Origin of the sequence: Massilia mucilaginosa (assembly GCF_011682145.1) — a bacterium.
GTDB lineage: Bacteria > Pseudomonadota > Gammaproteobacteria > Burkholderiales > Burkholderiaceae_D > Telluria_A > Telluria_A mucilaginosa.
Window position 1 is genome coordinate 1 of the sequence record NZ_WHJH01000050.1, and the last position, 52,391, is coordinate 52,391.

Annotated in this window: 51 protein-coding genes; 23 read left to right on the forward strand and 28 right to left on the reverse strand. The window is 65.2% G+C overall.

The genetic code is table 11. The features are described 5' to 3' along the window. Positions 1-470: transposase (locus tag F2P45_RS27065; RefSeq protein WP_187367235.1), on the forward strand; the 470-nt coding region annotated here is incomplete at its 5' end. A gap of 271 nt (positions 471-741) precedes the next feature. On the opposite strand, the gene F2P45_RS27070 is transcribed toward F2P45_RS27065, so the two are convergent. From F2P45_RS27070 to F2P45_RS27085, 4 genes are read right to left on the reverse strand one after another with little or no spacing between them, the layout of a single operon-like run. After that, positions 742-1,434 (reverse strand): TorF family putative porin, encoded by a 693-nt coding sequence (locus F2P45_RS27070; RefSeq protein ID WP_166881323.1) that lies wholly within the window; start codon positions 1,432-1,434, stop codon positions 742-744. A gap of 24 nt (positions 1,435-1,458) precedes the next feature. Then, positions 1,459-2,679 (reverse strand): S8 family peptidase, encoded by a 1,221-nt coding sequence (locus F2P45_RS27075; protein ID WP_166881367.1) that lies wholly within the window; start codon positions 2,677-2,679, stop codon positions 1,459-1,461. Continuing rightward, positions 2,679-3,317 carry a zf-HC2 domain-containing protein gene (locus F2P45_RS27080; RefSeq protein WP_166881324.1) on the reverse strand — a complete coding sequence of 213 codons (639 nt, stop codon included), beginning with the start codon at positions 3,315-3,317 and terminating at the stop codon, positions 2,679-2,681. The genes F2P45_RS27075 and F2P45_RS27080 overlap by 1 nt, the downstream gene beginning before the upstream one ends. After that, positions 3,314-3,841, reverse strand: coding sequence for an RNA polymerase sigma factor (locus F2P45_RS27085; RefSeq protein WP_229505326.1), 528 nt, complete (start codon positions 3,839-3,841; stop codon positions 3,314-3,316). Before F2P45_RS27085 ends, F2P45_RS27080 begins: the two co-directional genes overlap by 4 nt. Positions 3,842-4,138: 297 nt before the next feature. Here F2P45_RS27085 and mrtJ point away from each other — a divergent pair, with 297 nt between their 5' ends. From mrtJ to dsbD, 7 genes are read left to right on the forward strand one after another with little or no spacing between them, the layout of a single operon-like run. Next, positions 4,139-4,480: a JDVT-CTERM system glutamic-type intramembrane protease MrtJ gene (gene mrtJ, locus F2P45_RS27090; RefSeq protein WP_229505327.1), complete on the forward strand. Its 342-nt coding sequence runs from the start codon at positions 4,139-4,141 to the stop codon at positions 4,478-4,480. 31 nt (positions 4,481-4,511) lie between these two features. Further along, positions 4,512-6,641: a choice-of-anchor D domain-containing protein gene (locus tag F2P45_RS27095; RefSeq protein ID WP_229505328.1), complete on the forward strand. Its 2,130-nt coding sequence runs from the start codon at positions 4,512-4,514 to the stop codon at positions 6,639-6,641. A gap of 23 nt (positions 6,642-6,664) precedes the next feature. Continuing rightward, positions 6,665-7,174, forward strand: a complete 510-nt coding sequence (locus F2P45_RS27100; RefSeq protein ID WP_166881327.1) for a TlpA family protein disulfide reductase — start codon at positions 6,665-6,667, stop codon at positions 7,172-7,174. Positions 7,175-7,176: 2 nt separating this feature from the next. Next, entirely contained in the window at positions 7,177-7,410 is a 234-nt protein-coding gene (locus tag F2P45_RS27105) for a DUF4266 domain-containing protein (protein ID WP_308613800.1), read from the forward strand. A 17-nt stretch (positions 7,411-7,427) separates the two neighbouring features. Next, complete coding sequence (locus F2P45_RS27110; protein ID WP_166881329.1) at positions 7,428-8,573, forward strand: DUF3570 domain-containing protein; 1,146 nt, start codon at positions 7,428-7,430, stop codon at positions 8,571-8,573. Beyond that, a complete protein-coding gene (locus tag F2P45_RS27115; RefSeq protein WP_166881330.1) occupies positions 8,573-9,475 on the forward strand; it encodes an FAD:protein FMN transferase in 903 nt (300 codons plus the stop codon). Before F2P45_RS27110 ends, F2P45_RS27115 begins: the two co-directional genes overlap by 1 nt. Before the next feature lie 36 nt (positions 9,476-9,511). Next, positions 9,512-11,356: a protein-disulfide reductase DsbD gene (gene dsbD / locus F2P45_RS27120; RefSeq protein WP_166881331.1), complete on the forward strand. Its 1,845-nt coding sequence runs from the start codon at positions 9,512-9,514 to the stop codon at positions 11,354-11,356. A gap of 94 nt (positions 11,357-11,450) precedes the next feature. On the opposite strand, the gene F2P45_RS27125 is transcribed toward dsbD, so the two are convergent. Both F2P45_RS27125 and F2P45_RS27130 read right to left on the reverse strand, forming a co-directional pair. After that, positions 11,451-13,367, reverse strand: coding sequence for an outer membrane protein assembly factor BamB family protein (locus F2P45_RS27125; RefSeq protein WP_166881332.1), 1,917 nt, complete (start codon positions 13,365-13,367; stop codon positions 11,451-11,453). Between the two features lie 197 nt (positions 13,368-13,564). After that, positions 13,565-15,109, reverse strand: coding sequence for a phospholipase D family protein (locus F2P45_RS27130; protein ID WP_166881333.1), 1,545 nt, complete (start codon positions 15,107-15,109; stop codon positions 13,565-13,567). Positions 15,110-15,206: 97 nt separating this feature from the next. Between F2P45_RS27130 and F2P45_RS27135 the strand changes: the two genes are divergently transcribed. Then, positions 15,207-16,019: a TlpA disulfide reductase family protein gene (locus F2P45_RS27135; protein WP_166881334.1), complete on the forward strand. Its 813-nt coding sequence runs from the start codon at positions 15,207-15,209 to the stop codon at positions 16,017-16,019. A gap of 9 nt (positions 16,020-16,028) precedes the next feature. Here F2P45_RS27135 and F2P45_RS27140 read toward each other — a convergent pair whose 3' ends face one another. Both F2P45_RS27140 and F2P45_RS27145 read right to left on the reverse strand, forming a co-directional pair. Further along, the gene (locus tag F2P45_RS27140) at positions 16,029-16,655 is read right to left on the reverse strand and encodes a GGDEF domain-containing protein (protein WP_166881335.1); all 627 of its coding nucleotides are present in this window, start codon (positions 16,653-16,655) and stop codon (positions 16,029-16,031) included. Positions 16,656-16,736: 81 nt separating this feature from the next. Continuing rightward, positions 16,737-18,395, reverse strand: a complete 1,659-nt coding sequence (locus F2P45_RS27145) for a sensor domain-containing diguanylate cyclase (RefSeq protein WP_166881336.1) — start codon at positions 18,393-18,395, stop codon at positions 16,737-16,739. A 315-nt stretch (positions 18,396-18,710) separates the two neighbouring features. Here F2P45_RS27145 and F2P45_RS27150 point away from each other — a divergent pair, with 315 nt between their 5' ends. Continuing rightward, complete coding sequence (locus F2P45_RS27150; protein ID WP_166881337.1) at positions 18,711-19,118, forward strand: response regulator; 408 nt, start codon at positions 18,711-18,713, stop codon at positions 19,116-19,118. A 237-nt stretch (positions 19,119-19,355) separates the two neighbouring features. Continuing rightward, positions 19,356-22,574, forward strand: a complete 3,219-nt coding sequence (locus F2P45_RS27155; protein ID WP_166881338.1) for a hybrid sensor histidine kinase/response regulator — start codon at positions 19,356-19,358, stop codon at positions 22,572-22,574. A gap of 4 nt (positions 22,575-22,578) precedes the next feature. Here the strand turns inward: F2P45_RS27155 and F2P45_RS27160 are convergent, their stop codons facing one another. The 3 genes from F2P45_RS27160 to F2P45_RS27170 all read right to left on the reverse strand — a co-directional run bounded on the left by F2P45_RS27160 (position 22,579) and on the right by F2P45_RS27170 (position 24,137). Next, the gene (locus F2P45_RS27160) at positions 22,579-22,830 is read right to left on the reverse strand and encodes a DUF2164 domain-containing protein (protein ID WP_166881339.1); all 252 of its coding nucleotides are present in this window, start codon (positions 22,828-22,830) and stop codon (positions 22,579-22,581) included. A 43-nt stretch (positions 22,831-22,873) separates the two neighbouring features. Further along, a complete protein-coding gene (locus F2P45_RS27165) occupies positions 22,874-23,443 on the reverse strand; it encodes a 2OG-Fe(II) oxygenase (protein WP_166881340.1) in 570 nt (189 codons plus the stop codon). Between the two features lie 283 nt (positions 23,444-23,726). Then, positions 23,727-24,137: a DUF6331 family protein gene (locus tag F2P45_RS27170; protein ID WP_166881341.1), complete on the reverse strand. Its 411-nt coding sequence runs from the start codon at positions 24,135-24,137 to the stop codon at positions 23,727-23,729. 116 nt (positions 24,138-24,253) lie between these two features. Here F2P45_RS27170 and F2P45_RS27175 point away from each other — a divergent pair, with 116 nt between their 5' ends. Further along, positions 24,254-24,865: a c-type cytochrome gene (locus F2P45_RS27175; RefSeq protein ID WP_166881342.1), complete on the forward strand. Its 612-nt coding sequence runs from the start codon at positions 24,254-24,256 to the stop codon at positions 24,863-24,865. 18 nt (positions 24,866-24,883) lie between these two features. Here the strand turns inward: F2P45_RS27175 and F2P45_RS27180 are convergent, their stop codons facing one another. Then, positions 24,884-25,432, reverse strand: a complete 549-nt coding sequence (locus F2P45_RS27180) for a two-component regulator propeller domain-containing protein (protein WP_166881343.1) — start codon at positions 25,430-25,432, stop codon at positions 24,884-24,886. A gap of 147 nt (positions 25,433-25,579) precedes the next feature. On the opposite strand from F2P45_RS27180, the gene F2P45_RS27185 reads away from it, so the two are divergent. From F2P45_RS27185 to F2P45_RS27195, 3 genes are all read left to right on the forward strand, one after another. Beyond that, positions 25,580-26,215 carry a response regulator gene (locus tag F2P45_RS27185; protein ID WP_166881344.1) on the forward strand — a complete coding sequence of 212 codons (636 nt, stop codon included), beginning with the start codon at positions 25,580-25,582 and terminating at the stop codon, positions 26,213-26,215. A gap of 29 nt (positions 26,216-26,244) precedes the next feature. Then, complete coding sequence (locus F2P45_RS27190) at positions 26,245-26,661, forward strand: hypothetical protein (RefSeq protein ID WP_166881345.1); 417 nt, start codon at positions 26,245-26,247, stop codon at positions 26,659-26,661. Between the two features lie 118 nt (positions 26,662-26,779). Next, positions 26,780-27,214 carry a GNAT family N-acetyltransferase gene (locus tag F2P45_RS27195; protein WP_166881346.1) on the forward strand — a complete coding sequence of 145 codons (435 nt, stop codon included), beginning with the start codon at positions 26,780-26,782 and terminating at the stop codon, positions 27,212-27,214. A gap of 29 nt (positions 27,215-27,243) precedes the next feature. Here the strand turns inward: F2P45_RS27195 and F2P45_RS27200 are convergent, their stop codons facing one another. The 13 genes from F2P45_RS27200 to F2P45_RS27260 all read right to left on the reverse strand — a co-directional run bounded on the left by F2P45_RS27200 (position 27,244) and on the right by F2P45_RS27260 (position 39,078). Next, positions 27,244-28,836, reverse strand: a complete 1,593-nt coding sequence (locus F2P45_RS27200) for a methyl-accepting chemotaxis protein (RefSeq protein ID WP_166881347.1) — start codon at positions 28,834-28,836, stop codon at positions 27,244-27,246. Between the two features lie 217 nt (positions 28,837-29,053). Next, the gene (locus F2P45_RS27205; protein WP_166881348.1) at positions 29,054-29,482 is read right to left on the reverse strand and encodes a DsrE family protein; all 429 of its coding nucleotides are present in this window, start codon (positions 29,480-29,482) and stop codon (positions 29,054-29,056) included. Positions 29,483-29,502: 20 nt separating this feature from the next. After that, positions 29,503-30,498 (reverse strand): MBL fold metallo-hydrolase, encoded by a 996-nt coding sequence (locus F2P45_RS27210; protein ID WP_166881349.1) that lies wholly within the window; start codon positions 30,496-30,498, stop codon positions 29,503-29,505. A 22-nt stretch (positions 30,499-30,520) separates the two neighbouring features. Then, positions 30,521-31,045, reverse strand: a complete 525-nt coding sequence (locus tag F2P45_RS27215; RefSeq protein WP_166881350.1) for a thioredoxin fold domain-containing protein — start codon at positions 31,043-31,045, stop codon at positions 30,521-30,523. Continuing rightward, positions 31,042-32,754 (reverse strand): thiosulfohydrolase SoxB, encoded by a 1,713-nt coding sequence (gene soxB, locus F2P45_RS27220; protein ID WP_166881369.1) that lies wholly within the window; start codon positions 32,752-32,754, stop codon positions 31,042-31,044. The genes F2P45_RS27215 and soxB overlap by 4 nt, the downstream gene beginning before the upstream one ends. Positions 32,755-32,773: 19 nt before the next feature. Beyond that, entirely contained in the window at positions 32,774-33,397 is a 624-nt protein-coding gene (soxX, locus tag F2P45_RS27225; protein ID WP_166881351.1) for a sulfur oxidation c-type cytochrome SoxX, read from the reverse strand. A gap of 10 nt (positions 33,398-33,407) precedes the next feature. Beyond that, positions 33,408-34,214, reverse strand: coding sequence for a sulfur oxidation c-type cytochrome SoxA (gene soxA / locus F2P45_RS27230; RefSeq protein ID WP_166881352.1), 807 nt, complete (start codon positions 34,212-34,214; stop codon positions 33,408-33,410). 31 nt (positions 34,215-34,245) lie between these two features. After that, positions 34,246-34,557, reverse strand: coding sequence for a thiosulfate oxidation carrier complex protein SoxZ (gene soxZ / locus F2P45_RS27235; RefSeq protein ID WP_166881353.1), 312 nt, complete (start codon positions 34,555-34,557; stop codon positions 34,246-34,248). 42 nt (positions 34,558-34,599) lie between these two features. Continuing rightward, on the reverse strand, positions 34,600-35,061 hold the full coding sequence (gene soxY, locus F2P45_RS27240; protein ID WP_166881354.1) for a thiosulfate oxidation carrier protein SoxY: 462 nt from the start codon (positions 35,059-35,061) through the stop codon (positions 34,600-34,602). A gap of 99 nt (positions 35,062-35,160) precedes the next feature. Next, positions 35,161-36,222 carry a c-type cytochrome gene (locus F2P45_RS27245; protein WP_166881355.1) on the reverse strand — a complete coding sequence of 354 codons (1,062 nt, stop codon included), beginning with the start codon at positions 36,220-36,222 and terminating at the stop codon, positions 35,161-35,163. After that, positions 36,206-37,558 (reverse strand): sulfite dehydrogenase, encoded by a 1,353-nt coding sequence (gene soxC, locus F2P45_RS27250; protein WP_166881356.1) that lies wholly within the window; start codon positions 37,556-37,558, stop codon positions 36,206-36,208. Before soxC ends, F2P45_RS27245 begins: the two co-directional genes overlap by 17 nt. A gap of 131 nt (positions 37,559-37,689) precedes the next feature. Then, the gene (locus tag F2P45_RS27255) at positions 37,690-38,058 is read right to left on the reverse strand and encodes an ArsR/SmtB family transcription factor (protein WP_229505329.1); all 369 of its coding nucleotides are present in this window, start codon (positions 38,056-38,058) and stop codon (positions 37,690-37,692) included. Positions 38,059-38,196: 138 nt separating this feature from the next. Beyond that, entirely contained in the window at positions 38,197-39,078 is an 882-nt protein-coding gene (locus tag F2P45_RS27260; protein WP_166881357.1) for a LysR family transcriptional regulator, read from the reverse strand. Between the two features lie 129 nt (positions 39,079-39,207). On the opposite strand from F2P45_RS27260, the gene F2P45_RS27265 reads away from it, so the two are divergent. Beyond that, the gene (locus F2P45_RS27265) at positions 39,208-39,408 is read left to right on the forward strand and encodes a hypothetical protein (RefSeq protein ID WP_166881358.1); all 201 of its coding nucleotides are present in this window, start codon (positions 39,208-39,210) and stop codon (positions 39,406-39,408) included. Positions 39,409-39,436: 28 nt separating this feature from the next. Here F2P45_RS27265 and F2P45_RS27270 read toward each other — a convergent pair whose 3' ends face one another. Further along, positions 39,437-40,015 carry a DUF302 domain-containing protein gene (locus F2P45_RS27270; RefSeq protein WP_187367236.1) on the reverse strand — a complete coding sequence of 193 codons (579 nt, stop codon included), beginning with the start codon at positions 40,013-40,015 and terminating at the stop codon, positions 39,437-39,439. Positions 40,016-40,054: 39 nt separating this feature from the next. Next, the gene (locus tag F2P45_RS27275; RefSeq protein ID WP_166881359.1) at positions 40,055-40,720 is read right to left on the reverse strand and encodes an SEN1982 family lipoprotein; all 666 of its coding nucleotides are present in this window, start codon (positions 40,718-40,720) and stop codon (positions 40,055-40,057) included. A gap of 187 nt (positions 40,721-40,907) precedes the next feature. Between F2P45_RS27275 and F2P45_RS27280 the strand changes: the two genes are divergently transcribed. The 7 genes from F2P45_RS27280 to F2P45_RS36455 all read left to right on the forward strand — a co-directional run bounded on the left by F2P45_RS27280 (position 40,908) and on the right by F2P45_RS36455 (position 50,858). Next, positions 40,908-43,259 (forward strand): DNA polymerase II, encoded by a 2,352-nt coding sequence (locus F2P45_RS27280; RefSeq protein WP_166881360.1) that lies wholly within the window; start codon positions 40,908-40,910, stop codon positions 43,257-43,259. Between the two features lie 107 nt (positions 43,260-43,366). Then, positions 43,367-45,469, forward strand: coding sequence for a TonB-dependent receptor (locus tag F2P45_RS27285; RefSeq protein ID WP_166881361.1), 2,103 nt, complete (start codon positions 43,367-43,369; stop codon positions 45,467-45,469). 169 nt (positions 45,470-45,638) lie between these two features. Further along, positions 45,639-45,926 carry a hypothetical protein gene (locus tag F2P45_RS27290; RefSeq protein ID WP_166881362.1) on the forward strand — a complete coding sequence of 96 codons (288 nt, stop codon included), beginning with the start codon at positions 45,639-45,641 and terminating at the stop codon, positions 45,924-45,926. 58 nt (positions 45,927-45,984) lie between these two features. Beyond that, a complete protein-coding gene (locus F2P45_RS27295) occupies positions 45,985-46,440 on the forward strand; it encodes a hypothetical protein (RefSeq protein WP_166881363.1) in 456 nt (151 codons plus the stop codon). Between the two features lie 181 nt (positions 46,441-46,621). After that, positions 46,622-47,722: an HAF repeat-containing protein gene (locus F2P45_RS27300; RefSeq protein ID WP_166881364.1), complete on the forward strand. Its 1,101-nt coding sequence runs from the start codon at positions 46,622-46,624 to the stop codon at positions 47,720-47,722. 91 nt (positions 47,723-47,813) lie between these two features. Beyond that, a complete protein-coding gene (locus F2P45_RS27305) occupies positions 47,814-48,968 on the forward strand; it encodes a branched-chain amino acid ABC transporter substrate-binding protein (RefSeq protein WP_166881365.1) in 1,155 nt (384 codons plus the stop codon). A gap of 300 nt (positions 48,969-49,268) precedes the next feature. After that, the gene (locus tag F2P45_RS36455; RefSeq protein ID WP_229505330.1) at positions 49,269-50,858 is read left to right on the forward strand and encodes a chitinase; all 1,590 of its coding nucleotides are present in this window, start codon (positions 49,269-49,271) and stop codon (positions 50,856-50,858) included. 43 nt (positions 50,859-50,901) lie between these two features. Here F2P45_RS36455 and F2P45_RS27325 read toward each other — a convergent pair whose 3' ends face one another. Further along, the gene (locus tag F2P45_RS27325) at positions 50,902-51,990 is read right to left on the reverse strand and encodes an energy transducer TonB (RefSeq protein ID WP_166881366.1); all 1,089 of its coding nucleotides are present in this window, start codon (positions 51,988-51,990) and stop codon (positions 50,902-50,904) included. Positions 51,991-52,391 lie beyond the last annotated feature (401 nt).

Consider the following 52,391-nt stretch of genomic DNA (forward strand, 5'->3'; position numbering starts at 1 on the left):
GGCCGAAGGCCTGGCGCGTGCTTCTCAAGGCCGAGGTCATGGCGCTTGGCGAGAACACGCGCTTCATCGTCACCTCGCTGCCAGGACTCGATGCCGGCATGTTGTACGAGGATATTTATTGCGCGCGCGGTCAAGCCGAAAATTACATCAAGCATCTCAAGGATGACCTCGCCGCCGACCGTACTTCCTGCACCAGCTTTCTCGCCAATTGCATGCGCTTGTTGCTGCACGCGGCGGCCTACATCCTGCATCAGCAACTGCGTACCGAAGGGCTGCGCCATACCGCGCTGTCGCAGGCGCAGCCATCAACGGTCATTTCCAAACTGTTCAAAATCGCCGTGCAGGTCAGGCAGTACAAGAACAAGATTGTCCTTCACCTTCCGAGCGCCTGTCCGGCCAAACATCTGCTCCAGACCTTGACCGAACGACTGTACCTGTCGACACCGGCCAGGTCCCTCAACTCGTCCTGAGTAAGCCACGTCCGGTCTGCCGAGAACTGACCACCAACCCGCCAACCTTCAACCGCATACTGCTCCATTCGATGTCCCGTTCAATCGGGTAGGGGGGCTATTGCCCGCGACATCGTGATCGTCACTGAGGAGCTCATGTATCGCCGAACCGGCACTGCGGTGGCAGTTTATGAAACATTCAGGCTAGATAGCTGCGCTGCTTCTCTTAAGGATCAGTTCGTGTCCGAATGTCAGACCTGACACCGGACGTGACACCGGACGAAGGGGTGGATCAGAACGAGCGGCCGACGGTGAGCACCAGCCCATTGCGCGAGCCGATACTGCCGCTCGACCGGGCGTAGGCGCCCCGCTCCGCTTGCAGCGCGTCCCACGCGGCTTGCATTTTCCACGCCTCGATGCTCACGCTGATGCCGATCCGTCCGTCCACCCGCGCGCCGGAGGTGTAGCGCGGCACCTTTGATACCGGGCGCAGGTAGCCGACCCGCGCGAACAATCCCACATCGTCGGTGAGCGCCACGCCGCCATTGAGTTCCCCGTACACCGTGCGCATGCTGGTGCCCAAGTAGGCCGGCGAGTACGATAACCTGCCACTGAGCCGGTCGCCGCCCAGCCCCGCATACACTTCGCGGTAGTTGAGGGCCGACATGGTCGAAAAGGTGTGATTCGATGCCCCGACTTCCCACGACGGCCCCGATGTCATGCGGCGCGCGTAGCCGGCGTAGCCGATCGCGTACACGCCGCGCGGCGTACCGCTCATCTTGAGCAGCGATGCGAAGGCGCCCGCGTAAAAGCCGCTGCGGGTGTCGAACGAGAGGTTGAACTGGGCCACCGGGTCGCCCTTGCTGTAGCCGATGCCGCGATAGTAATAGTCGGAGACGAGCGACACGCTGCCGCTGGCCTGGGCGCAGGCGTTGCCGCCGGCAAGGCAGGATGCCAGTGCGAGCGCACGCCGCCATCTACGCAAGGGCTGCTCCGCGCGCGGCGGCGTTCAGGGCTGGCGGACGATCTTGGGCGGCGTGACCTCGACGCAGACGCATGTACATTTTCCTGTGAGGCGGGTGACGGTGGCGCAAAGGTTGATGCCGCCCGGCTGCAGTACGATGCTCGATCGGACCTGCGGCAAGGTGAGCCCGGGTCGCAGCTCGCTCAGCACGGCCATCATGCCAGAGATATGCGCCGCTGAATAGGACGACCCCGAAACCATGCCCCAGCGCGCCCCCGGCGCGGCGGTCGGAATGTCGCGCCCGGGCGCCATCAGCACCTGTGCGCTCAACTGCCGGCTGCTGTCGGCAGCGACCGCGAACACGCCCGGATGCGAGGCCGGAAAGCCGCCGTCGGCGCTGGCCGCGTCGACCGCGCCCACCACCCGCACGCCGCGCGCGCAGGCGACGTCGATCAGTTCGCGCAGCAGCCGGTCGGCCGGCCCCGACAGACTCAGATTGATCACCTGCGCCCCGTGCATCAGCGCGAAATTGATCGCCTTGGCCAGGGTGAAGCTGTTGCAGCGGGTGGCGCCGCCGGCCACTTGCCAGCATGCGCGCAGCGCCATCAGGCGCGCGTCCGGCGCCACGCCTTCGATGCCCACGCCATTGCCGGCCAGCGCCGCGATCACCGCGGCCACGCCGGTGCCGTGGGTTTCGGCGGCGTATTGCTGTCCATCGACAAAATTCTCCTGGAAGGCGACCTGCCCGGCCAGGTCGGGATGGTCGGTTTCGATGCCGCTGTCGATCACCGCCACCAGCACCTTGCGCCCGGTGGCGGCCTTGCGTACTTCGCCCAGCTGCCACTGGAGGGCGGCCGGCTGCACCGGGTACAGCGGGTCGCTGGCCTGGGCCGAGAAGGTGTTGATCGATTGCGCCCAGTCGACCCGCGCGTCGCGCGAGAGCGCTTCGACGATCTTGCCCGGCTCGGCGCCGGCCGGTGCGGCCATGCGGTAGCAGTCGACGTTCAGGGCCGGCATGGGCCAGCCTTCGAGGATGGTCAGGCCGTGCTCGCGCGCCAGCGCTTCGGCGATGCGGCGCCGCGCCAGGCGTCCGGCGTCGTCGCGGTAGTTGGCGCCGTAGGCGGCGTCGGGCCGGAAGTGCGGCGCCGGCAAATGCAGCATGACCAGGATCTGGCGCACCTCGGCCTGGACCTGCACTGGCGCCGCTTCCTGGGCGCGGCCGCTCAGCGCCGTCAGGAGCAGCAGCGCCGACAGCAGAAGGCGCATCACGGCGCGCTCCGCGGCCCGAGCGCTTCGGCCAGCTGCACGTCGGCGTCGGCGCGCAGCACGGCGAGCGCGCTGGACTGGCCGCCCGGCGGCGCGCTGAGGACAAAGGCGCCGGTGACGGTCGGCCCGTCGACCACGCGCGCGCCGCTGGCCTGCAAAAGGCGCTGCACCTCGCGCAGGCTGGCGTCGGGCTGGAAGACGACGACGATGGTGCCGGCCGGCGCCGGGGCGGCGTTACTCAGTGCCTGGTAGGCCTCGCCCTTGCCCACCGGCGCGATCATCTGGATCACCAGCACGGTGATCAGGGCGCACTGCCCCGCCATCGCCCACGGCATCCAGCCGCCGCCGAACCAGGCGCGCATGCCGGACGCCTTGACGGGCGCCGCGCTGTGTTGGGGGCCGAGGCGTGGCATCAGGCGCGCCAGTGCGCGCTCCGGATCGAGTCCGGATGGTTCGGCCGGCGCCGCGGCCTGCAACTGGCGCTGCCAGGCGACTGCGCCGGCGCATTGCGCGCAGTGCCGCAGGTGCGCGCGCACCTCGGCCGCCTCGCTCTCGTCCAGGGTGCCGTTGGCGAACCACGGCAGCAAATCGCGCATCGACTGGTGCGACGCGCTGGTTGGTTCTTGGTTCAGGTTCATGACAATTCTTCCTGATGTGCGGACAGCAGCACCCTGAGGCGCTGCCGCGCGTGAAACATCCGCGTTTTTACGGTATTGACCGGGCATCCCATCGTCTCGGCGATTTCCTGGTAGCCCATGTCGTGGTAATAGGTCAGCGTGACGACCACCCGCTGTTCGAGCGAGAGCGCCTTGAGCGCTTCGCCCACGCCCTGCTCCAACTGCTGCTGCCCGATGGCGTACTCCGGTTCCTGGCGCGCGTCGCCCGCTTCCAGCTCAAAATTCGATTCCACCGGCTCGTCGCGCATGTTGACCGCCTTCAGTCCCTGGCGGTAGGCGATGGCGAAGATCCAGGTCGACACCTTGCAGGTGTGGTCGAACGTGTGCGCCTTCTGCCACACCACCAGCATGGTGTCGTTCACGACTTCTTCGATCAGGGCGCCGTCGCGCACTATCCGGTCCAGAAAGCGCGCCAGCCGTCCGAAGTAGATCCGGTACAGCGCCTGGAAGGCGTTCCGGTCCCCGCCCGCGATCAGGGCAATCAACTCCGTCTCGCTCGACCCGGACGGTCCGGCTGGCGCCCTCCCGAAACGCGCTCTCCATTGTTTCAGCATGCTTCGATGTTCTCCACGATGTTTTCTACTTCTGCGGTGAATACTTGCCCGCAGCGAAAAGGTTCATGCTGCCGAGAAAAATATATCGCTCAAATCCAGCCCCCCTGATTCTACACGTGGCAATTTTTACAAAAAATTTGCAAAAGCATTGAACCTTTTATACCCGGGCCCGTATTGACCGTTCAATAAGACCGAACAATGCATCGTTACCACCGAAGGATCAGTATTTTGTTTGCCCTGTGCGGCCCATCACTTCTCGATCACTCGGCGGCCGGCCTGTTTCGCCTGTTGTTGCTCGCGCCGTTGCTGGAAGAACTGATTGTGCGCGCCGGCCTGCAGGAGTGGCTGATGCGCAAGGGCAGCCCTGCGGCACTGGTGCTGGGCGTGCCGGCACTGGCCTTCAGCCTGCTGCACGTGATGTCGGGTGGGCAAGCCATGGCGGCGGTGTTGTTGCCGGGACTGGCATTCGGACTGATTTACCGCCGCTGGCGCGACTGGCGGCTGTGCGCACTGGTCCACGCGCTGTGTAACGGTGTCGCACTGAGTTTTTGCAGTTTCAGCATTCATTAGATAACAAACAGAAACAACAACAGGAGTAGCAATGACGGGATTTCGACTGAATCAATCCGGCCTGCGGCATCACATGCGCGGCGCCGGCCTGTGCGCGCTGCTGGCCATTAGCCAGGCCCACGCGGCCGATGCGCTGCACGGCAAGACGCTGTACCTGAACGGCCCGGCCGGCGGCGGCACCGCCTGCGCGCGCTGCCATACCGCGTCGCCGACCGCCAACGTCAGCAAAATCCTGAGCGCGGCCGATAATCCGGCCGCCATCAGCGCTGCGATTGCGGCCAACAAGGGCGGCATGGGCAATATCTACGCCGGTAAATTGTCAGATGTCGATCTGGCCGACCTTGCAGCCTTCATCGGCAACCCGGGCGTGAGCGCGGCGCCGGCGGCCAGCCTCAATCCCTCCAGCCTTGCCTTCAGCGGCACGGTGCTCGGGCAGGCCAGCACCGCCCTTGCCGCCACCCTGGCCAACACCGGCTCGGGCGCGCTCAATATCGATACCATCGGCCTGACCGGGGCCGCAGCGGCCGATTTCAGCATCGCCGGCGGCACCTGTGCGCCCGGCGGCGCGGTGGCGGCGGGCGCCAACTGCACGGTGCTGGTCAGCTTCAAGCCGAGCGTCGCCGGCGCGCGCAGCGCCAGCCTGGCCGTGGCCCACAACGGCACCGGCGGCAGCAGCAGCGTGGCCCTGAGCGGCACCGGCAGCGCGGCGCCCCAGGCCACCATTGGCGTATCGGCCACCAGCATCAACTTCGGCGCGCTGGCCACCAATGCGCCATCGGCCCCGCAAAGCATCACGCTCAATAACAGCGGCCAGACCGCCCTGACCTTCAGCAGCATCACGCTGGCGGGAACCAGCGGCGCCATCTTCACGCTCGGCGGCGACTGCGCGGTGAGCAAACCGCTGGCCGGCGGCGCCAGCTGCGCGCTGACGGTGGCGGCGCAGCCCACCGCCAGCGGCGCCTTTACCGGCAATCTGACGGTGGCCTCGAATGCCGCCAACGGCAACGTCACCATCGGCCTGGCCGGCAGCGGCGCCAGCGCGGCGGCGGCGGCCAGCGCCACGCCGAACGTGCTGGCCTTCGGCAGCCAGACCATCGGCGGCGCCGCCGCCACCCAGAACGTCACGCTCACCAATTCCGGCAACGTGGCGCTGACCTTCTCGTCGATCGCCGTCAATGGCGCGGGCGGATTCAGCGTGGCGCCGGGCAGTCACTGCGGCGCGCCGCTGGCGCCGGGCGCCGCCTGCAGCGTGCCGGTACTGTTCGCCCCGTCGGCCAACGGTGCGTTTGCGGGCACGCTGGTGGCCACCTTCAACGGCGGCGCCGTGCAGGTTCCCGTCAGCGGCGCCGGTACCACGGCCGCTGTCGCCACGCCAAGCTTGTCGGACACCGGTCCCATTGGTTTCGGCGAAATCCAGGTCGGTAAAAGCGCAACGCCGCACACGACGGTGCTGCGCAATCCCGGTACAGCGGCACTGACCATCGCCACCCTGGTGATCGACGGCGCCAACGGCGGCGACTTTGTCCTCGGCGGCACCTGCGCGCTCAACGGCACGGTCAGTCCGGCAGGCAGCTGCACCATCGAAACCACCTTCAAACCGGGCGCACCGGGTGCGCGCGCCGCCTCCCTGCTGCTGGCGACCAACGGCGGCACGCAATTCTCGCTGCCGTTGAGCGGCACCGGCACCGCCATCGCGGCGCCACCTGCCCTCACGCTCACGCCGCAGTCGTTCGACTTTGGCGCCAGCGCGGCGTCCAAGCGTTTCACGCTGACCAATGCGGGCACCGCCGCCATCAAGCTGTCGGCGGCGACCTTCAGCGGACCATTCGCGCGCGTGAATGACGCCAGCGGCTGCGCGGCCTTGCCGTTTGCGCTGCAACCGGGCGCCTCGTGCGACCTGGTGGTCGGCTACACCCCGGCCGCTTCGGGCGCCAGCAGCGGCAGCGTGGTGCTGCAGGCCGACGGCGGCGCCAGCTGGACCATCGCACTGGCCGGCCAGGCCGCAGCGGTCCCGGCCAACGCCAACCCGGCGCCGGCGCAGAACCAGGGCGGCGGAGGCTGTTCCTCGGTACGCGATGGCAGCGATCCGATGCTGGCCCTGCTGGCACTGATGGCGGCGGCCGTCCTCTTCTGGCGCCGCCGCAATCCGGCGCAGTCATGATCAACCTACTTTACGGAACCGGCATGAACAACTTCAAACGCAACACACGCGCACTCGCCGCGTCCCTTCTCCTGGCGCTGCTGGCGGCGCCGGCAAGCGCGCTGGAAGCGGGCAAGCCCGCTCCGGCGTTCGACCTGGCAGGTCCCGATGGCGCGGTCAAGCTGGAAAAATACGCCGGCAAGGTGGTGTATGTCGACTTCTGGGCATCCTGGTGCGGCCCTTGCCGCCAGTCGTTCCCGTGGATGAACGAGATGCAGGCCAAATACGGGGCGCAGGGCTTGCAGATTGTCGGCGTCAATGTCGACGCCAAGGTCGACGACGCGCGCACCTTTTTGGCGGGCACGCCGGCCAAGTTCGCGATCGGCTTCGATCCGGCCGGCGCCACGCCGCGCAGCTATGGCGTCAAGGGCATGCCGAGCAGTGTGCTGATCGGGACGGACGGCAAGGTGATCTTCGAGCATAGCGGCTTCAAGGCCGCCGACCGCGAGGAACTGGAAGCGAAGATCAAGGCGGCACTGGGAGCGAAGAAATGACGATGATGACCAGGATCGTGCTGCGCCTCGCCGCGGTAGCGGCGCTGGCTGCGGGCGCCACCGGCTGTTCGGCCATCACCCCGGTGCAAGCCTGGGAAAAAGGCACCCTGGCCAAGACCGAAATGCTGATGGAGGGCGACGGACTCGAAGCGCGCTTCAACGAGCATATTTACAACAGCCGCGAGGCGGCGTCCGGCGGCAGCGGTGTCGGTGGCGGCGGCTGCGGCTGCAATTGAGAGAGATGAACGATCACATGACCACCCCACTCCTTCCCGCACCCAATCCGGCCCTCGGCCACGCCATCCTGGCGGCGGCGCTGATGCTGCCAGGCCTGGTGCATGCCGAAACACCGCCGGAGCACGCGTCCATCAGCGTCAAGCTGCTCAGTTACGAAGAAAGCCAGTCAAGCATGGACCGCATCCGCGTGCGCGCGCCGTCCATCTCGCTCATCGCGCCGGTGGCCGGCGTGTGGTCGGTCTCGGGCTCGCTGACGGCCGACGATGTCTCGGGCGCGTCGCCGCGCTACCACACGGCCGTATCGGGCGCCTCGCGCATGAGCGACGACCGCAAGGCCGCCGATGCGGCGGTAACGCGCTACTTCTCGCGCGGCAGCCTGACCGTTGGCGCGGCCTATTCGACCGAGCATGACTACGACTCGCGCGCACTGTCGGTGACCGGCACCATGTCGAGCGAAGACAAGAACACCACCTTGTCGCTCGGCGTGGGCGGCTCGGACGATTCGATCAATCCGGTCAACTTCATCGTGCGCGACGAATCGCGCCAGACCGTCAACTTCCTGGCCGGTGTTACGCAGGTGCTGGGGCCGAACGATGTGGCGCAGCTGACCGTGACCCACAACCGCGGCCACGGCTACTTTTCGGACCCGTACAAGGCCTTCGACAACCGTCCGCGCCAGCGCAACCAGAGCACCGTCATGGGGCGCTGGAACCATCATTACGCGGCAACCGGGGGCACCAGCCGCCTGTCGTACCGCTACTACACCGACACCTACGGCATCCGCGCCCACACTTTCGGGGGCGAATACGTGCAGCCGGCCGGCCAGGGCTGGATCATCACGCCGTCGGCGCGCCTGTATTCGCAGCGCGCGGCGCGTTTCTACTTCGATCCGGTGTATGACGGCGTGCTGGGCGAGCCATTCCGGCCCGGCTTCGAGCGCAACCCGGATGCGCTGTCGTCGGCCGACCAGCGCCTCTCGGGCTTCGGCGCGGTGACGCTCGGGATCAAGGTGGCCAAGCAGTTAAGCCGCGACTGGATCGTCGACGTCAAGCTCGAAGCCTACCAGCAGCGCGGCAGCTGGCGCCTGTTCGACAAGGGCAGCCCGGGACTCGAACCGCTGCGCGCCAACAGCATCCAGCTGGGCCTCACGCGCCAGTGGTGATGGACGTCCAAACGTTCCCGTTCGAGGCCATGGCCAGCCGCTGCGAGCTGCGCCTGGCGCTGCCGCCCGGTGTTGACGCCGGTGTCGATGGCGCGGCGCTGGCCAAGCTGGCCATCGACGAGGTGCGGCGCATCGAGCGCAGCTTTTCGCGCTACCGGGCCGACAGCATCGTCGCCCGCATCAATGCCGCCGCCGGATGCGATGCGGTGGCCTGCGACGACGAGACCAACGCGCTGCTGGACTACGCCGGCGTGCTGCACGCCGGCAGCGGCGGCCTGTTCGACATCACCTCGGGCGTGCTGCGGCGCGCCTGGGACTTTGGCCGTCCGGTGCTGCCGACGCAGGCGGCGCTCGACGCGCTGCTGCCGCTGGTCGGCTGGCGGCATGTGGAACGCGCCGACGGCGCCATTCGCCTGGCGCGGGCCGGCATGCAGATCGACTTCGGCGGCTTCGGCAAGGAATATGCCGCCGACCGCGCCGCCGCGCTGCTAGGTGCCGCCGGTGTGCGCCACGGTTACGTCAACCTGGGCGGCGACCTGCGCATCATCGGCCCGCGGCCGGATGGCACGGCGTGGTCGATCGGCGTGCAGGACCCGCGCGACGCCGACAGGCTGGCGGCGTCGATCCCGATCGCCAGCGGCGCCCTGGCCACCAGCGGCGACTACGAACGCTTCATCGATGTCGCCGGCACGCGCTACTGCCATGTGCTCGATCCGCGCAGCGGCATGCCGGTCTCGCACTGGCGCTCGGTCAGCGTGCTCGGCCCGCTGGCAATCGCCGCCGGCAGTTGTTCCACCATCGCCATGCTGATGCGGGAGGACGGCCTGGCCTTCCTCGACCGCTCGGGCATGGCCTACCTGGCCATCGACCAGCAAGGCCAGTGCTTCCGCAAGGATGTGTAAGCAGCTTCACCCTGAATTAACTACTGGAGAACCACCATGAAATCCGCACCATTCCTGAGATGGCTGCTGTCGCTGCTGGCCATGCTCGCCTTTGCCGGCTGGGCCGGCAAGGCCGCCGCGGCCGACGACTTCCTCGATCCCGAACTGGCCTTCGTGCTGCGCACCGACGTGCGCCAGGACGGCGCCGTGGCCCTGCGCTGGAGCATCGCGCCGGGCTACCACCTGTACCGCGACCGCCTCGGATTTACCAGCGCCGCCGGCCAGGACCCGATTGCCGCGCCAAGCCTGCCGCTTGGGGTGCGCAAGTTCGACGAGAACTTCAACAAGGAGATGGAAACCTACGGCGGCACGCTCGATGTGACGCTTGCCGCCACGGCCAAACCGTTCACCCTGAACGTGGCCTACCAGGGCTGCGCCGACGCGGGCCTGTGCTATTCGCCCATCACCAAGACCTATCTGGTCGATCCGGCCAGGCCGGGCGTGCTGACGGCGCAGGCCGAGGCGGCGGCACCAGCTGCAACACCTGCGGCGGCCGCGCCGGCACCTGCGGCGGCCGCCGCCGCCCCTGAAGACGACACCACCCTGGCCCAGCGCACCCTGCAAAGCGGCAGCCTGTGGCGCATCGGCAGCGCCTTCCTGCTGTTCGGCCTTCTGCTCTCGTTCACGCCGTGCGTGCTGCCGATGGTGCCGATCCTCTCATCGATCATCGTCGGCGAAGGCTCGGTCTCGCGTTCGCGCGGCCTGCTGCTGGCCAGCGCTTACTGTCTCGGCATGGCGCTGGTCTACACCGCGCTCGGCGTGGGCGCGGGGCTGGCCGGCGAAGGCCTGGCCGGCGCGCTGCAAAAACCATGGGTGCTGCTGACCTTCGGCGCGCTGCTGGTCGGCCTGGCGCTGTCGATGTTCGATGTGTACCAGTTGCAGCTGCCAAGTTCCCTGCAATCGCGCCTGTCGGGCACCGGCGGCACGGTCCAGGGCGGGCGCTTCGTGGGTGTGTTCATCATGGGCGCACTGTCGGCCCTGATCGTCGGACCGTGCGTGGCCGGTCCCCTGGCCGGCGCGCTGCTTTACATCAGCCAGACCGGCAACGCCTGGATCGGCGGCTGGGCCCTGTTCTCGATGGCGCTCGGGATGAGCGTGCCGCTGCTGCTCACCGGCCTGTCGGCCGGCAGCCTGCTGCCGCGCGCCGGCGCCTGGATGAACGGCGTCAAGAAGGTATTCGGCATGCTGCTCATCGCGGTCGCCATCTGGATGGTCTCGCCGGTGTTTGCGGCGCCGGTGATGATGGCGCTGTGGGGCGGCTTCGCGATCCTGTGCGCGCTGTTCCTGCATGTGGGCCAGGCGCTGCCGCCGCATAGCGGCGCCGGTGCCTACGCCGGCAAGGCGCTGGGCGTGGTGATGCTCGTCGCCGGCCTGTTCGAACTGGCCGGCGCGGCCAGTTCGGGCCGCGATGTGCTGCAACCGCTGGCGCACCTGCGCGGCGGCGGTGGCGGCGGCACGGCGCTCGCACACGCCGAAGGTCCGCAGTTTACCCGCATCCGCACCGTCGCCGAACTCGAACGCGCACTGGCCGATACCAGCACGCCGGTGCTGCTCGACTTCTACGCCGACTGGTGCGTGGCCTGCAAGGAGATGGAACGCATGACCTTCCCGGACAGCGCGGTGGCCGCTTCGATGAAGAAGATGCGCCTGATCCAGGTGGATGTGACGGCCAACAATGCCGACGACCGCGCGCTGATGAAAAAATTCAGCCTGTTCGGGCCACCGGGCATCATCCTGTTCGACGCCAGCGGCAAGGAAGTGCCGCAGGGGCGCATCATCGGCTTCGTGCCGGCCCAGCGTTTCGCCGAGCGCCTGCAGGCGGCGCACGGCACGGCGGGCTGACGACCGCAAAGGATCGATTATCTTTGGCGGATGCTCGGGCGCTGCGGGGCCAGGTTGGCGGGTAGCCGGCCAGACCCCGATCTGTGCCTTTACTTCAGCGCAGGTTCACGGCGGCAAGGTCGCCAACCGAACTCAGTACATACAGCACGCCGCGTGCCGAAATCGCCAGGCTGCCACCCATCGGATAGGTCCAGACAACCTTTTTCGTTGCGAGATCGATGGCGTGAGTTCTGGAATTCGAGCTGACGAAGGCAAGGTTGCGTGTCACGATGACGTTGGTGTAGACACTGCCTTCCGGAATCGGTGCCGTCCACAGCAGGTTCCCGGTTGCCGGGGCGCGTGCTTCGAGTGAATGCCCGTTCGCGCCAAATGCGTAGATGGTCCCGTTGCCATAAGCCGGCGTTCCGGTGGCGCTGGCGTTCTGGGTCCACGAGCGCTTGCGGCCATCCAGGTCGAATACCGTCAGGCCAGCGCCGCCGACGATCGCTTGCCGGGTGTCGGTCAAGACCACAGCGCTGGCGGAAAAGGTGGTGCTGTACGGGTAACGCTCGCCGATCGAGTAAGTCGAGCTGCCGTTGGCGGCGTCGAGCACCCTGAGTATATTGTCAGGCGTGCTGTATATGTAGACGAAACGCCCATCCGTACTAGGACTCCAGCCATCACTGGCAGTCGACTGGCCATCCCAGCTGAACCTGCCTTGGGCATCAGCATACTTGGAGATGCCACCGTTGTAGCCGCTGATGGTGTAGACATCCGTGCCCAGTACCGTGGGAGCGGAATAGTTTGGCCATTGAGAAATCATGGCTTGTTGCTTCAGCAGCTTGCCGCTGACCTGGTCATATACCCAAAAGAACGTATCCTTGTGGCCAGTCGATGTGAGGTAGACGCGGCCATTCGCTGCAGCTGGCGGATTCACCTGACTCAGCGTGCCGAGATCGACCTTCCATGCCAGTTCGCCCGTGTCTTCGGAAACAGCGATCAGCTCCCACCGGCCGCTCGCGGCGCGGCGAACGAAAAATGCGCGTCCACTGTCGATCGCCGCGGAGACGAATTCGTCGCCAAAATCGCTTTGGCTTGCCACTTTCCAACGGCGTGAAAACGCAGCGGGATCGAAGCTCGCCGCCACATGGCCCGTGTGCGCTGGATTGCCCTGGTAAGTCGACCAGGCGCCCAGGCCGTCGACGGCCGTGAGGGACGTCAGGTTGGTCGGCGCCAGCAGGTTTACCGACAGCGGCACGATCCAGGGCGAGCCAGCCATCGGCTGACGGCAAACGCGCACATCATCGCGGCAAAGGCGCAGCTCCAGGTTACTGGCATGGGTACCGAGCGCAAGCGCGCTGCTGGTAGCAGTCGACAGATCGAATACGTAGCGCCCGTCCGGCGCGCTCGTCGTTTGGCCGGCCGGGGCAATCGTCATGCTCGACGGATCGAACACCCCGATATTGAGGGACTTCCCGATCGTCTCCTTGTTGAGTTGAGCCTCGATGGAAAAAGCCGTCCTGTCTCCCGGATACGTCGTTACGCTCACGCTCGGCTTGGCCAGGGTAAGGCGCGCTTTCGCTTCGGCGGCCGACTTTACCTGGACCTTCAGCGGAACGCGCCACGGCGACCCCGGAAGCGGCTTGGCGCAGATGGTCGGCGTGTCTTCGCACAGGCGAACTTCCAGCACGGTGGAATGTTCCCCGGAAGCAAGGGTGGCGGAAGTGCGCAGGGTCGCCCGGTATTCCACTGGCGACACCGCCGATATCTGCACATCGGGCGAAATCACACCAGAAGAATCGATGACGGCCACGTTGAATGGCACGGCAAACGTGCGGCTTGCCGTGGCGGTCAACACCACGCTGGCACTTTCGCCCTGATACTGCGCCGTAACGGGTTTCGCCGGATAGAAAGTCAGCCAACCTCCGTCTTGGTTGTTTTGCGGGGTTGATGAGTTATCGGAACCGCCACCGCAGGCGGCCAAGCTTAATGCGACTACGCTGGCCATCAGGCCGCCAAGACGAACATTCATAAAGGGATCGAGGACAAATTGAAAAAAGGCTCACATTGTACAGGTTCGTGATTTCCAAAAGGAATTTTTGGTTGCTCTAACCGTCAGGAAGAAGCTGCCGGGTTGGGCTGGCCAGCGTTCAGGCCTGCGTACCGGCGCGGTCAGTTCGCATGGTACTAGCTGATCCAACGCTATCTTGATCAACCATTGCCCTGGCGCTACAACAGCCAGTCGATCGGCAGCAGCGATAACAAGCCCACTGCCGCGCGCTTCCAGAAGCCGGTACCGGGCTCGGTATCGTGGCGGATTTCGGTCTCGCCCACCCGTTCGGTCCAGTACAGGGCGCCATCGGGCGCCAGCCGTACCCGGTAGGCGCGCGCCGGCACCCGTTCGCGCAGGGCGGTTGCCATGCGCGCCGCCATCGCCGGGCTGTCGATCACGAAGCCCATCTCGGTATTGAGGTCGGCCGAGCGCGGGTCGAAGTTGAACGAGCCGATGAAGACGCGCTTGCGGTCGACCGAAAACGTCTTCGCGTGCAGGCTCGATGCGGAGCTGCCAAGCTTGCCGCCCTTGGTTCCCGGCGGCGCGCCTTCGCCGCCCACACCCCGATGGAACTCGTACAGCGTCACTCCCGCTTGCAGCAGCGGCTTGCGCCATTTGGCATAGCCCGCGTGGACCGCCGCCACGTCGGTCGCTTCGAGCGAATTGGTCAGGATGTGCACGTCCATGCCGCGCGTCGCCATCGCCGAAAAATTGTCCGCCCAGGTTTTGCCGGGCACGAAATACGGCGAGACCAGGTCCACCGTGTGGCTTGGGTCGCCCAGCAGGCGCTTGAGCTGATACGTCACTTTGGTTTCGGGCGCTTCGGTGCCGAGCACCTTGTCCGGATCGTCGCTCACCAGCGTCGCGCTGGCCCACTCGAAGGGCAGGGTGCGCGCGACCAGCTGTTCCACGAACGGGGAGGCGCGCACCGCCGCCACATACGCCAGCGCAGCGCCGCCCTGCCCTGCCTGCGCGTCCAGCGGGTCGGCGGCGCCGGCGCCGGCTTGCTGCACCAGCAGGCCGACCGGATAGGCCGAGCGGCTGTTCCAGTAGCGGTCGAAGTCGCGCGAGACCGCGTCCACCACCGGCCCGACCGCCATCACATCGAGATCGATGAACAGCAGGCTGCCGTCCGCCCCGAAATATTCGTCGCCGATATTGCGCCCGCCGATGATGGTGGCGGCGTTATCGGCGGTGAACGACTTGTTGTGCATGCGCCGGTTCAGGCGCGAAAAATCCGACAGGTAGCCGAGCGCGCGGTGCTGGCGCAAGACGAAGGGATTGAACAGCCGTACTTCGATATTCGGGTCGGCGTCGAGCGCGGCGAGGATGGCGTCGAGGCCGCGCGTGTTGTTATCGTCGAGCAGGAGGCGCACGCGCACGCCGCGCTCCGCCGCCGCGCGCAGCGCGTTGAACAGCAGGATGCCGGTGGTGTCGTTACGCCAGATGTAGTACTGGATGTCGAGCGTGCGTTCGGCGGCGTTGGCCAGCATGGCGCGCGCGGCAAAGGCGTCGCGCCCGTTGGCCAGCGAGTGCAGGCCCGACATGCCGGGATGGGCCGCGCCCAGCGGCGCCAGCGCCGTGCCCAGGCGCGTCGCCGAGGTGGCCGCGAGATAGTGGCTGGGCGTGCGGCCGTCGAGCGGCGGCAGGCCGGCGCAGCCGCTCAGCGTGGCCGCCAGCAGCAGCGCCGCCAGCAGCGATGTCAATGGTGAGGTCGTCATGCGTGGTTCCCGGACTGCTTAATCCAGGCCTAATCTGTATGCGCGATAATAGTGGGGTTTGCGTATCCGGACCCTCCCCAATGAAAAATACTCTGCCATGAACGTCAGCCTCGGGCCATTGAGCTTCCAGACGGCGCACTTGCTGCTGCTGATAGCGCTACTTATAGCATGTGGCGTCGGCAACTGGGTTGGTCGCCATCAGAAGGTCAAGACCGGCAAAGTCTTGCTCGACATGCTGCTTGTGGGCCTGGTGGCGGGCCGGATCGTGTTCGTGGCCAGCTGGTTCGCGCAGTACCGCGCCGCGCCGCTGTCGATCATCGACATTCGCGACGGCGGTTTTACGCCGTGGGCGGTGCTGCTGGCCGCTCTGGCCTTCGGCGCCTGGCGCATGTTCAGGCAAGCGCGCTTGCGCAATCCGCTGGCGGCCGGCATGCTGGCCGGTGCGCTGGCCTGGTTCACCTCGGGCGCGCCGCTGCTGCTGAATCTGAGCGAGCGCAAGCCGTTGCCGGCGATCGCGCTGGTCACGCCCGCCGGCGCCCCGGTCAGCCTGGCCGCGCTGGCGCAGGGACGGCCGCTGGTGCTCAATCTGTGGGCCAGCTGGTGTCCGCCGTGCCGCCAGGAGATGCCGGTCCTGTCCGCCGCGCAGCAAGGCCACCGCGATGTGGTGTTTGTGTTCGTCAACCAGGGGGAAGATGGCCAGACCGTGATGGCTTACCTGAACGGCGGCAAGCTGGCGCTGGAGAATGTGGTGCTCGACACCAAGTCGGCCATGGGGCGCGAGGTGGGGTCGAGCGCGCTGCCAACCACCCTGTTCTACGACGCCGGCGGACGGCTTGCCAATTCGCACCTGGGCGCGGTGTCGGCCGCCTCGCTGGAAAGCAAGCTGGCCGGCTTGCGGAAAACCAACTAGGTTCCGTCCTTACAGGTCGTCCATCGCGGCGAACAGGCCGGCAGGCAACTCCTGCTCGATCTGCACGATCCGGTTGCGCCCTTCCTGCTTGGCTTCGGTCATGGCTTTTTCGGCGCGCTGGATCATCATGTCGGCCGTTTCGGCCGGCGCGTTGGTGGTCAGGCCGGTCGAAAAGGTGACCTTGCGGCCCGGCGTGAGGGTTTCCCAGTCGAACCCGGCGACCTTGGCGTTGAGGCGGTTCATCGCCAGCACGCCCTGGTGCAGCCAGGTGGCCGGCAAGATGATGCCGAACACGTCGCTTTCGATGCGGCCGAAGCGGTCCAGCGTGCGCAGCAACTCGGTAGCCGAGCGGGTCACCGCTTGCAGCACCGCGTCGCCGCTATCGTGCCCGAACTGCTGGTTGACGTCCTTCAGGTGGTCGATGCCGATCATGGCCACGCAAAACGGCTGGCCGGTGCGCGAGGAGCGCTGCAGCTCCTCGGCCACCAGTTCGGTCAGCGCGCGACGGTTGAGCGCGCCGGTCAGGGTGTCGTGGCGCGTCAGCGACTCGGTCAGGTCCAGGATTTCCTGCTCTTTTTCAGCCAGCCTGGCGCGCAAGGGCGCGCATTCCGGGCAACCGTCGCATTGTGTGCTCATGAAAAAATCCTTAGAGATTGTGCTTGTACGCAAAGCTTAACGCCGGAGTTACCTGCAATCAAGCATTATCAGCGTCTGGTATCAGCGGCCGGTATCAGCGGCCGGCACCCGCACCCGCGCCACCAGCGGCACGGCCGTGTCGAGGCGGCGCAGGGCGAAGCGGTTGCGCCCGGCATCTTTGGCGTTGTACAGGGCTTCGTCCGACAGCGCCAGGTACTCTTCCATGCTGGAGTCACCGCCGCCGATGGCAATGCCGACGCTGGTCGTCACCTGCAACTGTTTGCCGGCCGCCAGGAAGGGCGTGCGCGCAATGTCGAGGATCTTGGCGGCCAGGATTGCCGGTTCGGCATCATTGCTCACGCCTTCGAAGATCGCCACGAATTCGTCGCCGGCCAGGCGCGCCACGCTGTCGGTGGCGCGCACCGCCGCGCGCAGGCGTTTGGCGAACTCGACCAGCACCTCGTCGCCGGCCTTGTGGCCGCAGGTGTCGTTGATGGCCTTGAAATGGTCGATGTCGAGATAGGCCAGCGCCACGCTGCTGTTGGTGCGCGCGGCGCGCGCCAGTGCGGCGGCGAAGGTTTCTTCGAACATGCGGCGGTTGTCGATGCCGGTCAGGATGTCGGTGCGGGCCTGGGCTTCGAGCTTGACTTCGGCCTCGCGGCGCTGCTGCGAGAGCGTGAAGAAGGCGCGGCTCAGTTCGCCGAATTCGTCGCGCCGGCGCACGTTGAAGACCTCGATGTTTTCGCTGCCGTCGGCAATCCCGGCCACATGCCGGCGCAGCGCGGCCAGCGGCCGCAGCAGCCGCAGGATGGCCAGCCAGCCGGCCAGTCCGGCCAGCGCCGCCACCGCGACCGAGGCCAGCAGCGCGGTCGGACGCATCCGGATCAGCGGCGTGAACGCTTCGTCGACCGGATACACGGCGCCGACGATCCAGTCGGTCTTGCGCAGGCGCTTGTAGGTGATCAGCGCGCGCACCCCGCTCTTGGTGGGTCCTTCGACCCAGCCTTCGAAGCCGTCCAGCGCGGCCCGGGTCGAGGGCGTGACCCCGCCCGGCTCGTCCTGCACGCGCTGCAGGATGCGCCCCTTGTCCGGGTGGTGAATCACCGTGCCGTCGCCGGTGAGCATGAACAGATAGCCGCTCGCGCCCGAGCCGAGCGACGACAGCTGGCCGAAAAAGCGCGGCCGTTGCAGGTCGATGGCGCCGCCCAGCATGAAAATGAGCTTGCCGTCGGCGTCGTACAGCGGTTCGGTGATCAGGATCACTGGTTTACCCGACAGGGCGCTCTTGAACGGGCGCGATATGACGCCCTCGCGCGCGGCCACGGTGTCGGTAAAGTAGGCGCGCTTGCCGAAGTTGACGGTGTTGTTGGTGCGGCGGTCGTTCATGTTCGCCAGCATGGTGCCGCTGCTATCGAACACCAGTACATTGAAAAACTCGTCGCGCAAGCCGGCGTGCGCTTCCAGGAAGGTTTGCAGGCCGCCGCCCGGCTTGCCGTCGGTGCGTCCGAGTTCCTCGCGCAGGGTTTTGAGGAGCGTCTGGCGCGCTTCCAGATCGGCGTCGATGTAGGCGGCCGCGCTCGAGAGCAGCGCCACCTGCTGCGAGCCGATCACGTCGCGCATCTGGCGCTCGGCCAGGTACAGCGACACGAAGGTGAGCGCGCAGGTGGCCAGCAGCACCAGGCCGATGACCAGCACGGTCAGGCGGAATTTGAGCGTTGCTGGATTGAAGATGAAACGCATCGGTGTGGTTTTTCAGCGAAGATGGGGTGTGGGCACAATGCCACGCCCGCCATTTTACCTTGTCCCCGCCTTAATTACCCGGCAGCATGTGCATGGGGCGTCTAACACATCCGTGCAAGCGAACGCGACAATTTTGTAAAAAAGCTTAACATATATACATTGTTGGGCATTCTCGCTGTACGCAGGGCAAGCAAACAGCGCCGCGCCGCGAGATCGCCTGTAACATAAGAAGCTAACGGACCCGTGCATGCGCCGCCTCGACGCCGCCCTGCGCGACCGATTCGTGATCAAACCGAAGACCAAAAGGTGTACACAGTGCAGCCACAAACCCTCGCCACCAGCCCGACACCGTCGGCAAGCAAGCGCCCGCATATCCTGATCGTCGACGACAACGCCGACGCCGCCGACACGCTCGGCACCTATCTGCAACTGTCCGGCTACGAGGTGACCATCGCCACCGATCCGTACGCCGCGCTGAACCTGGCGCGCGAACTGCGGCCGCAGGTGTGCGTGCTCGACATCGGCCTGCCGGGCATGAACGGCAACGTGCTGGCCGAAAACCTGCGCCGCCTGCCGGACACCTCGGGCGCGGTGCTGATCGCGCTCACCGGTTACGGCCAGGCCTACGACAAGCAGCGCTCGCTGGGCGCCGGGTTCGACCATTACTTCGTCAAGCCGGTCAATCCGGGCTCGATCAAGGACTTGATCGACCGCATGCCGTAAGCCGTCCGCGCCATCGCCGGTTCCGGCCGCCGCGCCCGAGGGCGCCGCGGCCGCGTTCGCGCCGGCGTTTTTTGAGCATCCAGGATACAACCGCAGACCCTGGCGCCGCCGGCCGCGAGCGCCTTTCCAGCCTGATACCGCCGCGACCGGACAGAGTTTGTGCTTGAGACTCGTCGCAAAAGGTATACTTTTCCGCTACCGCGGCGCCCGCCGTCGTCCACATCACCGCCCGCATTCATGACTTCTCCCGCCTCCCCCGCCCGCCTTCCCGCTTTTCTTTCGGACGAGGGCGGCATGGGTGCCGCCTTCGCCGCTGTCGATTGGGGCGCCACCTCCCTGGGGCCGATCGCGGCCTGGCCGCCCGCGCTCAAAACCGGCGTTGCGCTGGTGCTGCGCTCGCCGGTGGCGATGACGCTCCTGTGGGGGCGCGACGGCGTGATGCTCTACAACGCCGCCTATTCGGTGTTTGCGGGAGCGAACCACCCGGCTATCCTGGGCAAGCCGGTGTGCGAGAGTTTCCCCGATGTGGCCGAGTTCAACCGGAATGTGCTGGCCGTGGTGTTTGACGGCGGCACCCTGACCTATCGCGACCAGGAACTGAGCTGGACCCGCAACGGCCTGCTCGAACAGTTCTGGCTCAACCTCGACTATTCACCGGTGCTCGACGACAACGGCCAGATCGGCGGCGTGATCGCGGTCGTCATCGACACCACCGCCAAGGTGCGCGCCGAACGCCATGCGCGCGGCGAAATCGGCCGCCTGCACAGCATGTTCGAACAGGCGCCCGGCTTCATGGCGCTGCTGGGCGGCCCCCAGCACGAATTCATCCTGGCCAACAAGGCGTATCTGGACCTGGTCGGCAACCGCGACGTGATCGGGCGCACCGTGCGCGACGTGCTGCCGGAAGCGGCGGAACAGGGCTTTATCGCGCACCTCGACCGCATGTTCGTCAGCGGCGAGGTGTTTCGCGGCAACGAGGTCGCATTTTCGATCTCGGCCACCGCCGCCGCGCCCGCGCGCCAGGCCTTCCTCGATTTTGTGTACCAGCCCGTGCGCGACGACAAGGGCGCGATTTGGGGCGTGTTCGTGCAGGGCGCGGACGTGAGCGAACGCGTCAACGCCGAACGGATGACCCGCGCCAACGAGCGCAAGTTCCAGGTCTGGGCGCAGGCCATGCCCAACCACGTGTGGTCGGCGCGCGCCGACGGCTACCTCGACTGGTTCAACGACCGCGTGTATGCCTACAGCGGCGCGGCGCCCGGCACGCTCGATGGAGACGGCTGGGCCAGCCTGGTCGACGAGCAAGACCTGGCCAGCGCCGCCGCGCTGTGGGCCAGCGCCATCGGCGAGCGCGCCGTGTACGAGACGCAATTTCGCCTCCGCCGCGCCGATGGCGCCTTTCGCTGGCACCTGTCGCGCGCCTTGCCGATTTTTAGCGACAGTGGCGAACTGATCAGCTGGATCGGCACCAACACCGACATCGACGACCACAAAAGCAGCGCGCTGGCGCTCGAACGGCTCAACAGCACCCTGGCCGAGCAGGTCGGCGCCCGCACCGCCGAGCGCGACCGCATGTGGCGCCTGTCGACCGACATCATGCTGGTGGCCGACTTTAACGCCGGCATCGTGGCCGTCAACCCCGCCTTCAGCTGGGTGCTGGGCTGGGATGCCGACACCGTGCTTGGACAGTCGTTCATGGAGTTGGTTCACCCGGACGACCGCGCCGCCACCGCGCAACAAGTGGAATCGCTGGGCACGGGCGCGGCCACTTTCCGCTTCGAAAACCGTTACCGCCGGCGCGACGGCGGCTACAGCACCCTGTCGTGGAGCGCCGCCCCCGACAATGAATTCATCCATGCGGTCGGGCGCGACATCACGGCCGAGCGCCAGGCTGCCGAAGCGATGCGCCAGACCGAACTGGCCTTGCAGCAGGCCCAGAAAATGGAAACCATCGGCAAGCTGACCGGTGGCGTGGCGCACGATTTCAACAACCTGCTGCAGGTTATCTCCGGCAATCTGCAATTGCTCTCGAAAGATGTGCACGGCAACCCGCGCGCGGCCCAGCGCGTGGACAACGCCATGGCCGGGGTCGTACGCGGCGCCAAGCTGGCCAGCTACCTGCTCGCCTTCGGCCGGCGCCAGGCGCTCGAACCGAAGGTGGTCAAGATCGGGCGCTTCGTGCTCGGCATGGAAGACATGCTGCGGCGCAGCCTGGGCGAAGCGATCGATATCGAAACCGTGCTGTCGGGCGGCTTGTGGAACACCCTGGTCGATACCGCCCAGGTCGAAAACGCGCTGCTCAACCTGGCCATCAACGCGCGCGACGCCATGGACGGCAGCGGCCGCCTGACCATCGAGGTCGGCAACGCCCTGCTCGACGCCATGTATGCCAGCAGCCACCCGGAAGTCGACGCCGGGCAATACGTGATGCTGGCCGTGAGCGACACCGGCAAGGGCATGACGCCGGAAGTGCTGGCGCATGCGTTCGAGCCCTTCTTCTCGACCAAGCCGGAGGGCAAGGGAACCGGGCTGGGCTTGTCGATGGTGTACGGTTTCGTGAAACAATCGGGCGGGCACGTCAAGATTTACAGTGAAGAGGGACACGGCACCACGGTCCGCATCTACCTGCCGCGCTCGTTCGAGATGGAAGAGGCGCAGGCGCTGCCGGTCGATTCGGTGTATGTCGGCGGCACCGAAACCATCCTGGTGGCGGAAGACGACGAGCAGGTGCGTGCCACCGTGGTGGAAATGCTGAGCGACCTCGGCTACCGCGTGCTCAAGGCCAGCGACGCCGCCAGCGCGCTGACCGTGATCGACAGCGGCGTGCAGGTCGACCTGCTGTTTACCGACGTGGTCATGCCGGGTCCGCTGCGCAGCCCGGAGCTGGCGCGCAAGGCGCGCGAACGCTTGCCGCAACTGGCGGTGTTGTTTACGTCAGGCTACACCGAAAATGCCATCGTGCACGGCGGACGAGTCGATGCCGGCGTGGAACTGCTGGGCAAGCCCTATACCCGTGAAGCGCTGGCCAAGAAAATCCGCCACGTGCTGGCGAATCAAAAGCAGAAACTGCTCACCCTGCCGGACCAGCCGGCCACCCTGGCGCCGGCGGCGCTGCGCGTGCTGCTGGTCGAAGATGACGCGGCGGTCGGCGACATCACCTTCGAGATGCTCAAGCTGATGGGGCATGCGGTGGAATATGCCACCGATGCCCAGGGCGCGCTCGACGCCGTGGCGCGCACCGGCTTCGACGTGATGATTACCGATGTCGGCCTGCCTGGGCTGCCCGGCAATGTGCTGGCGGAAAAAGTGCGCGAAATCCTGCCGGGGCTGGCCGTGGTGTTTGCCACGGGGCAAATCCACCCGGGCGTGGCGCCGGGCGACCTGGTGCTCAACAAGCCCTACGACATGAATGCGTTGATGGCAGCCATGCAAAAGATCATCGAGCGCAGGGGCTGAGACGCTACTTTTTGGTCCAGTAGCCGAATTCGCTCTCGTAGCAGTTGGTATCGACTTCGGCGATCTTTTCCTGCATTACCGCTTGCGCATCCTGCACGGCCTGGTTGTAGATCGACGGGCCGATCTCGCGCAGGCAAAAGTCGAGCAGCAGGCGCGCCTTGAGCACGCCCACCTCTTCATCGAAATTTTTCATGCAATAGCGCTGCAGGGACGACAGCAGCCGCTCCTCGGTTTCCTGGTTCAGTTTAATGGCCATCGTTGTTTCATGTCACGTGATCGGGAGCCGCAGCTTAGCAGAATCAGGCGGCGTCAGGAATGGCGCCGGCCGGTTCGCGGTACATGATATCGGTGCGCAAAACGTATTTGGTGCCGCTTTCCACCGCCGACCCCTGATGCATTTGCAGGTGCGGGAATACCAGGGCGGAACCGGCTTTGGGCTTGATGCTCTCCCACGCAAAATCGGTATGGCCGCCGGTGAAATCGTCGTTCAGATAAAACAGGATGGTCAGGAAACTGAGCTCCGATTCGCTGCGTTCGTAGCTGCCGTCCATGTGCGCCTTGAAGAACTGCTGGTCCTGATAACGGTAAAAGCGAAAGCGTTCGTTAAACCCGCTCAATTCCCAGTCGCGCTGCAGCGGGGGCAGGAAGGGCGCGGCGCGCCGGTACAGCTGCCCGGCCAGCGCGGCGTTATCGTAGATGATGCGGCCGTTGTTGCGGAAATCGAGCGCCATCATCTCGCCGCTGCCGGTGGTCAGGCCGGCCGCCGTGTAGCCGATCGCTTCGCTTTCGGCGATATGCTGCGCGCATTCTTCGGGGCTGAGAAAATCATGGATATAGAAGATACCCATGCCAAATTTTTCGATGTTCATGATAAGTTGTCCTGTTGATGATGTGAAATTGCCAGCGTTCCTGGGGATTGGAATGCGGCGTCAACGGGAAAACCATGTATTTTTCGCTGATTCGAAAGGTTTGATATCGTACGTCGTCCCATCATGACGAACCGAGGTGCGCAGGGGTTTGCGCTTGGTGTCGGGCATGGGGTTAAGTCCATGCAGCAGTAGCATCGCAGTGATCGATTTTTTCGGGATTGTCATTATCATTGTAGTCGGGGAAACGGGGACGATGGCGCTGTCGTCATATCGGCCGACATGATCACCTGCGGCGTCCGCAGGGTATTGCAGAGCGATAGCAGCTGTCAAGGTGAGCGAGCAGGGCCAGGAATTCGCCTTTATCGCAAAACATATTCAGCCTCTTGCTGGACACGGCATTGGCGCGCAAGGCAAGCAGATTCTCGCGCAACGTTGCCAGCGCCTCGCAGGTACGCGCCGCATTCACTTTGGACAGCGATGCACCCACGCCATCGGCCGAGAAATCGAAGGCATCGAACCCGCAGCAGCCGGCCACGCAATGGGTTTCCAGCGCCGCCCACATGGCCGCCAGGTCCGGCAGCAAATCGTCGATCGGCACAGCCTGCCGATAAGGCACGGCCAGCGCCACATGTTCGATCCACGTATCCGGTCCGGTGGCGATGGCGTTTTGTGGACGGGTTAGCGCCTTGTTCATTCATGCCCCCTTATGCTTGCTGTTCCACTATACCAAAGTATAACTGCCTCGCGCGCAAGCCCTCCTATACTCCGGTGCTACCCAAGCCGCCTGTTCCGGGCGAAAAGGACCTCATCATGCAAACCGCAATTTTCCGTCATCGAGCCAGTGCCGCGCTGGCGCTGATGCTCGCCGCATTCGCCATTCCGGTAAACGCCGCGCCATCGAAGACGCTGCTGCAACGCTGCGCCGCCTGCCACGGCGCGACCGGCAACACGGCCGCCGCCGCGCTGTATCCCAACCTGGCGGGCCAGTCGGCCGCCTATATTGAACTGCAACTGGCAAATTTTCGCAGCGGCGAACGGCCGCATGCGCAGATGCGCGCCGTCGCCGAGCTGCTCACCGGGCCGGAAATGTGCGAGCTGGCCGCCTTTTACGCGGCCCAGCCGGTCAAGCCCCAGCGGTCGCCTGATGCCGCCCTGGAACAGCAAGGCCGCCGGCTTTTCGAACACGGCAGTGCCCATGGCGCACCGGCCTGCGCCAGTTGTCACGGGCCGCAGGGCCACGGCCAGGCGCCATTCCCGCGCATCGCCTCGCAACCGGCCGGCTACACGCTGGAACAGTTGAAGGTCTACCGCGACGCGCCCAAGTTCAACAATCCGCTGGCCAGCGCGATGAAAGAAGTGGCGCTCAAGCTCAGCGATGCCGACATGCGCGCCGTCTCGGCCTACCTGGCCACCGCACCCTAGGACGTGTGGCCGGCCAGGCTACATCAGCAAGGTCCCCGGCAGCCTGAGCCGCACCTCGCTGCCCTGCCCCGGCGCCGAGGTCCAGCGCACGCTTGCGCCCAGGCGCTCGGCGCGCTCGCTGATGCCGGGCATCTTTTCCCAGCGCGCACCGTTCAGGCGAAACAGGCCGTCTTTACTCGCCACCCAGACCCGGCCCTGGCGGTCGCGCCGGATCGCGTGCGGCGACGATGGCGGCATGCCCTCGGCCGCGCCGTAGTGGCGCAGCGCGCCGTCCTTGAGCAGGGCGACGCCGCCGCTGCGGTAGCCGATCCACAATCCGCCGTCCGGCAGGGCCAGCAAGGCCGAGATGCCGGGCGAGTCGAGGCTGCCGGTGCGCGGCGCGTAGCGTTCGAACTTGACGCCATCGAAGCGGAACAAGCCGGTACTGGCGCCCAGCCACAGCCAGCCGTCCGGCGACTGCGCCATGGAAAAGATAATGGTCGGGGCACCGGCGCGGCGGCCGTGACGCTCAGGACTGTGGACAGCGCCAGCAGCAGCGCCAATGCGCGCCCGGACCGGCGTCGGCATGCGGTCATAGAAACTCAATGTTGCGAAAATAACAACATGATACGGATTGTGGCTGTGCAACAATAGCTGCGCAGCAAACTGATCCAAGCGGCAGGCGCGCCGGCATGGCATGATCCAGATCATTTATTGATAGAAAGTCAATTCCCGATGTCCGCCGCCCTCCCTCCGATCCGCGTCCTGGTTGCCGACGACCACAGCTTGCTGCGCGAAGGCATCGTCGCACTGCTGGCCGGCGACAGCGGCATCGCAATCGTCGGCCAGGCCGCCAACGGCGCGGAAGCGCTCGAACGCTTCGCCAGCCTGCGTCCGGACGTGACCCTGATGGACCTGCAAATGCCGGTCATGGGCGGGCACGAGGCGATGCTGGCGATCCGCGCGCTGGAACCGAACGCGCGCGTGCTGGTGCTGACCACCTACAAGGGCGACGCCCGCATTGCGCGCGCGCTCGGGGCCGGCGCTTGCGGCTACCTGCTCAAATGCGCGATCCGGCTCAACCTGGCCGACGCGATTGCCCGCGTGCACGCCGGGCACCGCTACATTCCGGCCGAGGTGGCGGCCGAAATGGCCAATTACTTCGGCAGCGACAATTTGTCCGGGCGCGAACTGGAAGTGCTGCGTCTGGTCGCCGACGGCAATTCGAACCGCGAAGTCGGCGTCCGCCTCGCCATCAAGGAAGAAACCGTCAAGGCGCATGTGAGCGCCGTGCTTTCCAAGCTCGGCGCCAGGGACCGCACCCACGCCACCACCATCGCGCTGCGGCGCGGCATCCTGACGCTGTCGTGAATCCTGTTACCTGTTATCGAAAGAAGCGAATGAATCGAACCAACGAGAGCGACGTCCTGCGCGCCAGCCTGCAAGCCGTGCCGCGCGCCCTGCGCACCCTGCACAAGGCGCTGATCGACGTGGAAACCGTGTATTTCGGCGCGGTCGGCAGTCCGCTGGAGCATTTGCAGTTGATCACCAATCACCCGCATTTCGCGTGGCTGCAGCCGCTGTCGGCGCTGATGGCCGCGCTCGACGAAGCGCTCGACGAGCCGGAAACACTCACCAGCGAGGCCATTGCCGGCTGGCGCGCGGCAATCGAGGAGCTGGTCGGTCCGGGTGCGGCGGCGGGGGCGGCGGGCGAGTTCCGCAGCAAATACATGATCCTGCTGCACGACTCGCCCGATGTGGCGATTGCACACGGCGCCTTGCGCCAGCTGCTGGGGCAGTTGCCGCGGAAAATCTAGATTTCCGAACGGGCGGAGTGGGATGGCAGGCCACCGAAAACCATCCTGCAAGACTGTCCTATAATGTCCCAAACGGCTTGCCGCCCCCATGGCCGGCCATCGGACAGGAGCTACGCGAATGACACTGGAATGGACGGAATCGCTCGATGCAATCGATTGGGAAGAGCTGTCGGCGCTGTACAAGATCGCGCTCGGCGACAAGCCTGCCGCCGAGCTTGCCATCGTGTTTGGCAACAGCCGTTACTGCTGCTTCGTACGGGCGCAGGGGCGCATCGTCGGCGCGGGCCGCGCTCTGGCCGATGGGGTCGATACGTCCTACCTGTGCGATATCGCGGTGTTGCCCGAATACCAGGGCACGGGCCTGGGCAAGCAAATCGTCGCCAGGCTGGTCGCGCTGTCGCACGGACACAAGAAAATCCTGCTGTACGCCGTGCCTGGCAAGGAGCCCTTCTACCGCCGCTTCGGTTTCAAGCGCATGACGACGGCCATGGCGCTGTTCGACAACGAGCCGCTGGCGCGCGAACGCGGCCTCCTCGCCGACGAGGCGTCGTAAGGCCGCCCGCCGCCGCCATGGCTTAGCGCCTAACGCAAGGCCGGCACCGGCGCCGAACGAGCCGCCACCCGGCGCGGCGCATGCGCGGCGCCGGACACCGTGAACGTCCCCACCACCGCGCTCAGTTCCCTGGCCTGGTCCTGCATCGAGGCCGCTGCGGCGGCGGCCTGCTCCACCAGCGCGGCATTCTGCTGGGTGACCTTGTCCATCTGCGCGATCGCCTGGTTGACCTGCACGATGCCGGCGCTCTGTTCCTGGCCGGCGGTGGTGATCTCGGCCATGATGTCGGTCACACGGCGCACGCTGTCCACCACTTCCTTCATGGTCGAGCCGGCGGTATCGACCAGCTTGCTGCCGATCTCGACCTTCTCGACCGAGTCGCCGATCAGGCCCTTGATCTCGCGCGCCGCCGCCGCGCTGCGCTGGGCCAGGTTGCGCACTTCGGTCGCCACCACCGCAAACCCGCGTCCCTGCTCGCCCGCGCGCGCCGCTTCCACCGCCGCGTTCAGCGCCAGGATGTTGGTCTGGAACGCAATGCCGTCGATCACGCCAATGATGTCGGCGATGCGTCGGGCCGACTCGTTGATCGAGCCCATGGTGCCGACCACTTCGGCCACGACCTTGCCACCGCGCATCGCCACATCCGACGCGGCCGTGGCCAGGGTGTTGGCCTGGCGCACGCTATCGGTGTTGTGCTGCACGGTGGTGGTCAACTCTTCCATCGACGCGGCCGTTTCTTCCAGCGAACTGGCCTGCTCTTCCGTGCGTCCGGACAAGTCCATATTGCCGGCCGCGATTTCGCTGGACGCGGTCGACATGGTATCGGTGCCCGCCCGCACCTTCATCACCAGCGCGGCCAGGCTCTGCTGCATGGTGCGCATGGCGACCATCAGGCTGTCGGGAGCGGCGTCGGCGTCGACCACGATGTAGACCGTCAGGTCGCCCGCCGCGATCGAACCGGCGATCTCGGCGGCATAGTGCGGCTCGCCGCCGAGCTGGTGCATGACGTTGCGGGTCAGCCAGAAGGCGATGCCGGCGCCCAGCAGCACGGCGACGGCCGCCAGGGCCAGGCTCAGGATCAGGGTGGCGCGGGTCTGGCTGGTCAGCTCGCCCTTGGCGGCGTCGACGGCGCCATTCTTCGACTTGATCAGCTCCAGCAGGTCGCCGCGCATCTGGCGCCACAGCGGGGTTTCGTCGGCGTTGAGTTTTTTGATGGCGGCGGCCTGGTCGGCCTTGGCCAGTTCCACCACGGCGGCCTGGATGTCGGTCTGGCGCTCGTGCAGGGTTTTCAGTTTTGCCAGCGTTTGCGACACCGCCGGGTCGTCCCTGGCCAGCTCGACCGCCGTGCCGTGCGCCTTGCGGAATTCGTCGCGCGCCGCACTCAGGTTCTTGTAGCCCTGCTGGTTTTCCGGGGCCAGGATGATGTTGCGCAGCGCCTGGCCCATTTGCAAACCCTGGGCATACAGGCTGGTGCCGGCGCCGAGGAAGGCCTGGTCCTGCCTGATGAAGCCTTCGAACCTGGTGGTCGCATTCTGCATGCCCGCAATGGCGACTCCCAGAGCAATCGTAAACAGGGTGAACACGATCACCATGCACAAGGCCATTTTGTTCCGTAATTTCATGTGCTCAACCTCGATAGTGGTGAATGCGCGGTGCCGGTACGGCCCCCCGGAGACAAACAAAATGTTTCATCAGGACATTGAATTCTATCGACAAAGGCAAACGTGGCCGGCTTTGTTTAAGCGAACGAGGCCGCCGCGCAACACCCCATGCGGCAATGACAACGGGCGTGACGGCGCCCGCGCCTGCGCGCCGCGGCTTGCTGCCCGGGAGCCTGGTTCAGGGCTTGATGTAGGCGTGTTCTTCCTGGATTTGCAAGCGTGCCACTTCGGCCACGCCGGACGGGACGATGGTCGCTTCGGGCTGCACGCGCTTGCGCTCGATCTTGCGCGCTTCCAGGGTATTGTTGCAGATCTTGAACTTGACGTTGCGGTTCGACAGCTCCTGCACCACCGCGTCGTAGGGATTGCCGTTCTTGTCCTTGGCGTCTTCCAGCAGGAAGTCGATGCCGGGGCCGTGCGTGACGACCACGATCTTCGCTTTCGGACTGGCGTTGAGGTGATTGCGCACATTGCCCAGGGCACCCATCGCATTGGCGCTGTCGGTCACGTGATAAACCACTTTTTCTTCGCGCGCGAGTGCGCTGGCCGGCGCGGCGGCGACGGCGGCAACGACCATCACGGCGGCCATGGTGCGGAACAATTGCATGCTAACTCCTGTCAAAACAATCAAGGCCGGGGTGCGGCCGGAATTTTCTTCTGTTGCAGGCTTTCCCGTTCCATCAGCAGATAGGTGCCGTAGGCGTTGAGCCGGTTAGCCTGCGCGAACGCGGGGTACTTGTCGAACGCGCTCCAGTCGATCTTACCGTAAGCTTCGTCGAACGAGTCCAGATCGGCAACCGCGTCGCCCATCACGCGGCGCAAGAACGTCAGGTAATCGCGGGTCAGCGCGATATCCTTGGCGGGACTGCGCGAGAGCTCGCCGTGGCCGGGGATGACCGCACGCGGCGCCAGCGCCAGCATGCGCTCGAGCGCGTCGAGCCACACGCGGCTGTCGGCCTCGCCCACAAAAGGAATGCGGCCGCTGAAAAACAGGTCGCCCGCGAACAGTACCTTGTCGTCGTCGACCGCCAGCATGATGTCGTCGGGCGCGTGGGCGCCGCTCATATCGATGATCCTGAAGCGCACGCCGCCCATTTCGAAGGCGATGCTCTTGCCGTCGGCAAAACTGAGCCAGCGGTCGGCGCCGGTCAGGCGCGTGGCGTCGTCGACCCACGGCGCCAGCGCCTCCTTGCGCTGCGCCAGGCGCGTGGCCGCCATGTCCGAGGCCAGGTAGGCGCGTCCCTGCTCGTGCGCCCAGATGTGCGCGCCCTGCGCCTTGAACGCTTGCAGTCCGTAGAAGTGGTCGGCATGGAAATGACTGACGATCACGCGCCGCACCGGCTGCGCGGTCACCTTGCGGATCGCCCTGATCATCGCCGCGCCGAGCGCCGGCGTGCCGAGCGCATCGAATACCACCACGCCGTCGCGCGTGACCACGAAGCCCGCGTTCGACATGAAGCCCTGGTTGGCGCCGTCCGCCACGCCGGACTGGCCCTGGAAGTAGTACACGTGGGGCGAGACCTTGATCGGAGTGAGCACGGGCGGGCGCGCCGGCGCGCCGACAGCCGCTGCGGGAGCAGCCAGCGCCAGCACGCAGGCGATGATCGGGATGGCGAATTTCATGGCAGTTCCTTTCGCATGCTATCTATTGTCCTGCAATCTTGCGCTGTGCCTGCGCCAGCGCCTCGTCGAGGTAAGCACCGTACATGCCCGAGACGTCGCCACCGGTCAGCGGCGGCGCCAGCAGCGCACCGTGAGCGTCGAGCAGCAGCACGGTCGGTGCGATGCGCACCTGGTAGCGCGCGGCCAGCGCGGCGCCGCTGACCGTCTCCCTGTTCAATCCTGTGAAGGGCGTGGCGCCGGCCAGGCCGACTTCGCGCACTACGGGACGTGTTCGTTCGTCGTCGTCGCGCGTGAGCGGCAGCAGGTAATTGCGGCGCACCACGTCGCAGTAGCCGCAGCCGGGCAGCGAGAACAGCAGCAACAAGGGTTGGCCGCGCTGCGCCGCCAGCGCCGCATCGGCGGCCAGGTCGCGCGGCGCGGCCAGCGCCTGCTCGCCCGCGGCCATGCTGTCGGTCCCGAGCAGCGCCAGCACCGCCAGCAGGGCCGCCTGGCGCCGCAGCCAGCCGGCCAGGGCGAGCACGCGCGGCACGGCGCCCCGGCCTGTCATGCGATGATACCCGGATTGCCCTGCATGCCGATCAGGCGCGGCGTATTGAGCTTGCGCGGGGTGACGGTTTTCTGCTGCCGCAACCATTGCGCCACCACGTCCCAGACCGGCTCGCCGGTCGCGCCCTCCGCCACCGGCGCCCAGCCGGCCACCTTGTAGGTCTTGCCGGCGTCGAGCGGCTTGCCGTGCAGGCGCATGTCGCTGATGCGCGCCCCCATCGCGGCGTTCGGGTCGATCGCGTAGCTCATGCCGCCCACCCGCACCATGTCGCCGCCCTGCTGGTAGTAGGGATCGGGATTGAACAGGTTGTCGGCCACGTCTTCCAGGATGGCCTTGATGGTGGCGCCATTCATGTCGGTCAGGGTGCTGTACGAATAGGTTGTGGCGGTCTGGTCCATCAGGTGTTCCATCAGGATCGGGCTGTCGGGCAGTAGCGAGGTTCCCCAGCGAAAGCCGGGCGAAAAGGCGATGTCGGCGCCCTTGACGTCCATCAGCGCGTCGATGATCAACTGGTCGAAGGTGCCGTTGAAATTGCCGCGCCGGTACAAGGTGCCTTGGGTCATTGCCAGTTTTTCGTTGAGCTTGGCATCAAAGGGGGCGCGGATCTTCTTGATGAGCGCGGCCATGTCCTTGTCGGCCGGCAGGAAGTTGGAAAACACCGGCAGCAGGCGGTACTGGAAGTTGCGCACCTGCCCACCGCGCACGTCGAAGTCGAGTACGCCGAGGAACTTGCCGTTGCTGCCGGCATTCGTCACCAGGGTCTTGCCGCCGCCGTTGGCCACGATCACCGGTTGCGGCACGCCGTCGTGCGTGTGGCCGCCCAGGATGGCGTCGATGCCGCGCACGCGCGAGGCCATTTTCAGGTCCACGTCCATGCCGTTGTGCGACAGTACCACCACCACTTTGGCGCCCTTGGCGCGGGCCTCGTCCACCATCTTCTGCATGTTTTCTTCCTGGATGCCGAAGCTCCAGTCGGGCGTCAGGTAGCGCGGATTGGCGATCGGCGTGTACGGAAACGCCTGGCCGATGATCGCCACCGGCACGCCGTTCATTTCCTTGATCACATACGGGGCGAAGACCGGATCGCCGAAATCGGTGGTGCTGACGTTCTGCGCCACGAAGTCGACCTTGCCCTTGAAATCCTTGCCGACGATTTCTTGCACCCGCTTGTCGCCCAGGGTCATCTCCCAGTGCGCGGTCATCACGTCCACGCCCAGCAGCAGGCCGGCATCGACCATGTCCTGGCCCTTTGTCCAGAGCGCCGTGGCCGAACCTTGCCAGGTGTCGCCGCCGTCGAGCAGCAGCGCGCCGGGACGCCCTCCCCGCAGTTGCCTGACCAAGGTGGCCAGGTGCGCAAAGCCGCCCACCTTGCCATAGGTGCGCGCGGCCTGCTCGAAATTGAGCGCGGTGAAAGCGTGCGCCTGCGGCGTGTTCGGTTTGATGTTGACCTGCCTGAGCAGCGCTTCGCCGACCAGGTGCGGCATCTTGCCGGCGGCCTGGCCAATCCCGAGATTGACGCTCGGCTCGCGAAAATGCACCGGGTTCAGTTGCGCGTGGCAATCGGTAAAGTGCAGGAAATGCACATTGCCAAAGCGTGGCAAGTCGTACAGCGCGCCCGGCGACGGCGCGCCCAGTGCCGCTTTCGATCCCAGCAGCATGCCGCCGGCGGCGGCGATACCCATCAGTTGCGCAAATTCGCGCCGGTTCATTCCCATGGTGACTCCTTGCTTACTGGTTGACGGGCGACGCGGGGTCGAGCAGCAGCGCCATCACGTCCTTGAGCTGGGCTTCGGTCAGCACGCCGTTATGGCCGAAGCGCGGCATGGTCGAGCAGGCGTTGTAGGCTTGCGCGTTGTACAGCTTGTTCCAGGTGTATTTCAGGATCTCGTCGCTGTTGCCGCGCAGTTTGCCGTACTGGTACAGGGACGGGCCGATATTGCCGAACGAGATTTCTTTCTTGGTGATCTGGTGACAGGCGTAGCAATTGCCTCCGTTGACCGCGCCGATGGCGTCCGAAGACTGCATGCCGCGTCCGTTCTGCGCGATCTTTTCGCCTTCCTGCCATTTGCCGAGGTACTTGCCGTCGGCGGGCGGCTTGACCGCCGCCAGCTGGGCCGCCTCGATCCGCGCCGACACCTCGGGCGGACGCGCGCTCGGGTACTGGCTGCACAGTTGCTGGGATTCGTCCTGGGCGGCGATGCGTTCGACCGTGGCCGGGCCGGCCGACCGGAAATCTTGCCGGATCAGGTCGAGCGCGGCCTGACGATAATCGGTGTCGGCCGCCACCGTGGCGCAGCCGGCAAGAGTGGCGGCGCCGCAGGTCGCCAGGATGATGCGTGCGATTGGTGTCATGTTCAATCCCCTATCGTTTCAAGGCCGGACCGGCGTACACGCCACCGTTCGCGTTTTTTGCCAGGAACATCGTCAGCGCCGTCAGCGCGTCGGAGGCGTACAGCGGCTCCGGAAAGCGCTGCTGGCGGAAGCAGTCCGTGAGGCGGTGCTGCATGGTGCGCACTTCCCCTTGCGAGACCCGGTACGCCGGCCAGGTGGTGTAGGCGGCCTGGGCATTGATGGGGTTGAGGATGTTCGGCAACTCCTGCAGGCGGATGCGCTGCCCGTCGACCGAATGGCAGGTGGCGCAGGCGAAGTCGTGCGAGCCGCCACGGTGGAAGAACAGCTTGCGGCCGGTTTCGTAGGCGCGCTGTTCCATCGGGTGCGCGGTCGAGACCGCCATGGTCATGCCGCGCGACTCGGCGGTGATGTACGACACCAGCGCTTCGATGTCGGACTTCTTGCCGGCCGCGCCGAACGGCGTCTTGACGGCCTCGGCCGGAGTCAATCCCTGCAGGCTGACGCGGCAATGCACCAGGCGCTGTTCCAGGTCCATCACCTTGTTCACATCCTTGAAGTAGCACGGCAGTTCGGCGTACGCGCCCTTGAGCACGCCCGGGCCCTTGCCAAAGTCGCATTGCTCCAGCGACACCTTGTTCGGCCCGGTTTTGGTCTTCCACAGTTCTTCGCCGCGCATTTCCCACAGTTCGGCGGGATTGCCGTCGGCCAGCATCTGGCGGTACTTCGCAATCTCGTCGGTGCTGGACGTCTGTGCGACTGCCGCGCTTAGCGTGGTCAGCAGTCCCGCAGCGAGCACAGCTGTGCGCCGGTGGATCATGGTCGTCTCCTTGTTATTGTGCGTGACTGATTTAAGTGATCGTGCCTTCATCGGTGCGGGTGTCGCCGGCCGTGTCGACCCAGGTCACGCTGACCTTGTCGCCCTTGGCCGCGCCCTTGAACTTGAACGACAGGAACGGGTCTTTCGAGACCGAGGGGCCGAAGTTGGCGTCGAACACGACCTTGTCGCCGACCTTGGCCACCAGGGTCTTGATGAAATGGGCGGGCACGACTTTGCCGGCCGCATCCTTGCGTTGCCCGGTTTCCATGTCGTGCCGCATGAGGATCTTTACTTCAACCAGCTCGCCGGTGGCGCTGGCGCGAATGCGCATTGGATCAGCCATGATGGTTTCCTTTGTCGATGGTGGGAATGATGGGAAAGCCGCTCAGCCGCCGCAGCCGCCGAGCGTGACCTTGATTTCCTTGGTCGCCACCAGCCATTTGCCGTCGGCGCGCACCAGCGCGTGCACATTGGAGGTGCCACCCATCTTCACGCGCGTGGTCACGGCCGCTTCGGTACCGGGCGGAATGTTGAAGCTGGCCGACATGCTGTTCGGATTCTTTTCGACCAGGATCGCCATGAAGTCGGTGTTGGGCGCCTTGCTGGCGACCGAGACCGGCACCACGGCGCCGTTTTCGGCAATGTCGGGGCCGGTGATCGAGATGTCGGGGCTGATGACGAATTTATCGCCGCCGAGCTCCTTGACCACCGCCTCCAGGCTTTTGGCGTCGAACACTTTCTGGCTCCATTCGGCCGCGAACACATCGGACGGTTTGAGCAGCCCGGCGGCAAATGCCGCGCCCAGCACCGAGGTAATGCGCATCAGCGTGCGTCGACTTTGATTCATCATGTTCTCCCATTGTTGAAAATTCCCCGCGCCTTTGATGACGGGAATACTGCTTCAAACCAAGACTACCCGAAGCGGGTAGTCGCCAGCCACATCCGTTCATTTGGGTGTTGCTAGAATCCAACCGACCATTGCGGCGATATCGGCATCCTTGAGATGACCCTGGGCCGGCATCGGTATCGCGCCCCAGGTGCCGTTGCTGCCCTTCTTCACCTTGTCCGCCAGCCTGGTGGCGGCCGCACCGTCGCCCATATATTTTTCTCGCACCGCCTTGAAACTCGGCCCCACGATCTTGGTATCGACGGCGTGGCAGGCCATGCAGGCATTTTGTTCAAGCAGCGGCAGGACCGCCTTGCTGGGCGCGTCGGCGGATGCGGCTGCCGGCGCCGGCGCCGGCGCGGCGGATGCCAGGCGGCTCGCGGGAGCGGGCTGGGTTGTATCGACGCCACGGGTGGCGCCGAAGCCGCGTGTCTGTTGCGCCAGGTTGCCGTGCGCATTGCGCGCCGCTTCCGGCAGCGAGGAGCGCACGCTGGCCTCGACCGGGCAGTTCTTCATGCACGCCACGCTTTTCACGTCGGGCTTGCCCTTGACATCCCACAAGCCGTGGCTGGTGACCATGCCGTTGCGGTTCGGCATGCGCTGCTGGACGTGCGCCATGGTCTGGTCCGACAGCACGAAGTCGTCCGCCACCACCTCGCCCAGGTTGAGCATGTAGGCGGTCACCGCATACACCTCGTCGGTGGTGAGCGACTTGGGCGCGGTCCAGGGCATGGCGCGGTTGATGTAATCCCACAGGGTCGACACGGTGGCCACCTTCATCAAGGTGGTCTTTTGCGGCTGGCGCCCGTTGACCAGCGAAGCCACCCGGCCCTTGGCCACATCCTCGGCCGTGGTGCCGCCGATCAGCGGCGTGAACACCTCGTTCGACTCGCCGAAGGTGCCGTGGCAGGACGCGCACTTGCCTTCCCACACCGCCTGCCCGGCCAGCACGCTGCCCGAGCCCTTGGGCAGGCCGGTGAAGTCGGGGCGCACGTCGATATCCCAGGCCGCCACTTCCTGCGCGGTTGCGCTGCGCCCCGGCTTGCTTGCCGGGGCGGCGCCGGCGTTGAAAACCAGTACCGCAAGCGCCAGCGCGAGCGCCGCTTTAGTAGACCTGGACATTCGACACCTCGCCCGATTGCGCAACCTGCCACGACTGGATTGCATTGTTGTGATAAATGGAGCGGGTGCCGCGCACCGCGCGCAGTTCATTGATTTTCGGCTGCACATAGCCGGTCTCGTCGATGGCGCGCGATTGCAGCACGGCTGGCGTGCCATCCCACTCCCAGTCGATATTGAAACGGGTCAGGCATTTCGACAGCAGCGGCGTTTCCAGGCGCGCCGTGCGCCAGTTGCGCCCGCCGTCGACCGAAACGTCGACCCGCTTGACCTTGCCGCGCCCGGACCAGGCCAGCCCGGTAATGTTGTAGTAACCGGTACCCTGCAGGCGCTGGCCGGCCGACGGCGTGGTGATTACCGACTTGCATTCCTGGATCGAGGTGTACTGGCGGAAGGTGCCGTCCGGCATTGCATCGATGTAGTGCAGCGCCTCGTCCTTGGTGGCGTAGGGCTGGTCGCCCACTTCGATGCGGCGCAGCCATTTGACCCAGGACACGCCCTGCACGCCGGGCACCACCAGGCGCAAGGGGTAGCCGTGTTCCGGGCGCAGCATTTCGCCATTCATGGCCCAGGCCACGATCACGTCGTCGAGTGCGCGTTCGAGCGACATGGTGCGCGTCATGGACGAGCCGTCGGCGCCTTCGGCCAGCACCACCTTGGCGCGCCGCTTGTCGACGCCGCAGTCCTCAAGCAGGACCGAGAGCGGCACGCCGGTGAACTCGCTGCAACTGAGCATGCCGTGCGAATACTGGACCGAGGGTACTGCCACATTGCCCCACTCCATCGCCGTGTTGGCGCCGCACTCGATGAAATGCATGCGCGACACCGAGGGCATGCGCATCAGGTCGTCCATGGTGTAGACCTTGGGATTGTTCACCAGGCCATTGATCATGAAACGGTGTTTGGCCGGATCGATATCGTGCCAGCCCTGGTGGTGGCGCTCGAAGTGCAGCCCGGACGGGGTGATGATGCCGAACAGCCCCTGCAAGGGCGTGAACGAGACCGAGGCCGCGCCCACCCGGGTCAGCCCGGGCGACTCGCGCCGCTGCAGGTTGGCCTCGTACTGCGAGGGCTGGCCGTAGGGATGGGTCGCGACCGGTTTGCCGAGGGTGCGCGAATGTTCGGGCAGGACCAGGATGTTCGGGTCGCCGGCGCCGCTGTCCTGGGCCAAGGCCGTGCCCGCGCCCATGGCGGCGCCGGCGGCGAGGAAGCTGCGCCGCAGGAAGCCGCGCCGCGCGCCGTCGACGCCGGCGCGGTTGATGTCCTCGATCAGGGCGCTGTCGAGAAAGTGCTCGGGGGCGGCCTGCACGCGGCCGGTCTTGCGTATCGGAGTCGTCATTGCCACTGCCTCTCGCTTGCCTGGTTGAACGGCGCCGCATGCGGCTACCGATGCTACTTACTTATACGACCATATACGCATATAACCACGCGCGCATATTGTGCGTTCGGCATGATTGCCGTTCAGCCGCCTCAGGCGTCCGCGCCCATGAATCCCTGGATCGCGCCCTGCCCCATGCGGCGGCTGTTCTTGACCTTTTCCGCCATCTGGCTGCACACCGTGCGGCACAGGGCGATGGTGTTCTGGTCTTCGATGCGGTAATACACCTGCGCGCCCTCCTTGCGGCGCCCGAGGATGCGGGCGCGGTACAGCATGTTCAGCTGACGCGACACATTCGCCTGCGTGGCCCCGATGTCGCCGACGATGGCGCCCACGGTGCGTTCGCCGTTGCACAGCGCGTGCAGGATCTTGAGCCGGGTCGGTTCCGACAGCAGCGCGAAATAGTTCGATACTTCTTCGAACACTTCGCTCATCTGTTCGCTGTCGAGGTCTGGATCCATGCTTGTTTCAGGTGTAAAGAAATGCCGATATACGCATGAAACCAAATCCGCACGGCTTGCACAAGCGATTTCGATGTTGCAATGCGGAAAACAACACTCGGGAAGCCGGGCTGCCTGGCCACCTTGCCGGCGGCGATGCTAGGGCGCGCGCTCCAGCATTTGCTGCGCCAGCAAATGGGCGTGCGGGGTCAGTGCCGAGAAATCGCGTGCGCACAGGTAGAGCTGGCGTGTAGCCCAGGCTTCCGACAGCGGCACGATGGCCAGATCGCGGCGCAGGGTCCGGGCCAGCACATCGGAGACGATCGAAATGCCGATGCCCGCCTCCACCTGCATGCCGATATGCTCGGGGTTGCGCAGCTCGATGCGGTAGTCGAGCTGGCGGCCCAGGCGCGCCGCGCGTTCGGCCAGATGGATGGTGAGCGCCGTATCGGCCATGCCCACGATCGGCTCGGCCAGCAGGTCGGCAAAGGCCACGCTCGTTTGCCGGGCCACCCTATGCGAACGGCTGGCAATGACAACCAGCTGGTCGCTGGCGATCAGGTGCGTTTGCAGCGGGCCGAAATCGGTCACGTCCGAGAGGATGCCGAGATCGGCGCGCCGGTCCACCAGCGCCTGGACGCTTTCCAGGCTGGGCCGCTCTTCGAGGTCGATCGACAGGTCGGGATACGCCGCCAGGAACCGGCACAGCCGGGGCGGCAGGAATGCCGCCATCGCCGCCGTGTTCGACAGCAGCCGGATGCGGCCTTTCAGGCCAGTCGCGTAGGTGCGCAGTTCGCCGCGCATCTGTTCGACCTGGTCCACGATCGAGCGCCCGTGCCGGACCAGGGCTTCGCCCGCAGCGGTGGCGCGCACCCCGCGCCGATTGCGTTCGAGCAGCGGCGCGCCGAGTGCCGCCTCCATCCCGGCAATCCGTTCGCTGACCGATGCCAGCGCCAGGTGCATGGCACGCGCGCCCTGGGTCAGGCTGCCGCATTCCACCACGCTCAGGAACACCCGTATATCGGTCAGGTCAAAGCGCATGGTTTGTCTCGTGCTTTCGGAATTTCCGAAGTGTAGCACCGGAATTGCCAGATTGTGGGATCGGTCCCGGCGGACTACTATCGTTTGCATGAGGCGCGGATTCAGTCACCTCTCGAAAAGGAGAACATCATGCTCGACGCTTTGTTGGAAACGATCGGAACGCTGGCTGTGCTGGCCAGTATCGCGGCGAAATTCGTGTATTTTCGCACCGCCCCCGGCGCGGGGGACGAGGCCGGGCGGGATCGTCCTGCCGATCCGGCTTCGGAATTGCCCGCCATGAAGAGCGAGCGCCCCGGCGTTGCGCATGCCGCCTGGCGCGAGCGCCGCTAGCCGGCCAGCACACCGGGGGCCGGGGACCTCAGAATTCGCCGCGAGCGCCGCGCTCGAGCATCTTCTGGACGGCGTCGCGCACGCGCGTCACGCGCGGCTTGAGTTCGGGCGGCATCTTGCGGCCCATGTTGATCAGCATGTCCATGTTCATGGTGTAGATCCACAGGCCGTCATCCTTTTCCAGCACCGTGATGCGGCACGGCAGGAAGGCCGCCATGTGCGGGCTGAAATCGACCATGGCGCGCGCGGTCTCGGGGTCGCAGTAGGAGTACACCTTGAGGAACTTCTGCGGCTGGTTCGAGCGCGCCTGCAATTCCGCCGACAGCGGCAGGCTGCCGACCATCTTCAGGTTCTCTTCCGCCGCCACGCTGGCGAAGGCATCCTCGATCTCGGCCACGGTCACACCGGGCTGCACCTTGCGCTCCCAGGTGACGGCGGCGGCAATGTCGCCGCCGGAGTCGGCCCAGCGGCCCCAGACATCGGCAAACGCGCTGCCGGCGCCGGATTCGGTTTGCGCCGCCGCACCCAGCGTGCCGCAGGCAGCCAGCAGCAAGGGCGCGGCCGCCATCAGCAGGCGCAGCGGCAGCGCCGCGAACGTCAGCGTCATCGCATCGCCTGGCACGCTGGCCGGCGCGGCGCGCCTGGTTCAGTCGAACCCGATGTCATACTCGTCCCAGCCCTGCTTGCCCAGTTTGAGGTAGACTTTCTGCTCCGTGCCCGCCAGGCGCAGGTTTTCCGCGATATCGGGGAAGGCCGCGGACAGTGTCGGATTCCTGGCCCAGGCGGCCACCGGGCCAACCTTGTACGAATACGTCACGTGCACCCACAGCCATTCGCCAGTCTTGATCGGCTTGGTCCATGCGATGACTTTATCGAGCTTCTTTTGAGCGTAGCAAAGGTCGCCTTCCTTGACCTGCTTCGAGGTTTTGCTACGGTAATCCTTGACTGTCACTTCCTTTTCGCGGTAGAGCTTTTTCCCGGCGTCGGTCAGCACGTAACGCTTGACCACCACATCCGGTTTGAACGGGCGGGTGTCTTTCGGGTCGTCTCCGCCAGGCGCCTCGGCAGTCAGTCCGAGCGCTGTCAATGTCTCCATTTTTGCCACTATCGTGTCGGGGGCGGCGTTTTTCATCTCCATGTTGGCAGGGGAAATCGACAGCGGCCACTCGGTCAGGTCCAGGCAAAGCTCCCCCTTCTTGTCGAGATAGTTCGCCACACCGAGGCGGAGTTCTTTGTCGTTCGCCTGGGCCTTGCTGTCGCATGCCATGAGGGAGAGAGCACCAGCGACGGCCAGGGCAAGGTGGCTTTTCATTGAGTAGGGATTTCGTCAGGAACGCGTATTTTCAGAAGATCAAGGATAAACGATCAACATACATAACTCAACACCGTTTCAACAGTCGCAACATTTCATGTCCTTCATCATGGCGCACATCGCTTAAAATACGCGGGCCGCCCCCTGCGCGGCGCACGTTCACGCATAGCGCTTCCGAGGTAGTCATTTGAATCAACCGCAGCAGGGGTTTATCCTGACCCGCCACTGGCGCGATACGCCCGCAGGCACAGAGGTCGTCTTCTGGCTTGCCACCGACGCCGGGCCGCGCCATATCCGCCTCACCGGCCAGCTCTCGGTCGCCTTCATTCCCGAGGAGTGGCGCACGCAGGTCGCGGCGCTGTTGAAGAGCGAACGAGGCTGCGAACTGCGCTCGCTCGCGCTGCGCGACTTCCGCCAGCGGCCCGTGTTCGGCCTGTACTGCCAGCACTACCGCCAGCTGACCCGCCAGGCCAAGCGCCTGCGCGAATACGGCATCGACGTCTACGAGGCCGATATCCGCCCGCCCGAGCGCTACCTGATGGAGCGTTTCATCACCGCGCCGGTCCTGTTTCACGATGCGCCCGACAGTCCGTTGAAGCCGGCGCAAGGCTACCGCCCGCGCCTCAAGCTGGTCTCGCTCGACATCGAAACCACCGCGCGCGGCGAGCTGTATTCGATCGCGCTAGAAGGCTGCGGCCAGCGCCAGGTGTACATGCTCGGCCCGCCCAACGAAACCGATGCGCCACGCGACTTCGCGCTCGATTACTGCGACAGCCACGCGCAGATGCTCGAACGCCTCAATGCATGGCTGGCCACCCACGACCCGGACGCCATCATCGGCTGGAACGTGGTGCAGTTCGACCTGCGCGTGCTGCAAAAACATGCCGAGCGTTGCGGCGTGCCGCTGCGCCTGGGACGCGACGGCAGCCCGATGGCGTGGCGCGAACACGGCTCGCAGCAGCACTTCTTCGCCGGCGCTTGCGGTCGCCTGATCATCGACGGCATCGACGCGCTCAAATCGGCGACCTGGAGTTTTTCGTCGTTCAGTCTCGAAAACGTCAGCCGCACCCTGCTCGGCGAAGGCAAGGCAATCGACAATCCCTACCAGCGCATGGCCGAAATCGAGCGCCGCTTCAACGAAGACAAGCCGGCGCTGGCGCACTACAACCTGAAGGACTGCGAGCTGGTCACGCGCATTTTCGACAAAACCGAACTGCTGCCCTTCCTGCTCGAACGGGCCAGCGTGACCGGGCTGGCGGTGGACCGCAGCGGCGGCGGCTCGGTGGCCGCCTTCGAGCACCTGTACCTGCCGCGCATGCACCGCCAGGGCTACGTGGCCCCGAACCTGGGCGATATCGCCGGCGAAAACAGCCCCGGCGGCTACGTCATGGATTCGCGTTCGGGCCTGTACGATTCGGTGCTGGTGCTCGATTACAAAAGCCTGTACCCGTCGATCATCCGCACCTTCCTGATCGATCCGGTCGGCCTGATCGAAGGCTTGCGCGACGACAGCGACGCTGGACGCGGCACCGTGCCGGGCTTTCGCGGCGCCCGCTTCTCGCGCGAGAAGCACTGCCTGCCGGCCATCGTCAGCCAGATCGCCGAGGGACGCGAAGCGGCCAAGCGCGAACACAACAAACCCTTGTCGCAGGCGCTCAAAATCATCATGAACGCCTTCTACGGCGTGCTCGGTTCGGATGGCTGCCGCTTCTTCGATCCGCGCCTGGCATCCTCGATCACCCTGCGCGGGCAAGAGATCATGCACCGCACGCGCGAGCTGATCGAAGAACGCGGCCACCAGGTGATCTACGGCGACACCGATTCGACCTTCGTCTGGCTGGGAAGCGGGCACGACGATGAGCAGGCCGGCGCGATCGGGCGCGCACTGGTGGCTCACGTCAACGCCTGGTGGACCGAGCACCTGCGCCAGGAATTCGGCCTGGCCAGCGCCCTCGAACTCCAGTACGAAACGCACTACCGGCGTTTTTTGATGCCCAACATCCGCAATTCGGAAGAAGGCAGCAAGAAACGCTACGCCGGGCTGACCGGGCGCGCCGACGGCGGTGAAGAGATGGTCTTCAAGGGCCTGGAGACGGTGCGCAGCGACTGGACCCCGCTGGCGCAGCAATTCCAGCAGGCGCTGTACCTGCGCATCTTCAAGCGCGAACCGTACCGCGACTACGTGCGCGAGTACGTCGAGAGCACCGTGCGCGGCGAGTTCGACGACCTGCTGGTGTACCGCAAGCGCATCCGCCGTCCACTGGCCGAGTACCAGGGCGCCGCCCCGCCGCCGGTGCGCGCGGCGCGCCTGGCCGACGACTTCAACCGCCTGCACGGGCGCCCGCTGCAATACCAGCGCGGCGGCTGGATCCGCTACGTGATGACCCTGGCCGGCCCCGAACCGCTGGAAACGCAGCGTTCGCGCATCGACTACGACCACTACGTCACGCGCCAGCTGCAACCGATCGCCGACGCCATCCTGCCCTTCCTGGGTGACGACTTTCACAGCCTGACGACCTTGCAGCAGACCCTGTTCTGACGCCAGCCTATGCGCTTCACATAAATTTGCCATATTTACGCCGCTCAGCAATAATATGAATGGGAATCATTATCATTCGTAGTAAAACACAAGAACAAGGACGTAACATGGCAATGCAACAGAAACGGCTGGCCGTCATCATCGCGCTGGCACTTCCCTACCTGTCCAGCCCCGCCTTCGCGCAGGCCCGGACCGAACTGAAAGAAATCACCGTTACCGCCACGCGCGACCAGGAACCCGGCTACAACCCGGCCAGTGCCACCAGCGCCACCAAGATCGACGCGCCGCTGCGCGACATTCCGCAAACGGTCAACGTGGTGCCGCTGTCGGTGCTGCGCGACCAGGGCGCGCGCTCGCTGCAGGACGTGCTCAAGGCGGTGCCGGGCATCGGCCTGTCGCACGGCGACGGCCAGCGCGACCAGGTGACCATCCGCGGCTTTACCGCGATTGCCGACCAGTTTGTCGACGGCATGCGCGACGATGCGCTGTACTTCCGCGACCTGTCCAACATCGAGCAGGTGGAAATCATCAAGGGACCGGCCTCGGTGCTGTACGGGCGCGGCTCGTCCGGCGGGCTGATCAACCGGATCAGCAAGAAGCCCGGCATCAACAAGAGTGAAGTCAGCCTGCAGGCCGGCAGCTGGAACCAGCGCCGCGCCGACATCGACGTGGCCCGCGCCGACGGCGCCAGCCCGGTGGCGGTGCGCGTGACCGGCGCCATCGAACGCGCCGACAGCTATCGCGACCAGCAGTTTCTCGACCGCGAAGCATTCGCGCCGTCGGTCGCGCTCAAGATCGGCGATGCCACCAAGCTGCTGTTGCAGGCCGAATACCTGAACGACAAGCGCGTCACCGATTTCGGCGTGCCCGCGTATCGCGGCAAGCCGGTCGATGTACCAGCCGGCACCTATTACGGCGCGGCCAACGCCAAGCAGAACGACTATTCCGAAGCCGAAGTGAAAGCCTTCGGTTTCACCCTGGACCACCGTTTCAACGATACGTGGACCTTGCGCAACGCCTTCCGTCACTACAATTACACGCTTGACCGCAACAACACGCTGGCCGGATCGGTCGATGAAAAGGCGCTGACGGCGTCGCTCAACCGCAGCAATGTGCTGCGCGATGAGACCGGCTACTTCAACCAGACCGAGCTCAAGCAAGTCGTCAACCTGGCCGGCATGCGCCACCAGCTGCTGTACGGTGTCGAGATCGGCAAGCAGGAAAAGGACCAGTTGTTCCGCAGCCAGAACAATATCGCGAAGGTCAATCTGTTCAATCCGGTCGCCCCAAGGCTGCCGTTCACGGTCAGCGCGGCGCCGTCGACCGACAACCTGGGCGTGATGAAGGTTGCCAGTGCGTACGTGCAGGACATGGCCAGCTTGTCGGCGCAATGGAAAGCGCTGGCCGGGGTGCGCTTCGACCGCTTCGAGCAGAGCACGCTCGAACGGCGCGCCGGACACTCGAATCTGTCGCGCGTGGACCGCGCCTGGAGCCCGCGCGCCGGCCTGGTGTACCAGCCGGGCGAGACGCAATCGTACTTCGCGTCCTTCAGCAAGTCGTTCCAGCCGTCGGGCGAATCGTTCGCGCTGGCCGCCAACAACGCCCAGATCGCGCCGGAGGAAACCACCAACAAGGAAGTCGGCGCCAAGTTCGACCTGTTCGACGGCAATGCGACCGCCTCGGTGTCGCTGTTCCGCCTGGAACGCACCAACATCAAGGCCACCGATCCCACCACCAACCGCCTCATTCCCATCGGCACCCAGCGCAGCGACGGCATCGAGCTGACCTTCGCGGGCAAGCTGGGCGATGGCTGGCAGCTGTGGTCGGGCTATGCGTACCTGGATGCGCGGGCGGTGTCGTCGGTCGCCATCGATGCGGGGCAGCCGGTGCAGGGCAAGCGCCCGACGCTGACGCCGGTTCACAGCGCCAATGTGTGGCTGACCAAGTCGCTGGGCAATGGCTTTGGCGTGGGTGCCGGGGCGAATGCGGTGGGCCAGCGCTTTGCCAATCCGGGCAATACGGTGGCGCTGCCCGGTTACGCGACATTTGATGCCATGGCGTACTATCGCCAGGGCAAGGTCGATCTCCAGGTCAATGCCATGAATTTGGCCGACCGCCAGTACACCGTTGCCGGGCACGGCAGCAACGGCAACCTGAACCTGCCAGGGGCGCCGCGCTCGGTGCAGGTGACGGCGCGTTACGCGTTCTAAGAACACGGCGTTTCGCCGGCATGCCACCGTGCAGATAGACAAAAACCCGCCGCGTGCGGGTTTTTTGTTCTGCATCATTGGGGATGCCTGTCGGGGGAACTTGGGGCCATGAAAGACGTCTTATCCCGGTAAGGAAAACTGTCTTGAATCGACAGAAAGGAAACAGAACATGAGCGACGAATCACATAGCCAGGACGGGATGGAAAAACGCGTTGCGAATCTTGAGGCAAATGTCGCATCCATGATGCTTGACGTGTCCGTGATGAAAACCGATGTCGCTGTGTTGAGAACCGATGTTGCCGTGATGAAGCTGGACGTCGAAGTAGTGAAGAGCACTTGCGCCACGAAAGGAGACGTTTCCGAGATGAAATCATCAATCATCATGTGGCTTACCGCCGTAGTGTTTGTCTCCCAGCTTATTCCCGACGTTATTAGCGCATCCAGGAGTTTGTTCTAGCACGTCATCAAACAAGCAATAGCAACACTCGGATCATAAGAATTCCCCCGGAAATGTAATGAACATGAGCGACGAACAGAATGGTCATGGAAACATGGAATCCCGTGTCGCGCGACTGGAAGCCGACGTCGCCGCCATCAAGATCGATGTCGCCGTCATCAAGGCCAACGGCGCGACCAAGGGAGATGTGGCGGAGCTGCGTTTCGAACTGTCGGCCCAGATCGCCAAAGTGCAGTCCGAACTGTCGGCCCAGATCGTCAAACTGCAGTCCGAACATTCGGCCCAGATCAAGGAACTACGAACCGAGACCATCGCGAAAATCGATGCGGCGGTCCACTCTATTCGGTCCGAAATGTACAAAATTGTTAATGAGGGGCGAATCGCAACCGTCCTGTGGGTCACAGGCCCGTTTTCTTCGCCCAACTCCTTCCTGCAATCGCGGGATTTGTTAAAGAACTCTTCTGATAGGGACCGATTCGGGCGTAGCGCCAACCATCCCATGCTGCACCGCTAGCGAACCGACCAAGCAGAGGGCAACGGCAGCGGGAGGCCGCTCATCCGTCAATGGATCGCAAAATATTTACCACTAAATAGCAAAAATTTTTCCTCATTTGCGCAATGATGGCGTATATTTATCGTTGACCGTTTTGCAACGGACAACGTTCCGCCGCCCATCACCGACAAAGGAATCCCGCATGCGCCCTGCCCTCCCAGCCTGCCTCGCCGTCCTGATCCTGCTGGGAGGCGAAGCCAGCGCCCGGCCCCATTCGCTCGGCATCGCCGCGCTGCCGGGCGAATCGACCATCGCTTACGACATGAACGCCGCCGGACAGGTTGCCGCCGTACTGGAGGATGGCGACGGCAACACGCGCGGGGTCTTGTTCGAGAAAGGCAAGATCACCGACCTCGGCGCGCGCGGCGGCAAGCACAGCGACGCGCGCGGCATCAATGAGCGCGGCCAGATCATCGGATCGGTGCGCAACAAGGACGGCACCTGGAACGCCTTCCTGTTCCATCGCGACAGCGGCATGCGCGTGATCGGCACCTTGGGCGGCCCCAGCAGTTACGGCATGGCCCTGAATCAGGATGGCGTCGCGGTCGGGTTTGCCGACATTCCCGGCGGCGACTGGCACGCCTTCATCGACGATGGCGCCGGGCAGTTGCGGGATCTCGGCACCTTGGGCGGCAACATCAGCTACGCCAGCGCCGTCAACAAGCACCGCCACGTGGCCGGCACCGCCGCCAACGAGCAGGGCTTGCGCCACGCTTTCCTGTACACGCCCGAGAACGGCATGGTCGACCTGGGCACCCTGGGTGGACGCCAGAGTTCGGCGATGGGGATCAACGACGCAGGCGTGGTCGTCGGCGCCTCCGAAACCGCCGACCGCCGCTGGCGCGCCTTCGTCCACGACGGCAAGCGCATGGTCGACCTGGGCGCGCTGATCGGCAATTACAACAGCTTCGCGACCGACATCAACAACGCCGGCCACGTGGTCGGGACGGTGGTGGTGGGCACCGAGCGCATGTCTTTCGTGTGGCGCGACAACAAGATGACCTTGCACCGCGGCGGCCAGGGTTTGCACCTGACTAACGCCATCAACGACCGCGAGCTGGTCATCGGCGCCACCTACGACCGCAGCATGACCGCCGCCACCATGGCCTCGAACGCCGCCCCCGTCGTCACGCGCGGCGGCAGCGAGCTGCTGACCCTGATCGGCGCCGTGCTGGCGATGGCCGGCCTGGGGGTGCTGTACCGCCTGCGCCGCCGCGGCATCGAGATCGGCAGCCGCGACTGAGGGTGTGGACATCCACAGGCGCGCGTAACTTTCCTACATGGTATGCTGCCCGATCTGCGGCGCTCGGGCCGCGTCAACAATAAGGAAAGTTATGCGGTTCAGTACAAGATTGGTTCTCCAGGCGGCCGTGCTCGCTTGCGTGCATGGCGGCGCGGCGCAGGCGCAGGAGGTGATCCGGATCGGCCACGTGGCGGCCGTCTCGGGCGCCATCGCCCATCTGGGCAAGGACAATGAAAACGGCGCGCGCATGGCGGTCGACGAGTTGAATGCCAAGGGCGTGACGATTGCCGGCAAACGCTACCGCGTCGAGTTGCTGGCCGAAGACGACGGCGGCGACCCCAAGCAAGGCACGTCCGTGGCGCAAAAACTGGTCGATGCCAAGGTGCGCGGCGTGATCGGGCACCAGAACTCGGGCACCACCATCCCCGCCTCGAAGATCTACTACGATGCCGGCATCCCGCAGATTTCGCCGGCGGCCAGCAACCCCAAATATACGCGCCAGGGTTTCAACACGGCGTTTCGAAATATCGCCAACGACGAGCAGCTGGGCGCCGCCCTCGCCCGCTACGCGGTACAGGACGGCAAGGCCAGGCAGATTGCCGTCATCGACGACCGCACCGCCTACGGCAAGGGCTTGGCGGACGAGTTCGTCAAGAACGTCAAAAAGTCCGGTGCCGCCAGCGGCGCGCGCATCGTGGCACAGCAATTCACGACCGACAAGGCCACCGACTTCAACGCCATCCTCACCGCGTTCAAGGCCAGCAAGCCCGACCTGATTTTCTTCGGCGGCATGGATGCCGTGGCGGGGCCGATGCTGCGCCAGATGAAGCAGCTCGGCATGCCGGTGCGCTTCATGGGCGGCGACGGCATGTGTTCCGATTCGGTGCCGAGGCTGGCCGGCGAAGGCATGGCCGACGGCCAGGTCATCTGCGCCGAAGCGGGCGGGGTCGAGCCGCAGCAGCAAAAAGGCCTGGACGATTTCCGCGCGGCCTACCGCAAACGTTTCGGCGTCGATGTGATGACCTACGCGCCGTACGCCTACGACGCCATGCTGGCCATGGTGGCGGCCATGCAGAAGGCCGGCTCGTCGGACCCGGCCGTGTACCTGCCGGTGCTGGCCAAGAACAGCTACCAGGGCATCACCGGCACCGTCGCCTTCGATGCGCGCGGCGACGTCAAGGACGGCAAACTGACCTTGTACACCTTCAAAGGCGGCAAGCGCACGCGTATCGCCGTCATCAAGTAAGTCAAGTACGCGCCAGCGTATCCGGAACCGGCCGTCAGCGCCGGTTCCGGCGCGACACACCACATCCTCCCAAGCTCCGCCATCAGCGCTGCGCTCCCCGCACCGGTGCGTCAGCTAGTCATCTCCCATTTCAACACCAAGCGATAACCCTCGGCATCGACTCTTGCCAGAGGTAATAAGTTGGTATTAATAATTTTCAATTTGGTATGCATACCTCCGATTACTGGTGTTATATTGGTATCTTTTTATTGCACATAAAACATCGTTAAGCCGCACGACATCTCGACAAGGAGTTCCAAATTGAACAAGACACTCATCCATAGCATCATCGTCAGCCTGCTGGGCGGTTCGCTCGCGGCATGTGGCGGCGCTGGCACCAGCCAGTCCAGCGGCACGCAGTCATCCCAGAGCAAAATGCTGGCGGCAACGTCCGTTTGCTTTGCTGAATGGAACAGCGCAACCGTGTATGAAGGCGGCAAATCGGCCAGTCTCGCTGGCGTCAATTACACGGCGGCGTACTGGACCCAGGGAACCAATCCGTCAACCAATCACGGCGCCGGCGGGACCGGCAAGCCATGGACCGTGAGCGGCTCATGTGGTGCCGATCCGACACCGACACCGACGCCGACACCAACGCCGACGCCGACTCCGGTGCCAACACCAACCCCGACACCCACGCCGGTGCCGACCCCGGCCGCATGCGCATTGTGGGCAGAAGGCAATTCGTACACCGCCGGACAAGTCGTCAGCTATCTTGGCGTGTCGTACAAGGCGCTGGTGACGCACACCGCCTACGTCGGCACCAACTGGAATCCGAAGGATTCGCCAACGCTGTGGGGCGCCGGCGGAAGCTGCGCAACGCCAACGCCGACGCCAACGCCGACTCCAACGCCCACACCAACTCCGACGCCAACCCCGACACCGACCCCGACGCCCACGCCAACCGGCCTGGCGAAACACGCCCTGGTCGGCTACTGGCACAATTTCGCCAACCCGAGCGGCAATACCTTCCCGATCAGCCAGGTCAGCAACGACTGGGACGTGATCGTGGTGTCCTTTGCCGATAACGCCGGCGGCGGCAACGTCAGCTTCACGGTCGACCCGAGCGCCGGCAGCGAAGCGCAGTTCATCGCGGACATCAAAGCCAAGCAAGCCCAGGGCAAAAAGGTCATCCTCTCGCTGGGCGGGCAGAACGGTTCCGTCTCGGTCGGTTCGACCGCCGAAGCGGCCAATTTCACCAATTCGCTGCACGCGATCATCGTCAAATACGGCTTCGACGGCATCGACATCGACCTGGAAAACGGCGTCTCCCAGGGCGCGGCGATCCAGACCTACCTGCCGATCGCGGTCAAGAACCTGAAAGCCAAGGTCGGCTCGGGCTTCTACCTGTCGATGGCGCCGGAATGGGTATATGTGGAAGGTGGCTTTACCAGCTACGGTTCGATCTGGGGCGCGTACATCCCGATCATCAACGCCTTGCGCAATGAACTGACGGTGCTCCATCCGCAGTACTACAACAACGGCGACATCTATACGCCGTACGCGACCGGCCCGATCAAGGCCGGCTCGACCGACCAGCTGGTGGCCACCGCCCGGATGCTGATCGAAGGCTTTACCTACGGCGGCAATACTTTTGCCGGCTTGCGTCCGGACCAGGTGGGCTTCGGCGTGCCGTCCGGCCGCAGTTCGGCCGGTTCGGGCTTTACCACCACGACCGATGTCAACAACGCGCTCAACTGCCTGACCCGCCTGCTCAACTGCGGCACCATCAAGCCGCTCAAGGCCTATCCGGATTTCCGCGGCGTGATGACCTGGTCGATCAATTGGGACCGCTACGACGGCTATAACTTCTCGGCGCCGGTCAAGGCGACCCTGAAAACGCTGCCGTAAGCGCTGGGCCGAAGGGGCGCACTGAGCGCCCCTTCGGCCGCCATCATTTCGCCATCGGCGGCGGCTGCTGCACTACGACCTCGCGTTCCTCGATCAGCTTGCGCTTGAGACTGGCCTTGACCTTCTCGTAGCTCGCCGTTGCGACCGGGCGCGTTTCTTCGATGTCGATCACATGCCAGCGGCCGTTCTTCGCCTGCACGGGCTGCTGCAGCAAGCCGGGCTCGCCCTGCGCCTCGATGGCCTCGGCAATCCCCTTCTCCATCTCCGCCACCCGCATCCAGCCGAGCTGGCCGGCGCGCTTGATTACTTCCGGCAGCTTGGTACGCAGGCGTATCAAGTCGGCGAATTTGGCGCCGCCATTGAGCTCGCCGATTGCCCGCAGCGCCTGGGTTTGCGTAGTGAAATCGAGCTGGGCCAGCTTGTAATCCTTCGGCCCCAGCTTCGGATCGGTCTGCAAGGTGTACAGCGCGCGCAGTTTGTCCTCGCTCACGCCGGCACTGTCGAAGGCCAGCGGCACCAGTACCGCGCCAGGCACCGCCACGCCGTCGAGCGTGGCGCGTCCGAACCGGCATTGCGCAACCATCTCGAGCGCCTGCTGGTCGGCCAGCGGCTCGCCGCTCGACAGTTCAATTTTCGGCGCGGACGGCGCACCGTCGGCGCCCACCAGCACGCGCACGGTCATGTTCGGCGCCAGCCCGTCCAGCTCGGGAAACCGGATCAGTTTATTGCTGCGCGAGCAAAACTCGACAGCCAGCCGCGCCGGCGTGTACGCGCCCTTTTCGGCGGGCAGCTTCCACGGCACGCTGAGCACCCACGGCGTGCCGTCGGGACTGGTGGCCGGGACCGTGCACGTGGTCGCCAGCGCCACCGAGGCGCTGTCGAGCACCGCGTAGCCGCTCTCGCCAACCACGCCGGCCACGCGCACCTTCTTGCCCGGTACCAGCTGGACCCGGCTTACGCCCTCCATGCGGTAGCGCAGGGCCTCGGCCGGATAGACTTGCGCCGCGCAGGCGGACAAGGCCAGGTCGGCCGCCGCTGCGCCGGACGGCAGCGCCGCCAGCGCCAGCAACATGGCGGCGGCGCCGGATAGCACGGGGAGTTTGTGCGCGCAAGCGCTCAGCGTTCGATACATGTCAGACCTCGGTGTGGGTAAAGGCGGAAATTTCCGGCTTGAAACTCTAGCTGAAAACCACGCGATCCCTCAAGATATTTTTATGACAACGCCGAGAACCGTGCAAAACAACCACACTAGTGTCCCGAGTTGGAATTCGTTGATGATTAAATATGGCGAAATCGCACCGAGACAAGGAACAAAGCGCAGACAGGCAAATGCCTGGCGAGCATTTGTGACGCGGTATCGGCGCGATTATCGCCATATTTATTCGACGAATTTCTGACTCGGGACACTAGCCTGGATGTTTCATAAACGTCATCCGCAATTCCGAATTGTCGCTCTCGACGCCGCTCGGTTCGAATTATCCTATTGTGGGCAATAGGCGCCCTACCCAATTGAACGGGGCAGGGTAAAGCGGC

Bases quoted from the DNA above. Each gene is read 5' to 3' on its own strand.
- F2P45_RS27140 (WP_166881335.1), bottom strand. From the start codon at position 16,655: ATGAGCACACAATGCGACGGTTGCCCGGAATGCGCGCCCTTGCGCGCC.
- F2P45_RS27155 (WP_166881338.1), top strand. From the start codon at position 19,356: ATGACTTCTCCCGCCTCCCCCGCCCGCCTTCCCGCTTTTCTTTCGGAC.
- F2P45_RS27095 (WP_229505328.1), top strand. From the start codon at position 4,512: ATGACGGGATTTCGACTGAATCAATCCGGCCTGCGGCATCACATGCGC.
- F2P45_RS27290 (WP_166881362.1), top strand. From the start codon at position 45,639: ATGAGCGACGAATCACATAGCCAGGACGGGATGGAAAAACGCGTTGCG.
- F2P45_RS27135 (WP_166881334.1), top strand. From the start codon at position 15,207: ATGAACGTCAGCCTCGGGCCATTGAGCTTCCAGACGGCGCACTTGCTG.
- F2P45_RS27195 (WP_166881346.1), top strand. From the start codon at position 26,780: ATGACACTGGAATGGACGGAATCGCTCGATGCAATCGATTGGGAAGAG.
- F2P45_RS27265 (WP_166881358.1), top strand. From the start codon at position 39,208: ATGCTCGACGCTTTGTTGGAAACGATCGGAACGCTGGCTGTGCTGGCC.
- soxY (WP_166881354.1), bottom strand. From the start codon at position 35,061: ATGAATCAAAGTCGACGCACGCTGATGCGCATTACCTCGGTGCTGGGC.
- F2P45_RS27175 (WP_166881342.1), top strand. From the start codon at position 24,254: ATGCAAACCGCAATTTTCCGTCATCGAGCCAGTGCCGCGCTGGCGCTG.
- F2P45_RS27285 (WP_166881361.1), top strand. From the start codon at position 43,367: ATGGCAATGCAACAGAAACGGCTGGCCGTCATCATCGCGCTGGCACTT.
- F2P45_RS27075 (WP_166881367.1), bottom strand. From the start codon at position 2,679: ATGCGCCTTCTGCTGTCGGCGCTGCTGCTCCTGACGGCGCTGAGCGGC.
- F2P45_RS27170 (WP_166881341.1), bottom strand. From the start codon at position 24,137: ATGAACAAGGCGCTAACCCGTCCACAAAACGCCATCGCCACCGGACCG.
- F2P45_RS27185 (WP_166881344.1), top strand. From the start codon at position 25,580: ATGTCCGCCGCCCTCCCTCCGATCCGCGTCCTGGTTGCCGACGACCAC.
- F2P45_RS27200 (WP_166881347.1), bottom strand. From the start codon at position 28,836: ATGAAATTACGGAACAAAATGGCCTTGTGCATGGTGATCGTGTTCACC.
- F2P45_RS27270 (WP_187367236.1), bottom strand. From the start codon at position 40,015: ATGACGCTGACGTTCGCGGCGCTGCCGCTGCGCCTGCTGATGGCGGCC.
- F2P45_RS27190 (WP_166881345.1), top strand. From the start codon at position 26,245: ATGAATCGAACCAACGAGAGCGACGTCCTGCGCGCCAGCCTGCAAGCC.
- F2P45_RS27300 (WP_166881364.1), top strand. From the start codon at position 46,622: ATGCGCCCTGCCCTCCCAGCCTGCCTCGCCGTCCTGATCCTGCTGGGA.
- F2P45_RS27080 (WP_166881324.1), bottom strand. From the start codon at position 3,317: ATGAACCTGAACCAAGAACCAACCAGCGCGTCGCACCAGTCGATGCGC.
- F2P45_RS27160 (WP_166881339.1), bottom strand. From the start codon at position 22,830: ATGGCCATTAAACTGAACCAGGAAACCGAGGAGCGGCTGCTGTCGTCC.
- F2P45_RS27305 (WP_166881365.1), top strand. From the start codon at position 47,814: ATGCGGTTCAGTACAAGATTGGTTCTCCAGGCGGCCGTGCTCGCTTGC.
- F2P45_RS27180 (WP_166881343.1), bottom strand. From the start codon at position 25,432: ATGCCGACGCCGGTCCGGGCGCGCATTGGCGCTGCTGCTGGCGCTGTC.
- F2P45_RS27325 (WP_166881366.1), bottom strand. From the start codon at position 51,990: ATGTATCGAACGCTGAGCGCTTGCGCGCACAAACTCCCCGTGCTATCC.
- F2P45_RS27275 (WP_166881359.1), bottom strand. From the start codon at position 40,720: ATGAAAAGCCACCTTGCCCTGGCCGTCGCTGGTGCTCTCTCCCTCATG.
- F2P45_RS27115 (WP_166881330.1), top strand. From the start codon at position 8,573: ATGGACGTCCAAACGTTCCCGTTCGAGGCCATGGCCAGCCGCTGCGAG.
- F2P45_RS27105 (WP_308613800.1), top strand. From the start codon at position 7,177: ATGATGACCAGGATCGTGCTGCGCCTCGCCGCGGTAGCGGCGCTGGCT.
- F2P45_RS27110 (WP_166881329.1), top strand. From the start codon at position 7,428: ATGACCACCCCACTCCTTCCCGCACCCAATCCGGCCCTCGGCCACGCC.
- F2P45_RS27130 (WP_166881333.1), bottom strand. From the start codon at position 15,109: ATGACGACCTCACCATTGACATCGCTGCTGGCGGCGCTGCTGCTGGCG.
- F2P45_RS27210 (WP_166881349.1), bottom strand. From the start codon at position 30,498: ATGAAATTCGCCATCCCGATCATCGCCTGCGTGCTGGCGCTGGCTGCT.
- dsbD (WP_166881331.1), top strand. From the start codon at position 9,512: ATGAAATCCGCACCATTCCTGAGATGGCTGCTGTCGCTGCTGGCCATG.
- F2P45_RS27295 (WP_166881363.1), top strand. From the start codon at position 45,985: ATGAACATGAGCGACGAACAGAATGGTCATGGAAACATGGAATCCCGT.
- soxZ (WP_166881353.1), bottom strand. From the start codon at position 34,557: ATGGCTGATCCAATGCGCATTCGCGCCAGCGCCACCGGCGAGCTGGTT.
- F2P45_RS27215 (WP_166881350.1), bottom strand. From the start codon at position 31,045: ATGACAGGCCGGGGCGCCGTGCCGCGCGTGCTCGCCCTGGCCGGCTGG.
- soxA (WP_166881352.1), bottom strand. From the start codon at position 34,214: ATGATCCACCGGCGCACAGCTGTGCTCGCTGCGGGACTGCTGACCACG.
- F2P45_RS27145 (WP_166881336.1), bottom strand. From the start codon at position 18,395: ATGCGTTTCATCTTCAATCCAGCAACGCTCAAATTCCGCCTGACCGTG.
- F2P45_RS27125 (WP_166881332.1), bottom strand. From the start codon at position 13,367: ATGAATGTTCGTCTTGGCGGCCTGATGGCCAGCGTAGTCGCATTAAGC.
- soxX (WP_166881351.1), bottom strand. From the start codon at position 33,397: ATGACACCAATCGCACGCATCATCCTGGCGACCTGCGGCGCCGCCACT.
- soxC (WP_166881356.1), bottom strand. From the start codon at position 37,558: ATGACGACTCCGATACGCAAGACCGGCCGCGTGCAGGCCGCCCCCGAG.
- F2P45_RS27260 (WP_166881357.1), bottom strand. From the start codon at position 39,078: ATGCGCTTTGACCTGACCGATATACGGGTGTTCCTGAGCGTGGTGGAA.
- F2P45_RS27245 (WP_166881355.1), bottom strand. From the start codon at position 36,222: ATGTCCAGGTCTACTAAAGCGGCGCTCGCGCTGGCGCTTGCGGTACTG.
- F2P45_RS27255 (WP_229505329.1), bottom strand. From the start codon at position 38,058: ATGGATCCAGACCTCGACAGCGAACAGATGAGCGAAGTGTTCGAAGAA.
- F2P45_RS27100 (WP_166881327.1), top strand. From the start codon at position 6,665: ATGAACAACTTCAAACGCAACACACGCGCACTCGCCGCGTCCCTTCTC.
- F2P45_RS27165 (WP_166881340.1), bottom strand. From the start codon at position 23,443: ATGAACATCGAAAAATTTGGCATGGGTATCTTCTATATCCATGATTTT.
- F2P45_RS27205 (WP_166881348.1), bottom strand. From the start codon at position 29,482: ATGCAATTGTTCCGCACCATGGCCGCCGTGATGGTCGTTGCCGCCGTC.
- soxB (WP_166881369.1), bottom strand. From the start codon at position 32,754: ATGAACCGGCGCGAATTTGCGCAACTGATGGGTATCGCCGCCGCCGGC.